The 57,671-nt window shown below is 50.8% G+C and carries 48 protein-coding genes (1 of these 48 only partly in view); 40 read left to right on the top strand and 8 right to left on the bottom strand.

What is annotated here, in order from left to right; all coding sequences use genetic code 11:
- The first annotated feature begins 415 nt into the window (after nucleotides 1–415).
- Nucleotides 416–1,102, top strand: a complete 687-nt coding sequence (locus tag MHI45_RS10930; protein WP_340896903.1) for a hypothetical protein — start codon at nucleotides 416–418, stop codon at nucleotides 1,100–1,102.
- A 15-nt stretch (nucleotides 1,103–1,117) separates the two neighbouring features.
- Here MHI45_RS10930 and MHI45_RS10925 read toward each other — a convergent pair whose 3' ends face one another.
- The 3 genes from MHI45_RS10925 to MHI45_RS10915 form a co-directional block, all read right to left on the bottom strand.
- Entirely contained in the window at nucleotides 1,118–1,414 is a 297-nt protein-coding gene (locus tag MHI45_RS10925) for a hypothetical protein (protein ID WP_340896904.1), read from the bottom strand.
- Between the two features lie 357 nt (nucleotides 1,415–1,771).
- Nucleotides 1,772–2,152, bottom strand: coding sequence for a hypothetical protein (locus MHI45_RS10920; RefSeq protein ID WP_340896905.1), 381 nt, complete (start codon nucleotides 2,150–2,152; stop codon nucleotides 1,772–1,774).
- A gap of 293 nt (nucleotides 2,153–2,445) precedes the next feature.
- Nucleotides 2,446–3,261, bottom strand: a complete 816-nt coding sequence (locus MHI45_RS10915; RefSeq protein ID WP_076109137.1) for a DUF2935 domain-containing protein — start codon at nucleotides 3,259–3,261, stop codon at nucleotides 2,446–2,448.
- A gap of 204 nt (nucleotides 3,262–3,465) precedes the next feature.
- Between MHI45_RS10915 and MHI45_RS10910 the strand changes: the two genes are divergently transcribed.
- Nucleotides 3,466–3,570 carry a YjcZ family sporulation protein gene (locus MHI45_RS10910; RefSeq protein WP_218642507.1) on the top strand — a complete coding sequence of 35 codons (105 nt, stop codon included), beginning with the start codon at nucleotides 3,466–3,468 and terminating at the stop codon, nucleotides 3,568–3,570.
- A 121-nt stretch (nucleotides 3,571–3,691) separates the two neighbouring features.
- Here the strand turns inward: MHI45_RS10910 and MHI45_RS10905 are convergent, their stop codons facing one another.
- The gene (locus MHI45_RS10905; protein ID WP_340896906.1) at nucleotides 3,692–4,360 is read right to left on the bottom strand and encodes an SOS response-associated peptidase; all 669 of its coding nucleotides are present in this window, start codon (nucleotides 4,358–4,360) and stop codon (nucleotides 3,692–3,694) included.
- Between the two features lie 139 nt (nucleotides 4,361–4,499).
- On the opposite strand from MHI45_RS10905, the gene MHI45_RS10900 reads away from it, so the two are divergent.
- The 6 genes from MHI45_RS10900 (at nucleotide 4,500) to leuS (ending at nucleotide 11,528) form a co-directional block, all read left to right on the top strand.
- On the top strand, nucleotides 4,500–4,979 hold the full coding sequence (locus MHI45_RS10900) for a DUF523 domain-containing protein (protein ID WP_340896907.1): 480 nt from the start codon (nucleotides 4,500–4,502) through the stop codon (nucleotides 4,977–4,979).
- 147 nt (nucleotides 4,980–5,126) lie between these two features.
- Nucleotides 5,127–6,278, top strand: coding sequence for a cysteine desulfurase family protein (locus tag MHI45_RS10895; RefSeq protein WP_340896908.1), 1,152 nt, complete (start codon nucleotides 5,127–5,129; stop codon nucleotides 6,276–6,278).
- A gap of 62 nt (nucleotides 6,279–6,340) precedes the next feature.
- Nucleotides 6,341–6,862, top strand: coding sequence for a PRC-barrel domain-containing protein (locus MHI45_RS10890; RefSeq protein ID WP_038595530.1), 522 nt, complete (start codon nucleotides 6,341–6,343; stop codon nucleotides 6,860–6,862).
- A gap of 14 nt (nucleotides 6,863–6,876) precedes the next feature.
- Nucleotides 6,877–7,086 carry a hypothetical protein gene (locus MHI45_RS10885; protein ID WP_042179559.1) on the top strand — a complete coding sequence of 70 codons (210 nt, stop codon included), beginning with the start codon at nucleotides 6,877–6,879 and terminating at the stop codon, nucleotides 7,084–7,086.
- Between the two features lie 193 nt (nucleotides 7,087–7,279).
- Nucleotides 7,280–8,347 (top strand): AI-2E family transporter, encoded by a 1,068-nt coding sequence (locus MHI45_RS10880; protein ID WP_076109133.1) that lies wholly within the window; start codon nucleotides 7,280–7,282, stop codon nucleotides 8,345–8,347.
- Nucleotides 8,348–9,077: 730 nt separating this feature from the next.
- Complete coding sequence (gene leuS, locus MHI45_RS10875; protein WP_340896909.1) at nucleotides 9,078–11,528, top strand: leucine--tRNA ligase; 2,451 nt, start codon at nucleotides 9,078–9,080, stop codon at nucleotides 11,526–11,528.
- A 128-nt stretch (nucleotides 11,529–11,656) separates the two neighbouring features.
- Here the strand turns inward: leuS and comER are convergent, their stop codons facing one another.
- The gene (gene comER, locus MHI45_RS10870) at nucleotides 11,657–12,508 is read right to left on the bottom strand and encodes a late competence protein ComER (protein ID WP_038595512.1); all 852 of its coding nucleotides are present in this window, start codon (nucleotides 12,506–12,508) and stop codon (nucleotides 11,657–11,659) included.
- Between the two features lie 192 nt (nucleotides 12,509–12,700).
- Between comER and MHI45_RS10865 the strand changes: the two genes are divergently transcribed.
- From MHI45_RS10865 to MHI45_RS10840, 6 genes are all read left to right on the top strand, one after another.
- Nucleotides 12,701–13,378 carry a ComEA family DNA-binding protein gene (locus MHI45_RS10865; protein WP_340896910.1) on the top strand — a complete coding sequence of 226 codons (678 nt, stop codon included), beginning with the start codon at nucleotides 12,701–12,703 and terminating at the stop codon, nucleotides 13,376–13,378.
- A 106-nt stretch (nucleotides 13,379–13,484) separates the two neighbouring features.
- A complete protein-coding gene (locus tag MHI45_RS10860; protein WP_038595511.1) occupies nucleotides 13,485–14,003 on the top strand; it encodes a deoxycytidylate deaminase in 519 nt (172 codons plus the stop codon).
- A gap of 112 nt (nucleotides 14,004–14,115) precedes the next feature.
- Entirely contained in the window at nucleotides 14,116–16,785 is a 2,670-nt protein-coding gene (locus MHI45_RS10855; RefSeq protein WP_340896911.1) for a ComEC/Rec2 family competence protein, read from the top strand.
- A gap of 129 nt (nucleotides 16,786–16,914) precedes the next feature.
- Nucleotides 16,915–17,451 carry an RNA polymerase sigma factor gene (locus MHI45_RS10850; RefSeq protein ID WP_340896912.1) on the top strand — a complete coding sequence of 179 codons (537 nt, stop codon included), beginning with the start codon at nucleotides 16,915–16,917 and terminating at the stop codon, nucleotides 17,449–17,451.
- Nucleotides 17,448–18,626, top strand: coding sequence for a hypothetical protein (locus tag MHI45_RS10845; RefSeq protein WP_340896913.1), 1,179 nt, complete (start codon nucleotides 17,448–17,450; stop codon nucleotides 18,624–18,626). Before MHI45_RS10850 ends, MHI45_RS10845 begins: the two co-directional genes overlap by 4 nt.
- A 166-nt stretch (nucleotides 18,627–18,792) precedes the next feature.
- On the top strand, nucleotides 18,793–19,812 hold the full coding sequence (locus tag MHI45_RS10840; protein WP_340896914.1) for a LacI family DNA-binding transcriptional regulator: 1,020 nt from the start codon (nucleotides 18,793–18,795) through the stop codon (nucleotides 19,810–19,812).
- Nucleotides 19,813–19,944: 132 nt separating this feature from the next.
- On the opposite strand, the gene MHI45_RS10835 is transcribed toward MHI45_RS10840, so the two are convergent.
- The gene (locus MHI45_RS10835) at nucleotides 19,945–20,898 is read right to left on the bottom strand and encodes a sugar kinase (protein WP_038595506.1); all 954 of its coding nucleotides are present in this window, start codon (nucleotides 20,896–20,898) and stop codon (nucleotides 19,945–19,947) included.
- A gap of 343 nt (nucleotides 20,899–21,241) precedes the next feature.
- Here MHI45_RS10835 and MHI45_RS10830 point away from each other — a divergent pair, with 343 nt between their 5' ends.
- The 5 genes from MHI45_RS10830 (at nucleotide 21,242) to holA (ending at nucleotide 25,689) form a co-directional block, all read left to right on the top strand.
- Nucleotides 21,242–21,883, top strand: coding sequence for a bifunctional 2-keto-4-hydroxyglutarate aldolase/2-keto-3-deoxy-6-phosphogluconate aldolase (locus MHI45_RS10830; protein ID WP_038595505.1), 642 nt, complete (start codon nucleotides 21,242–21,244; stop codon nucleotides 21,881–21,883).
- 168 nt (nucleotides 21,884–22,051) lie between these two features.
- Nucleotides 22,052–22,285: a hypothetical protein gene (locus MHI45_RS10825; RefSeq protein WP_038595504.1), complete on the top strand. Its 234-nt coding sequence runs from the start codon at nucleotides 22,052–22,054 to the stop codon at nucleotides 22,283–22,285.
- Nucleotides 22,286–22,574: 289 nt separating this feature from the next.
- The gene (locus MHI45_RS10820; RefSeq protein ID WP_038595503.1) at nucleotides 22,575–23,126 is read left to right on the top strand and encodes an RNA polymerase sigma factor; all 552 of its coding nucleotides are present in this window, start codon (nucleotides 22,575–22,577) and stop codon (nucleotides 23,124–23,126) included.
- Entirely contained in the window at nucleotides 23,123–24,343 is a 1,221-nt protein-coding gene (locus MHI45_RS10815; RefSeq protein WP_340896915.1) for an anti-sigma factor family protein, read from the top strand. Before MHI45_RS10820 ends, MHI45_RS10815 begins: the two co-directional genes overlap by 4 nt.
- Before the next feature lie 326 nt (nucleotides 24,344–24,669).
- Complete coding sequence (gene holA, locus MHI45_RS10810; protein WP_340896916.1) at nucleotides 24,670–25,689, top strand: DNA polymerase III subunit delta; 1,020 nt, start codon at nucleotides 24,670–24,672, stop codon at nucleotides 25,687–25,689.
- Nucleotides 25,690–25,871: 182 nt separating this feature from the next.
- Here holA and rpsT read toward each other — a convergent pair whose 3' ends face one another.
- Nucleotides 25,872–26,144: a 30S ribosomal protein S20 gene (gene rpsT, locus MHI45_RS10805; RefSeq protein ID WP_038595494.1), complete on the bottom strand. Its 273-nt coding sequence runs from the start codon at nucleotides 26,142–26,144 to the stop codon at nucleotides 25,872–25,874.
- A 272-nt stretch (nucleotides 26,145–26,416) separates the two neighbouring features.
- Between rpsT and gpr the strand changes: the two genes are divergently transcribed.
- The 10 genes from gpr to dnaJ all read left to right on the top strand — a co-directional run bounded on the left by gpr (nucleotide 26,417) and on the right by dnaJ (nucleotide 38,654).
- The gene (gpr, locus tag MHI45_RS10800) at nucleotides 26,417–27,427 is read left to right on the top strand and encodes a GPR endopeptidase (RefSeq protein WP_340896917.1); all 1,011 of its coding nucleotides are present in this window, start codon (nucleotides 26,417–26,419) and stop codon (nucleotides 27,425–27,427) included.
- Between the two features lie 190 nt (nucleotides 27,428–27,617).
- Nucleotides 27,618–29,009, top strand: a complete 1,392-nt coding sequence (locus MHI45_RS10795) for a stage II sporulation protein P (protein ID WP_340896918.1) — start codon at nucleotides 27,618–27,620, stop codon at nucleotides 29,007–29,009.
- 81 nt (nucleotides 29,010–29,090) lie between these two features.
- On the top strand, nucleotides 29,091–29,585 hold the full coding sequence (locus MHI45_RS10790; RefSeq protein ID WP_340896919.1) for a hypothetical protein: 495 nt from the start codon (nucleotides 29,091–29,093) through the stop codon (nucleotides 29,583–29,585).
- A 203-nt stretch (nucleotides 29,586–29,788) separates the two neighbouring features.
- On the top strand, nucleotides 29,789–31,603 hold the full coding sequence (lepA, locus tag MHI45_RS10785; protein ID WP_038595489.1) for a translation elongation factor 4: 1,815 nt from the start codon (nucleotides 29,789–29,791) through the stop codon (nucleotides 31,601–31,603).
- A gap of 183 nt (nucleotides 31,604–31,786) precedes the next feature.
- Complete coding sequence (gene hemW, locus MHI45_RS10780) at nucleotides 31,787–32,959, top strand: radical SAM family heme chaperone HemW (protein ID WP_076109120.1); 1,173 nt, start codon at nucleotides 31,787–31,789, stop codon at nucleotides 32,957–32,959.
- 92 nt (nucleotides 32,960–33,051) lie between these two features.
- Nucleotides 33,052–33,543 carry an N-acetyltransferase gene (locus tag MHI45_RS10775; protein ID WP_340899750.1) on the top strand — a complete coding sequence of 164 codons (492 nt, stop codon included), beginning with the start codon at nucleotides 33,052–33,054 and terminating at the stop codon, nucleotides 33,541–33,543.
- A gap of 255 nt (nucleotides 33,544–33,798) precedes the next feature.
- Entirely contained in the window at nucleotides 33,799–34,830 is a 1,032-nt protein-coding gene (gene hrcA / locus MHI45_RS10770; protein ID WP_038595487.1) for a heat-inducible transcriptional repressor HrcA, read from the top strand.
- Between the two features lie 49 nt (nucleotides 34,831–34,879).
- A complete protein-coding gene (grpE, locus tag MHI45_RS10765) occupies nucleotides 34,880–35,470 on the top strand; it encodes a nucleotide exchange factor GrpE (protein ID WP_256718017.1) in 591 nt (196 codons plus the stop codon).
- Between the two features lie 103 nt (nucleotides 35,471–35,573).
- Nucleotides 35,574–37,409 (top strand): molecular chaperone DnaK, encoded by a 1,836-nt coding sequence (dnaK, locus tag MHI45_RS10760; RefSeq protein ID WP_038595484.1) that lies wholly within the window; start codon nucleotides 35,574–35,576, stop codon nucleotides 37,407–37,409.
- A 120-nt stretch (nucleotides 37,410–37,529) separates the two neighbouring features.
- Complete coding sequence (dnaJ, locus tag MHI45_RS10755; protein WP_038595483.1) at nucleotides 37,530–38,654, top strand: molecular chaperone DnaJ; 1,125 nt, start codon at nucleotides 37,530–37,532, stop codon at nucleotides 38,652–38,654.
- 177 nt (nucleotides 38,655–38,831) lie between these two features.
- Here the strand turns inward: dnaJ and MHI45_RS10750 are convergent, their stop codons facing one another.
- Nucleotides 38,832–43,385 carry a S8 family serine peptidase gene (locus tag MHI45_RS10750; RefSeq protein WP_340896920.1) on the bottom strand — a complete coding sequence of 1,518 codons (4,554 nt, stop codon included), beginning with the start codon at nucleotides 43,383–43,385 and terminating at the stop codon, nucleotides 38,832–38,834.
- A 273-nt stretch (nucleotides 43,386–43,658) separates the two neighbouring features.
- Here MHI45_RS10750 and MHI45_RS10745 point away from each other — a divergent pair, with 273 nt between their 5' ends.
- The 11 genes from MHI45_RS10745 to MHI45_RS10695 form a co-directional block, all read left to right on the top strand.
- Nucleotides 43,659–44,018, top strand: coding sequence for a hypothetical protein (locus MHI45_RS10745; protein WP_038595481.1), 360 nt, complete (start codon nucleotides 43,659–43,661; stop codon nucleotides 44,016–44,018).
- A 40-nt stretch (nucleotides 44,019–44,058) separates the two neighbouring features.
- Complete coding sequence (locus tag MHI45_RS10740; protein WP_038595479.1) at nucleotides 44,059–44,238, top strand: YfhD family protein; 180 nt, start codon at nucleotides 44,059–44,061, stop codon at nucleotides 44,236–44,238.
- A gap of 246 nt (nucleotides 44,239–44,484) precedes the next feature.
- Nucleotides 44,485–45,591: a GntR family transcriptional regulator gene (locus MHI45_RS10735; protein WP_076109118.1), complete on the top strand. Its 1,107-nt coding sequence runs from the start codon at nucleotides 44,485–44,487 to the stop codon at nucleotides 45,589–45,591.
- A 150-nt stretch (nucleotides 45,592–45,741) separates the two neighbouring features.
- Entirely contained in the window at nucleotides 45,742–47,697 is a 1,956-nt protein-coding gene (locus MHI45_RS10730; RefSeq protein ID WP_076109117.1) for an AraC family transcriptional regulator, read from the top strand.
- A 96-nt stretch (nucleotides 47,698–47,793) separates the two neighbouring features.
- The gene (locus MHI45_RS10725) at nucleotides 47,794–48,816 is read left to right on the top strand and encodes a FecCD family ABC transporter permease (protein WP_439823151.1); all 1,023 of its coding nucleotides are present in this window, start codon (nucleotides 47,794–47,796) and stop codon (nucleotides 48,814–48,816) included.
- On the top strand, nucleotides 48,813–49,826 hold the full coding sequence (locus MHI45_RS10720; RefSeq protein WP_076109116.1) for a FecCD family ABC transporter permease: 1,014 nt from the start codon (nucleotides 48,813–48,815) through the stop codon (nucleotides 49,824–49,826). Before MHI45_RS10725 ends, MHI45_RS10720 begins: the two co-directional genes overlap by 4 nt.
- Nucleotides 49,827–50,011: 185 nt before the next feature.
- Nucleotides 50,012–50,701: an L-ribulose-5-phosphate 4-epimerase gene (gene araD, locus MHI45_RS10715; protein ID WP_076109115.1), complete on the top strand. Its 690-nt coding sequence runs from the start codon at nucleotides 50,012–50,014 to the stop codon at nucleotides 50,699–50,701.
- A 27-nt stretch (nucleotides 50,702–50,728) separates the two neighbouring features.
- Complete coding sequence (locus MHI45_RS10710; protein ID WP_038595471.1) at nucleotides 50,729–52,402, top strand: ribulokinase; 1,674 nt, start codon at nucleotides 50,729–50,731, stop codon at nucleotides 52,400–52,402.
- A gap of 79 nt (nucleotides 52,403–52,481) precedes the next feature.
- Complete coding sequence (gene araA / locus MHI45_RS10705; protein ID WP_076109114.1) at nucleotides 52,482–53,972, top strand: L-arabinose isomerase; 1,491 nt, start codon at nucleotides 52,482–52,484, stop codon at nucleotides 53,970–53,972.
- A 142-nt stretch (nucleotides 53,973–54,114) separates the two neighbouring features.
- On the top strand, nucleotides 54,115–55,293 hold the full coding sequence (locus tag MHI45_RS10700; protein ID WP_076109113.1) for a sn-glycerol-1-phosphate dehydrogenase: 1,179 nt from the start codon (nucleotides 54,115–54,117) through the stop codon (nucleotides 55,291–55,293).
- Nucleotides 55,294–55,744: 451 nt separating this feature from the next.
- Nucleotides 55,745–57,671, top strand: partial view of an EAL domain-containing protein gene (locus MHI45_RS10695; protein ID WP_341119057.1) — the 5' portion only. 506 nt of this gene lie beyond the right edge of the window; only the first 1,927 of its 2,433 coding nucleotides appear in the window; its start codon is at nucleotides 55,745–55,747; its stop codon lies beyond the right edge, outside the window.

The raw sequence follows: 57,671 nt of genomic DNA, 5'->3' as shown, positions 1-57,671 counted from the left end.
TGCGTGCGTGATGGATAATGGATATTTTGCGGGTTGGGGGACGCTGGCTCTAATTAATGCAGGACTGGCGCAAGGGAAAAATAGGAGTGGACTAAACTGGTTTTTGCTTTCCTTGCTTTGTGGCCCACTGGCTACATTTTTCCTTGTGATTTCGGATAAGGCCCAATTAGATTAGAACCAAGCAATCCAAGGTGTCAGTCTGGTACCGGGAAGATCAGGACCCAATTGGCCACCTAAGGGATTATGGCGGGCTGGTGGAGGGGGATTCTCCCAGAGACAATCAAAATTGCCGTCAGTTGGTTTATGCGTGAATTATCTGAGTTTAGAGCCTGCATTAAATAATCCGTCAACCTTAAGTGGTGCGAGAATGTTGGACATTTGGGTAATAACTATTATTCAGATGAGGAGGTATATAATGAATAAAACATTGATTGCTACAGTTACCAGCATTCTTCTGTCCGCCTCAATTCTCGGTGCATGCAGTAACAATGAAACATTAAACGAGGCAGAGCCTACAGCGTCAAGTGCAGCGACTATGCCTGTTATTGAAGCTACAGCCACTCCTGAACCTTCTGCTACTCCCGCAGCCACGGAGGCGCAGGAGTCCGCCAGTCCGGACGCTACTGATCCTCAGACATCCAAACGTCCGAAGACCCAGGCATTTGGTGAACAGGAGGGAGGGGTCTCAGGGCAAGAAGGTACACTTGAGCAAGGTGATGGATATTCCCTGTATGTCTTTGAGGATTTCACATTCGATGAACAGTCTGGCCGTTTATCACTCACTGAGGACCCCACCTATTATGCCGAGATTGAACACTTGCCATCCGGTTACGATCTTACCGCTCTGAAGCAACAGGGACAAACTGAGCTTTCTGCAATGGGTAAGGCTAACGATCATAGCGGGGAACTGTTTGAGCATCCTCTGGGTTTTGCAGATTTATATCTGCAGGCTACTGGTGATAAGGGAATAGAGGATTATATGGTGTGGAAGAATCAAGCGGGGGAAGCTTTTCTTTTCCGGATACACAATCCTAAGGGTGAACTATCGAATAAATTTGCTCCATGGGTAATGGTTTCACTGTCAACGCTTGAAAGGAATTAAGATTTGCCATAGCTTTTAAACAGAATTTAGAAGCATGCAAAAATAATCCCGCCGGGCTTCTGACGGGTTTATTTTTGTTTGTTTTGCTGCTGTGTACTCACTTACTTCAAAGGTTAGGATCTTTTCAAAGATTACAAAATCAGTACGCTTGATGAATTGCCCTTTGTTGTTGTCGTGTTTATCAATCGCAAACTTCACTGGACCCGAACCGGCTTTTGTCTCCGATGAACCTATCTCTGGATCATGTTGCGTATTTTCTCCATCTATATATCTATAGGGATTAAATACGGGGCAACGGCCATTATGGGCCAAACTCCTGGAATGAATTGAATAAAGCGAAACCAATAATCATACAAAAAACACCAACAACCCTGATGAAAAGAAGTGTCATAGGGCTGGGGGTTCCGCGGCTGAATCTTCTCAATTCCCAGCCTACTTTCGGGAATACCGTGTAGAATGCACCGGCTATTATAAAAAAAAATAGGGACAATCTTAAACAAAATCATGAAATAGCCTCCTTGTAACCTGGACGATAAAGATACGTTTTTACACGGAATCCGTTCCAAAAATATCCAATGTAAAGCATCGCTAAGGAGGCAGAGAAGGTAATCTGCATGACATTCAGGCAAAGTTGAGACGTCTGAGGGTTAACCAGCCTTTTCCATATGTTCAACCATAAACGGTAGCTTGTGCTGTAGTCAGACCATTAAGACTGTAACCACCAGAATCTGCGAGTATTTGGATAACATGATGTCCAATACTTACATCTGTAAGGACAATGTTGTAGGTAATAACAGAATTGCTTGGGTTAATAAAAATAGTTCCAGTGGTTCCAATAGGATTACTGTCCATATTCACATTAATGGTAACGAGTGCACCAGATTCACTGTCTGTAAGAACGCCGACAGAAGTTGAAACTTCCAAGAAGTTCGATGCCTGATTGACAAAGATCCCAAATTCAATCAGCAGTATAATGCTATTAGCAGGAAGCGAAGCAGAACCGGCAAAATTAGATATAAGGCCTCTATTATAATTTAGCACTGTAGGCAACGTAATGCCCCCTTTCTTGATTTTATATATATTTATTCTTTTAGTTCCTGCGATGTTTGGGAGATTAGAGTATTTATTTCTATTGATTTTAGAATGATATAATTATGATGCCTCTTTATAGCATAGTCATAGTAAAGCCCTGCTACCGTGACGGTCAGCAGGACGTTTTGTTTAATGAATGGGAGGATGGTGATTGTCGGAAATCGGGAACATTAACTGTCAGCAAGCCCCTGATGTATGTAAAGAAATTTAAAGCTCTATTGAAGCCCGAAGAACTTGGTACCAAGAAAGAGCTAATGATGGATCATTGGTGCATTCCCTTTCCCGGTTAAAGAGTTTTCGAACATATCAATAATCTCCAAGAATCTCTCTGCTTCACGGAAAACGTGATCCGCAAGCAGCGGGTGTATGATGCTTTTAATTCTGCATTGTTCGATTAAATCCCGGGCTGTTTTCTTAAAATCCCTTAGTGATTTCACTGATACTCTATTCTGATCAAGAAATTGGGTTAAGATTGGACCGGTTTGCGATTGAGGTCTCATGGATTCAATATCTCTAGCCTGAAATAATAATTGATCAAAATCTTGACTGAATTCTCGGGCCTGCTCGACAAGTTTCCGTTCTGAAGGATCTAATAGATGACCTATAAATTTGGCGTGGTCGGCCATAATTCTTAAGAAAAATACATTTTCATCAATAATAGCATCATATAATGGCTCTAATTTGCCTTGGTTTAGCTCTTCCAGCCGATTTCTAAAATAATTGGCTTCTCTACTTACATGATCCACTAAAAGTGGGAAATTCGTTTGTCCAGGGAGCTTACAAGATAGAATCAAGCCAAGGACTTTTCTTTTGAACGCCCAAATGTGACATACTGCCGTATGGACCTCCTGATTAAATTGTTGAATCGTTGCAGGATCTGCATCAAGGGAGAAAGCATGCACCCGTCTCTCAATGTCTTCGAAAATCCGGTAAAAGTGGTTGGCTTCTTTAATCAGAATAGTATCTTCCGCCCGGAACCCCAATCCTAGAAACAAGGAATGTTCTTTCATAATTCTTGACCAAAAGCTGACCTCTTCCAGTGACCGGGCGACAAACATGTTAGACATAATATCCCTCCTTAACATCTTTATAGACCTTATGCTGGTTAAGCTTGGGTGGATGCCTAATTATTTATAGAGGATGGACACAGCTTGGTATTGAGGATGAGAACATGAATTTTAATGTTGTTATCGGAAGTTTACTGATTGCCCAAGCAAAGAGATTATGCCTGCATACCCTAAACTGTATTCTATTTTTAAGGAGGAATCGTTATGAGTGAAAATGTCGGTGGATACGGTGGAGCGTGGACTTCTACGGGTGCTATACTCGTGTTGTTTATATTGTTGGTAATTATCTCTAAGACAATCCTGCTGTAAGCTTTAAACCGCTTTACTCTAATATAGTCTCCGCCAGCACTCATGCTGGCGGATTTTTTGCTTGCGATTGAAATTTTTAAACCCCAAAAGCCCTTGATCCGGTCATTGCTGCGATTCTTCGCTATGCTTCTTTAATTAACTCCTTATAGTCGTTGCGGACGTTGCCCACTGCGGGTGAGACGGGATAAGCCCGCATATGCTCTGCATCATAAGGCCGCAATAGCTTCATCAGAGTGGGGACGTCATGATTGTGCCGGTCAAGCCACGCTGTCTCGGCTTCAGAGGTGAGGATAACCGGCATGCGGTCATGAATCTCAGCCATCAGGCTGTTGGATTCTGTAGTAATAATTGTGCAGCTGCTGAGCTTATTGCCGCTCTGATCCATCCAAATATCGTACAAGCCGGCCATGGAAAAAAGCTTCCCGTCACGCAGCGTAATCCTCAGCGGCTGTTTGCCGCCTTCCTGCGGATTCCAGTCGTAGAAGCCGTCCGCAGGAATCACGCAGCGGCGCGAGCTCACCAGGTTTTTGAAGGATGCTTTTTCCAGAAGGGATTCTGCACGGGCATTGATCATTTTGCTGCCGCTTTTGTCATCCTTGGCCCAGGACGGGACCAGCCCCCAGCGTAATTCCCCAAGCTTATTATGCTTGCCATTATGAATAACTGCCGGGATATACTGCATCGGGGCCACGTTATATTTTGGGGCATAGTGGACAATGGTGGTGTCATTCGTAAAATAACGCAGCATCAACTCATCCATGGTTACGGTAATGGTGTATCTTCCGCACATGCTGATTTATCCTCCCGGTTCATTTATGATGTGGTCTGAGATTGTTTACAGTGCTGTAGCCCTCATGCTATGCTCGGAGTATTTCATATTATTATAAATGAAGAAACGGATGATAGCGAAACGAAGGAGAGGATTCCGGATGATTATCGTAAGCTCCTGTCTCGCAGGAATGAAAGTAAGATACAACGGCACGGATTGTCTCGATACAAGCCTTCAAAAACTGTTGGATAACAACAAGGCAGTTGCTGTATGTCCAGAATTGCTTGGCGGATTCTCGACACCGAGGGAACCGGCGGAAATTATCGGCGGCGGCGGGGAGGATGTGCTGGAGGGGACGGCCAGGGTAATGGACCGGTCAGGAAATGATGTAACCGAAATGTACCTCAAAGGGGCCTATGAAACGCTGGAGAAAGCCCGGGAGATCGGAGCCACCACCGTAGTACTCAAAGAAAACAGCCCTTCTTGCGGCAGTACGATGATCTATAACGGACAATTTGCCGGTGTGAAAATTCCCGGGCAAGGTGTAACGTCCGCTCTGCTGAGAAGAAACGGTATTGAGGTGATTTCTGAGCAGCAGCTCTCCGCTCGGCTGGAAGCTTTGGAATGTGCTGGAAAGTGAGTGGCTTAGCGGGAATTCCCACTAACAGACCCCTAAAGGTTTTTACAATATTGTGTTTATTCTCAGGTGGTAAAAGGCGACATTCAGCAGTATAATCGAGTAGTCCTGTAAGAAAATCCTGAATTTCAAGAAGCGGAGAATTTAGTCATGAAACCCATCTATTTGGACCACGCCGCCTCAACCCCGGTTCATCCGGAGGTGGCCAAGGTTATGTACAATATGCTGCTTGAACAATACGGCAATGCGTCCAGTGTGCACACGTTCGGACGTTCCGCCAAAAAGATTGTGAACGGGGCACGCGATACCATCGCGGGCTTTTTAGGCTGTGCTCCCGACGAATGGGTATTCACCAGCGGAGGCACGGAGAGCGATAATCTGGCGCTGTTTGGAGCTGCAGCTGCTACCACGGAGAAGGGCAAACATATCATCACCACAGCAATTGAGCATCATGCCGTTCAACATACGTGCGAGGAACTGGAGAAGCAGGGCTATGATGTTACCTATCTTCCGGTTGATTCGACAGGCCTCGTCTCGCTTTCAGATGTGGCAGCCGCTTTGCGAGATGATACGGTATTGATCAGTGTGATGTTCGCGAATAATGAGGTAGGAACAGTAGAACCTATAGAAGAGATTGGCCGTCTCGCTGCCGAACGGGGCATTTTGTTACACGTCGATGCTGTACAGGCTCTCGGGATGCTTCCTATCACACTTCGCGAGCTTCCCGTTGATTATATGAGCTTTTCCGCTCATAAAATAAACGGCCCGCAGGGCATCGGTGGACTGTACGTACGGCGCGGTGCACCGCTGCATTCCAGACAGCACGGAGGACTCCAGGAGCGCGGCAGACGGGCGGGAACGGAGAGTCTTGCGAGCACAGCAGGTTTTGCCAAAGCGGTGGAATTGGCGGTTCAGGGGCTTCCCGGGCGCCAGGATAAAGCGCTTGAGCTCCGGAATGTGCTGCTGCAGGAGCTGGACAGCCGTATCGGGCGGCAGAACTATGTGGTTAACGGAAACGAGCAGCATTTTTTGCCGGGAATTCTGAATGTAAGTTTTCCGGGAGCCCGGACCGATGTGATGCTGATGAACCTGGATATGGAGCGGATTGCTGCTGCCAGCGGCTCAGCCTGCACCTCTGGTTCACTGGAGGTTTCGCATGTTCTGCAAGCGATGAATCTTCCGGAAGAAGTTTTGGACTCGGCGATTCGTTTTAGCACAGGTTTGGGTAATACTAATGAAGAAATAAAGCTTGTTGCAGAAAAAGTTGAAACCATCCTGAGACGGTTGCGTAGTGTAGACTAGGATTTTTTTCGGTCTCGTATCCGTTTCGGTAGTACACTCAAAGCGAGGGGACTAAAGCAGCCATGAAACTTCAAGATATGATCGGCCTGGCTGTATATGAAGTTGAAGAAGGTAATGAAATCGGCAAAATTGTCGATGTTGTACTAGATTCAAACTGGAATATTACGGGTATTGAACTGGAAAGCAAATCTTTTTTTTCCAGTCATGTGAAAGTTGTGGCATGGGAAGATATTGTCGCTTATGGCGAAGATGCTGTCATGATTCGCAGTAAAGAGTCGATATTAAAGGCCGACACTGACCATATACCATATACTTTTCTTTTAGGAAAGAAGAAATTGAAGGATTTGCAGGTACTGACTGCATCCGGAACGATACTTGGACGAATATCCGATGTTTATTTTGACCAGAAGTTGGGAAACACAATAGTAGCGCTGGAAATCAGTGACGGGCTTGTAACTGATTTGATCGAAGGCCGCAAATGGCTGCCTTGTTCTGAAGAAATGTCCATTGGGGAGGATTCCGTACTGGTTCCCGCGATGAGCGAAGAACGGCTCCAAAAAGCCATTAATATTGTTAACGGATAGGTGGAATGTATTATATGAAGTGTCCAAACTGCAACTCCAAGGATATCGGCAAGATCGGTTCCCACCAGTTCTATTGCTGGGGCTGTTTCATCGAACTTACGGTTAACGGCGAGAAAATGTCGGTTTATCAGGTTGAAGAAGACGGCACGCTCAGTTCGCTTGACGATCTGTTCTCCGGGGAAGAAATCGCCCAGGATTTCCCCCAAATCCATGCATCCTCCTGATTATAAGTCCTCGCACTGGCTAGCAGCGGGTACATATGCTTAAAAACAAGCGTCAGTTTCCTTTCAGCGTCAATTTTGCTGAGGGTTATTGGCGCTTTTTTTGTTGCGCTTTACGTTCAGCGGTTATTTTGCGGCAGGCATACATATACTTATTTACGAAGCCAGTCCAGTAATACCGCTAGGGGGTGCACTCATGGAGCAATGGTCCCAAAGTAAATGGTTCCGCTGGATGATCGGAGTGCTGCTTACCCTGATCATTTTGTATTTTGTGTGGCAACTTCGTCCGATGCTGCAGGGGATATTCCAGTTTCTAAAAGCGATTCTTGCGCCGTTTCTGGCGGCCATGATCATTTCTTATGTACTGAATCCGGTGGTCAGTATGCTGGCGGGACGGAAGATGCCGCGCAGCGTTGCCGTTCTTCTCATCTACGCCGTATTCCTGACTTCAATTGCAGTCATTGCCATCAATCTTATACCGATGTTTATCGAGCAGCTTGAGGAGCTGAACGAACATCTCCCGGAGATGACACTGCATGCGCAAGGTCTCATGAAGAATATGAATTCCCGGCTGATCCCGCCCGGTGTTGAGATGGGGATGAACAATTGGTTTTTTCAGCTGGAGGAACGTCTGGCTAAAGGAATATCACATTTTCTCGACAATATCGGGACAACGATAGGTGTGCTGTTCAATGCATTTATCGTTCCGTTTCTCGTGTTCTACATTCTCAAGGACTTTGATGTGTTTGAGCGGACCGTGGTTTCCTGCCTGCCCCGCTCGCGCCGCAAATCGATTGTGAAGCTGCTCAAGGATATTGATGAAGCGCTGGGCAACTATATCCGCGGACAGTTCCTCGTCTGTATTATTATCGGCGTGCTGGCATATATCGGTTATGCCATCATCGGGATGCCTTACGCGCTGCTGTTTGCCTGTGTAGTCGCTGTGTTCAACATCGTTCCGTACATGGGCCCGTTCCTGGGGGCGGCTCCGGCCATTGTGATGGCCTCAACCCTGTCCCTGCGCCTTGTCCTGCTGGTGGCAGTAGTTAATACGCTATGCCAGATGCTGGAGAGCAATGTAATCTCGCCCCAGGTGGTCGGACGGAGACTGCATCTGCATCCGCTGCTGATTATTTTTGCTCTGCTGGTCGGCGGAGAGGTGGCCGGAATGATTGGGCTTATTCTGGCGGTGCCGTGTTTTGCGGCCGGAAAAGTCGTAATTCAGCACTTAATGGCTTATTATATTAAGCGAAAGCCGGTGTAATCAGTAAAACCATTGACTATATTCAGAGCTTTTGGTTATAATGTTGTGTAATATTACGATTATGTTGTGATGAATAGCAGTTCGATGAAGAGGAGTATTAACTCACGCGACGTTATAGCAGAGAGCCGGTGCATTGGTGCAAGCCGGTTAACGGAACGGAATGAACTCACCTCCGAGTAACGGCGCAAGCCGCAGGTTTCGCAGGGCAGATGCTGCGAAAGGCCAGTGTGTGAACCGTCGTCGCCTCACCTCCGTTAAAGGGTGTCAAAGTGAGTGGCAGAATAAAGCATGTTCAGCCGCTAACTAGGGTGGTACCACGGGAATTCAAACCTCTCGTCCCTAGCGATCATACGCTAGGGATGGGAGGTTTTTTTGCGGAGTTGGGCTTATGCCCCGGTAAACAACAAGTCTGCCTGAGACGATCGAAGGCAGATATCTCCCAGCGGCGCAGCGAGTCTTGAGCTGGTTCTTGGACTTTGCTGCCCGTCAGGCAAAACAGATGGGATTTTTAAGAGTTACAGGGAAACGGAACGGAGAAAAATTTTGGAGCTGGAGCAACGTCAGTGGCCGCCTTTATACTCGGATTTCAACCGCTTAGTGTGAGATCAGAAATCCGAGTATAACAGCGGGCGGAAGCCCAAAACCTTTTTGCAGCGGAGTTTTATTCCCTGAATTCTTTTAAGAACAGCAGGTTTAACTAAGTAAGCAACACTCCAAGGAGGAGCATAAGATGAGCGAAAACAAAGTGAGCACCCCAACTGGGGCCGGCTACCGCGCCCAGAGCATTGAACCCAAATGGCAGAAGTTCTGGGATGAGAACAAAACGTTTAAGACAGGTGAGGATTCAAGTAAACCGAAATTTTACGCCCTGGATATGTTTCCGTATCCGTCAGGCGCAGGACTGCACGTAGGCCACCCGGAAGGTTACACGGCGACGGATATTGTCTCCCGCTACAAGCGGATGCGCGGTTATAACGTGCTGCATCCAATGGGCTGGGATGCCTTTGGACTTCCGGCAGAGCAGTATGCGATGGATACCGGACAACATCCGCGTGACATCACTTTCAAGAACATTGACAATTTCCGCCGCCAGATCAAATCGCTGGGCTTCTCCTATGACTGGGACCGCGAGATCAGCACAACCGATCCGGGCTATTACAAATGGACACAATGGATCTTCATCCAGTTGTACAACCGCGGCCTGGCATATGTAGCTGAGGTATCGGTGAACTGGTGCGAAGCTTTGGGTACGGTGCTGGCCAACGAAGAGGTTATCGACGGCAAAAGCGAGCGCGGCGGTCATCCCGTCGTCCGCAGACCGATGCGCCAGTGGATTCTGAAAATTACAGAATACGCCGAACGCCTGCTGGAGGATTTGGAAGAGCTGGATTGGGAAGAAAGCATCAAGGATATGCAGCGCAACTGGATCGGCAAATCAACCGGAGCGGAAGTCAATTTCGCGATTGATGGACATGACGCAGCATTGACTGTGTTCACAACCCGTCCGGATACCTTGTTCGGCGCAAGCTACTGTGTACTGGCACCAGAGCATAAACTGGTAGATGCCATCACGACAGAAGCTCAGCGTGCTGCGGTCGCGGAATACCGCGACAAAGCTGCCCGCAAGAGCGATCTGGAGCGTACGGATTTGGCCAAGGAGAAGAGCGGTGTATTCACCGGCGCTTACGCTATTAACCCGGTCAACGGAGCACAGGTGCCGATCTGGATCGCCGATTATGTGCTGGCCGGTTACGGAACCGGAGCTATTATGGCGGTTCCGGGACATGATACCCGCGACTGGGAATTCGCCAAGCAATTTGGCTTGAACATCGTCGAAGTAGTACAGGGCGGTAATGTGGAAGAAGAAGCCTATGGCGGTGATGGCCCGCATGTGAATTCCGATTTCCTGAACGGTCTGGATAACAGCGAAGCCATCGTGAAGATGATTGCCTGGCTGGAGGAAAAGGGCAGCGGCCAAGGCAAGGTAACCTACCGCCTGCGTGACTGGCTGTTCAGCCGCCAGCGCTACTGGGGCGAGCCGATTCCGATTCTTCATTTGGAAGATGGCACGATGAAGACTGTTCCTGTGGATCAGCTGCCGCTGGTGCTGCCTGATGTGGACGCGATCAAACCTTCGGGTACGGGCGAATCCCCGCTGGCCAATGTCACTGAGTGGGTGGAAACCGTTGATCCGGAAACCGGGATGAAAGCCCGCCGCGAGACGAACACAATGCCACAATGGGCCGGCAGCTGCTGGTATTACCTGCGCTATATTGATCCGCATAATGACAAGGAGCTGTGTTCGCCGGAGAAGCAAAAGGAATGGCTGCCGGTTGATCTGTACATTGGCGGAGCTGAACATGCAGTGCTTCACCTGCTGTACGCCCGTTTCTGGCATAAAGTATTGTATGATATCGGTGTAGTGGATACCAAGGAACCGTTCCACAAGCTGGTGAACCAGGGCATGATCCTGGGCAACAACAATGAAAAAATGAGCAAATCACGCGGCAATGTCATCAACCCGGATGAAATTGTGGAAGCTTTTGGCGCAGATACACTCCGTGTCTATGAAATGTTCATGGGGCCGCTGGAAGCAACCAAGCCTTGGAATGAAAAAGGTGTGGAAGGCATTCACCGCTTCCTCTCCCGCGTATGGCGCCTGTTCGTGAACGAGGACGGCAGCCTCAGTGCCAAGATTTCCGAGGATGGCGGTACAGACGAGTTCAAACGCACCTGGCACAAGACACTGAAGAAGGTTACCGAGGACTTCGAGAATCTGCGCTTCAATACGGCGATCAGCCAGCTGATGATCTTCATCAACGATGCCTATAAGCAGGACAGCTTGTCCCGTGAATCGGCAGAGCATTTCGTACAAATGCTGTCGCCGCTGGCACCGCATATTTCCGAGGAGCTCTGGCAGCTGCTGGGCCACGAAGGCAGCATCAGCTATGTATCATGGCCAGCTTATGATGAAGCTTTGACGGTGGATGCAGAAGTGGAGATCGTTGTACAGGTTAACGGCAAGATTGTGGGGCGTGCACAGATCCCGCAGGATATGGGGCAGGAAGACATGCAGAACCATGCACTGGCTCTTCCTGGTGTGAAGGCGGCTGTAGAGGGCAAAACCGTACGCAAGATCATTGCGGTTCCCGGAAAGCTTGTAAATATTGTAGTGGGTTAAGCGAAGAACGCATTTTTACCCGCAGCTACGGAGTATTCCGTGCTGCGGGTTTTTTGTTAAGGATTCAAAATTCATGGGTGTTCCAATGCAGCTCGGTGGCCCGCTTTTTTCTCAAACCGTTCAGGCTTCTAGCGATCCAAAGGGCCTTGCACAATACCATCCCGGCCGAAGAGTGAATTAAGCCTGTCGACATCCTCATCGTATTTGTCATGCGTTGTGGTAATCAGCCGCTCGAATACGCCCTCCAGACTGCTGCGCAGATGATTCAAGGCTTCTGCTGTAATGCCTCCGCGGACAGCGACACGTTCCTGCAGCTCCTGCGGGGTGAAGTCTGCTTCTGTCAGCAGCTTGCCTGTCCCTAGCAGCATTTCCCCGGCCAGACGGCTGACCAAGGCTTCTTCAATGCCTGTGGCTTCCACCGCTGCGGCGATCCAGCGTTCGATGAAATAGCTGATAAATGCAGGACCGCAGCTGGAGAAATCCGAAGCAATTCGGGTATGGCTCTCCAGGATTTCCGCCGGAACACTTATGAAAGACAGCAGCCTCAGGAGCAACAGCCTGTCTTTTTTATTAATTCTGCTGCCGAAAATGCATAGTGAAGTTCCGCTTTTGACACTGTGGGTGATGCTGGGGATGACCTTGGCTATTTTGGACGGCAGAACCGATTCCAGATGATACAGCTGGACGGGACTGGTAATGGATACGACAATCTGCTCGCTATTCAGACAGGGTGCGATTTCATCCGTCAGCGTTTTGAATTCCAAAGGTTTGACACATAAAAATACAATGTCGCTGCCAGTCGCGGTGTCCCTGTTGCTGCCGCATATGGTGATGCCAGGGTGGTCCTTCTGAAGCTGAATCAGCCGGGTTGAACTGCGGTTGCTGGCCAGCACGTCACATGCATCAAGTGCTCCTGAAGAAAGAAAGGCGTCGATGAGCAGACTGCCCATGCTGCCTGTTCCGATAAATCCCACTTTCATTCTGTGGTTACCTCCTTTCCCTGAGTTGCTGGGCTTGCAGGAATACTCTTCGTTAAATGTATGCAGCGTACACTTGGACACATGACAGGTTTCGCCCGCATTTTTGAATAAAATTCCAGAAGTTGCGTCATATTTGGTTTTGCATAAGGATTGCATAAATAATCAGGGCAAATTGTAGAGGAGGACAGGTACTTGAATAAGAGAATGATAGTCAGTGGTATCGTAGCAGTATTGCTGGGAGGAGGGCTGGTCTGGGCTGCGGATCGGGAAGAAAACAGCGGCATCTCCGGGTGGGAGACGATGGATACCTCTATGGCGCTGGCGGTTGGCGGAGCGAATGTTGAGGAACCACTCCCTGCCGGAAAGAGCAGCAAGTCAGCTGCGCTGCAGGGGGAGGTCAGTAAAGAGGGGATTGAAGCAAACGGAGGAGCCAAAAAAGCCGGAGCAGCAACACAGGCTGGTAATACTGCGGTTACTGGAGCCGGGGCGGACAGCGGTCCAAATGCTGCTGACCCCGCTGGAGGAGCCGCATCTCAGGATAATAGCGGGACAGGAGGGGGCAAGGCGGCGGCAACGGCGGGCACACAAACAGCTGGGACCACTGCAGTGGCAGGCGGAGAGGGTATACCATCGGCACAAGGCGCAGCTTCCACGGCACAAGCTAATGAGAAGACGGAAGGGAAAATCAATGTGAACACCGCCGGAGCTGCTGAGCTTATGAATTTGCCGGGAATCGGTGAGAAGAAGGCGCAGGCGATTATTGATTACCGCAGCAGCAAGGGGGCTTTCCGCAGCTTGTCCGAACTAGGTGAGGTGAAGGGAATTGGACCAAAGATGCTGGAAAAGCTTGAGCCTCTGGTAGTCTTTTGAAACGGGAGATGCGTTTCCGGAGATGAGGAGACTGTTCTCCTAGTGAAAGCAAGCTGCAATATGCTACAATAGTGAACAACTATTGAAGAGAAAGCGGAGATTACTGATGAGTGTGGCCTATCGCAAAAACTGGGATACATATTTTATGGATATTGCCTGCATGGTTTCTACGCGTTCGCGTTGCAACCGCCGCCATGTCGGTGCTGTGCTGGTGCAGGGAAAGAAGCTGCTGGGTACCGCGTATAACGGAGCGCCCATGGGAGTTCCTGACTGCTCGGAGGCGGGCTGCATGGTCTCCGAGCAATATGAGCGGGAGATCGTAGACGGTGTGGAAACGATGGTGAAGAAGCAGCGCTGCATCCGCACGATTCATGCCGAGCAGAATCTGCTGCTGTTCACCGACCGGAGCGACCGGGAAGGAAGTACGGTCTACGTCACCGATGAGCCTTGCTGGACCTGCGCCAACATGCTGGCCAACAGCGGTATTGTGGAGATTGTCTATTTGCGCCCATACCGCAAGGATATGGAGAAGGTAGAGAATATGCTGACCACCAAAGGGATCATATTCCGCCAATTGGAGAATTATGAGCCACCGGCAGAAACGATGATCACCGTCTCGGAGTAACAGAATCCATGCGAAATTAAATGAGTAAAGGGGAAGAACCTCTGTATGCGCGGATGTACGCGTATATTGGGGTTCTTTTTGTTGTCCGGTCAGTTCAGAAGGAGGGAAAGAAATGAAGGGAAGGCCGTTGTTAGGGTTTACAGTCTGCTGGATCACAGGAAGTGCGGCAGCCTGCCTGTTCTCGGGCTACAAGCTGCTGATTCTGTGGGCAGGCTGTCTGCTGCTGCTCGCGATCTATGCGGCCTGCGGGAGATTGGGCTGGAAGCAGCTTGCTGTATTTGCAATATCGCTTGCTGTCGCCGCCCTGTATTGGGAGTGGAATGAAGGCCGCAATGTCAGTCAGCTGCCAACAGCACTTGCATCGCAACCGGCAGAGCTGCAGGAGAGTAATGTGGAAGCCGGGGGGATGATTGTGTCTCCTGTCGAACGGGACGGGGACCGGGTGGATTTTACGCTGAAGCTATCACAGATACGGAGCAATGCAGCAGGGCAGACTGCAGCACAGGTAGATGGGGAGCTTGTCGCTGTTCAGATCAAGCTCCAAGCTGAAGCGGAAATTGCCGTGGCCGCCAATTGGGCAAGAGGAGACCGGGTGATGCTGGCGGGTGAACTGGTACTGCCGGCGGAGGCACGTAATTTTGGAGGCTTTGATTACCGTGCTTATCTGCATACCCAAAGAATCCACTGGCTCCTGAAAGGAAGCGGGGCCGGAAGCGTGGAGGCTACGCCTCCAGAGTCTTGGGGAGCTTCAACCCTGCTGCGCTGGAATGATGCGGCGCGTGTTGTGCTTGGAGCTGAAATGGACCGCTTGTTCCAGGACCGGCATTCGGGATATATGAAAGGGCTGGTGATCGGAATCCAGGACGACCTGGACCCGGAGACCTTCCGGCAGTTCTCACAGCTGGGACTGACCCATATTCTGGCGATTTCAGGCATGCATGTGGCGGTGTATGTCGCAGTGCTTTTATTTATCCTCAGGCATTGCCGGGTAACAAGAGAAACGGCGCTGACTGTCACGCTACTTCTGGTTCCTGTATATGTACTGTTATCCGGGGCAGGGCCGTCAATTGTGCGGGCGGGACTGATGGGTATGATCGCGCTTCTTGCCGCGCGGCTTGGGATGCTCAAGGACGGACTGAATATTCTAGCCGCTGCGGCACTCATTATGCTGGTCTGGAACCCGTATTTGCTGCTGAGTGTCAGCTTTCAGCTGTCATTTCTGGTGACGGCAGGTTTGATGGTCTATGTGCCGCTTGCCAATCCTTTGATGAGGCGTCTGCCGAGCTGGCTGGGAAGTTCCATATCGGTAACCCTGATCGCCCAGCTGGTTTCCTTTCCCCTGACGATTTATTACTTTAACCAGTTTTCGCTGCTGTCCTTTGCTGCAAATCTGGTGCTGGTGCCCTTCATCACTTTTTTGGTACTGCCGCTGGGAACATTGGCTCTCCTGCTGGGCTGGTTCTGGGAAGCTGGTGCAGGTGTGGTCGCAGATGCTGCCGAACTGCTGAATAATGCCACCTTTGGAGCGGTGGAATGGGTTAACGGATTCTCCGGTGGGGTGCTGATCTGGCGCTCCCCTACACTGCTGTGGATTTGCGGCTATTACCTCCTGCTGTACGGGCTGCTGTACGCCTTGAAACAGCGGGCAGGGGCACATGCACGGGAGATTCCGCAATATATGGAGGATGAAACCAGGCCGCTGGCCGAACTGGCCCCGGAAGGCAACGGCAAAGGCAAAGGAAGAAGCCGGGAACGCGATGCCCTGGCGCTATCCTTCCAGCCCCGGGGCCGAATGGAACTGGCCGGATCTGCGGTTCTGATATGTGCTGCCGGGCTGTTGCTGCTGCTCTACAGGGGCTACCATGCAGTGAGCCTTGAAGGTGCGGGGGCCATCAGTTATCTGGATGTCGGGCAAGGTGACAGCATCCTGATAACAACCCCCGGCGGGGCGCATATTCTTGTCGACGGAGGAGGTACGTTGAGCTTTGGGAACAAGGAGGAATGGCGCATCCGCCGTGATCCCTTTGAGGTTGGAGCGAAGACATTGCTCCCGTTGCTAAAGCAGCGCGGCATCCACAGACTGGACGCCGTTATTTTGACGCATGGTGATCAGGATCATGCCGGGGGACTGCAGGCAGTGCTGGAGGGAATGCCCGTGTCGGCTGTTCTGTTCAATGGCACGCTGGCTGAGCGTGAGCCTTACAGGAAGCTGATGAGGACCGCTATTGCGAAGAAAGCCCGGTTGTACGCTGTGCAGCAGGGGCTGACACTGGCTCCGGATGATCAGACGAAGCTGTTTTTTCTGTGGCCGGAGCCGCAGCAAACTGACGGGCAGTCCGTACTTCCGGCAGTGGAAGACCAGAACCATGAATCGGTGGTGTTTCGTCTGGAGATGAACGGACGTAATTTTTTGTTTACCGGAGATATGGATAAAGCGTCGGAGCAGGCGGTAATTCTGGCAGCAGAACAGACTGGACTAGACAGCGGCGCGAAGATCGATGTACTAAAGGTTGCCCACCACGGAAGCAAGACTGCGACCGGAGCCGAATGGCTGGAATTCTGGAGGCCGGATTTTGCTGTGGTTTCAGCAGGTGTCAATAATCTGTACGGGCATCCGAACGGCGACGTATTGCAACGTTTGGCGGAATCGAATACTGCGGTGTACCGGACTGATTTGCATGGGGAAATTCAATTGAAGGTGCAACAGGAGGGGATTGCAGTTCGCCATAAGCTTAGGGCAGAGCAGGAGGAACAGCCAACACCGGAGAAGGAGACACGATGATTTTCCTGCTTTTTAGGAGGGGCTTATAAAGGGATAAAGGCAAACGGCGGCAAATTATTAATTTTAGAGGAAAATGATGGAACCATTTGCGCGCTGGAGAGTCTTATTGGGCGAGAGGTGATAACAAAGATGCACAGCGAGAAATTGTCCTATACAATGGCGTGTACACCGTCAATGACGCTGCGGGAAATGATGGAGAGTTATGGCTCCGATGTCTGGCACTATGCTTTTTTTCTGACACGCAGCCGCGAGCAGGCGGATGATATCAGTCAGGAGGTCTTCTTGAAAGCCTATCGAAATATAGGCAAATATCGCGGCCACTCGACGCTGAAGACCTGGCTGTTGACCATCACCCGAAATACGGCATTCAGCTGGAGAAGGAACAGCTTCTGGCGAAGGTTCATTCCGCTGGGCGAGCAGCATACTCCAGGCCAGGCGCGTTCTGCGGAAAAGGAAGCGATGGGCAACCAGTATGTCAGCCGGATTTGGGAGATTGTTATGGAATTGCCCGATAAGCACAGAGAGGTGCTGGTGCTTGATATCCAGCAGGGGCTGTCGATTGCTGAAATGTCCAGAATGCTTGGTATAGCGGAGGGGACGGTCAAATCCCGCTTGGCCCGGGCCAGAGAGAAAGTAAGAACGGCGATAAAGGAGGAAGAACTGTGAAAAGTCAGCACTCAGATAAAAAGGGAAATGTCATGTTCGGGGCGCAGGACTGGTACGCCAAGGCCGGGCGCATTCCCTTTCATGATGACGGATTCACACCGGAGCTGATGGCCCGGATACAGCAGGCCGCCGACAATCAGCCTGCGGGCAAGCGGATTTTCCGTTCCGGTAAAAGCTGTACCATGGTAGGGTTGGCTGCAATCCTGCTGCTCGGGGTTTTGGTTTGGCCGTTCAGCGAATCGGGCGCGGGGAGATACATGGATCAAGTGTCCTCTCTGTTCAGCAGCAGCACAACTGCCGCATTGCCGCCATCAGCTGTAGTTTCAGCTTCTCCTTCAGCAGATACACAGGCATTGAATCCGCCTATAGGCTCTGCAGAGTTTGAAATTGGCGGCCAGAAGTATTACATGCCCCTGCCGCTGGACCGGAACAAAACACTGGCTTACGCAGCCGAAACATCGCAGGGAATCATTTGGTCACCGCCACCGCCAATGGTGAACTATACTAAACCGAAGTATACACACAACACGGAGCCGTACACGCTCTATTTGACGCCTAAAGGCCACGCGGAGCTGTCGGCTGCAACAGCCCAAAGAATATATACTTTCCCGCTCTACGCCGGTGGTGCGCAGTCGTATTATGAACTGGCCGGAATCTATGGAGCCGGAGACTATATCCTGATGGTGAACCGCTCATACACAGTAGGTGAGCCAAGGCTGCAAACCGAGGCCAAGCTGTCTGTAATTAACGTCAAAGAGGCGGCTGATGGGGGGGCTGCAGTGCCTAAGGATTTATTGACAATGAGTTATGAATTTGCAAAGTACAATTCCTTTATCGCCGTCAATCCGCAGGAGGAAGAGGTACTGCAAGTTTATTATGTTGAAGACGGAAATGGAGGTTATACTGCCCACAATAAGCTTTATGATATCGAAACAGGCAAGGTGCAGGTGCTGGAAGGCACGATTAGCACGGATAAGCAAGTTACAGATGCAGCTATATCTACATCTTTTATGTACAGCAACATCAATACGTTAAAGAAGAGAATGATATTGACTGCTCATTATGAAGTACAGGGCGAGAAACGGTCAACGGAAATCACCTTGCCGATTGGAGAACAGTGGTTATTCGATTGGTGGGAACAAGAATATGGGTTAAATATGGACCCCTGGAAATGAAAATTTATCTTCTTCATCTTTCTGCTCTGATCGATTACTAGATAATTTACTAAAAAAAAGCTATACTTTTTGATAATATCAGAAAGTACGGCTTTTTTTGCTGCTGCTCTCTGACTGTTCGTGAATAACAAGTATTTTTTCTATAAGGAAGAGTGGAGCGGAAAAGATGAAGAAGCTGACAATTGAGGATGTTGCCCAAAAGGCGGGAGTGTCGAAAAGCACGGTCTCGCAATTTTTGAATAAACGGTTTAAATATATGAGTGAGGCGACCAAAAACCGGATTGCCGCCGTCATTGAAGAGCTGAATTACCAGCCGAACGGGCTGGCCCGCAGCCTGAAGCAGAACCGCACGTTTATGGTCGGTGTCATTGTGGCCAATATAGATTATTCGCTGTCGATACAATGCATCAGGGCAATTGAGAATGAGCTGCAGCGCCACGGGATACAAGTCATTATCTGTAATGCCGACGAGAATGCCGATAAGGAAAATACTTACGTGGAGACGCTGGTGGCCCGCCAGGTGGACGGCCTCATCATCTTCCCGACAGGAGACAATCCTTCCGCCTATACCCGGCTTATTGAAGCCCATTACCCGCTCGTATTTATGGACCGGCTGGTGGAAGGGGTCACTACGCAAAGCCTGCTGCTGGATAACGAAATGGCGGTGAAGACCGCAGTCAAGGAGCTGGTTCGGCATGGCCATGAGGCGATAGCCCTGCTCTCGCTGCCGCTCGGAGAGCATGCCATTACGCCGCGCAGGGAACGGATGAGCGGCTTCAGGAAGGCGATGGAGGATGCCGGGTTGGCGCTGAACGAACAGTATATGCGCAGCGTCTCAAGGGAAGAAATCGCTTCGGCCCTGGATGCGCTGCTTGCTCTGCCGCAGCCGCCGACAGCGCTGCTTGCAGCCAATGACCTTGTGCTTGGGGAAATTCTCAAGTACGCCAACCGCCACTCCATTGCCATTCCCGGCCGGTTGTCCGTCATCGGCATTGACGATGCCGAGTTTGCACGGATTTATAACCCGGATATCACGACCATCCGGCAGCCGGCCTATGAGATGGGGATGCAGGCAGCCAAAATCATGCTGTCTTTAATTGAGAACGAGGATACTTCCGTTCCGATCACCTACCGGTTTCCTCCCGCACTCCAGCAGGGGCAGTCCGTACAGGCACCGGCTAAATAAAACGGTTTATAAAGCATTGTTAATCACAATCTGATCTGTGCAGCCTCACAATGAAAAGCCCTACACAGTCCCTTTAAAACTGTGTAGGGCTTTTCATTCAGTTATTTTTACAGTCAGTGGGTATTTGCCTAATTACACGCTGGCGTTCATAAACTTTTCCAGCCCGTGCCGTGTAGGCAGTCCGTCCATATCACCTGGCGACATTACAGCCAAAGCGCCGATGGCATTGCCTCGCTTCACTGCTTCCCCTACCGGCAGCTGCTCCAGCAGCGCGCTGATTACGCCGACGGCGAAGCCGTCACCTGCACCTACGGTATCAATAACCTTTTCTACCTTAAAGCCATCGACATAACCTTCTTCTCCGCCGGAGGTTTTGTAATATGCACCTTCAGGTCCCAGCTTGATCACGACCAGGGATACGCCCCGATCCAGGTAGTAGCCGGCAATATCCTCCGGTGTGTCCAGTCCGGTCAGAATCTTGCCTTCCCCAAGCCCTGGCAGGAACCAGTCACAACGTGTCGCCAAGTCGTTGATCGTTCTAACCATAGTCTCCTTGTCCGGCCATAGTGTGGGGCGCAGATTGGGGTCAAGAGAGACGGTTTTTCCGCTCTTTTTCATAAATTCCATGGCATGCAGGGAGAACTCATGACAGGTCTTTGAAAGTGCAGATGAGATGCTGGTGACATGCAGGTGACCGGCGGAGGCGAAGTATTCTTCATTGAAGTCGGCCAGACTCAGCTTGGAGGCTGCGGAATTTTTGCGGAAATACTCCACTTTCGGATCACCGGTCAGTACCTTGGATTTGATTAGCATACCGGTCGGGAATTCCTTGGTGTACGTAATACTCTTTGTATCAATCCCCTCTTTCTCCAGCGCCAAGGCAATGAACTGGCCGAAGTTGTCTTCACCAAGCTTGGTGACATAGCCGGTCTTGTGTTCCAGGCGCGACAACCCGGTCGCCACATTGCTCTCTGCCCCGGCGAGCGCCTTGGAGAATGAAGTGGCCTCATGCAGCGGTCCGGCCTCATTAGCATAAAACATCGCCATCGGTTCCCCGAATGTGACTGCGTTTAATGGTTTGCTCATGGATAATTCCTCCTCAGGGTAATGATCTAAGCCCTGTATAAATGATTTGTAATTTGAAATTATCATATAAATCGGTTTTGTACAATAAGTTATTACGCTTTCATCGTAGCCTGTGTATAGAATTTAATATTGTATATTACATAAATCCTTTATTTATAAGCATTTTGTGACTGAGGAAAAGAATTAATTCGTTATTCACATAAATATATATTGACTGTAGACAGCATTGTTATTACTATTTTCATATAAGGTTTTGAGCTGATGTTAGTAAATTAGATAAATTAATTTATCTAAAGAAGTATTTCTTACATCCTATATTCGAATGAAGAAAGGGAGTTAACCGATGAAGAAAATAAAAGTATTGCAAAACATCACATCCGTTGGCGTAGTTGCCGTTATCCGTGCGGACAATGCCGATGATGCTTACCGGATGTCTGCCGCCTGTATTGAAGGCGGACTGAACAACATTGAGGTAACCTTTACTACACCGGATGCCGATGTGGCAATTAAACGGCTGGTAGCCGATTTTGGAGGCCGTGCTGTGATTGGTGCAGGCACGGTGCTCGACCCGCTTACCGCAAGAATTGCTATTCTGGCAGGCTCGGAATTTGTGGTCAGCCCTTCCTTTGAAGAAGAGACGGCGAAGATGTGTAATCTATATGGGATTCCCTACATGCCGGGTTGCTTGACGCTGAATGAAATGAAGGAAGCGCTCAAGCTGGGTGTGGATGTTCTGAAGCTGTTCCCGGGCAGTGCATTTGGACCGGATTATATCAAAGCGGTCAAAGGTCCGATGCCGCATGTCAACATCATGCCGACAGGCGGCGTGGATCTGAACAATATGGAGAAATGGATTGCAAACGGCTGCATCGCTGTAGGCATTGGCGGCAACCTTACCGCCCCCGCCAAGCATGGCCGTTATGATCAAATCACCGAGCTGGCTGCCCAGTATGTAGCCAAGTTCAAGGAGATCAAGGGCGTATAAACCTTGAAATCCCAAATGGTACAAAACAGAAGCCGTTCGACCGGGTACTTGCCGGCCGGACGGCTTTTGTCGTTCTTTTCAAAGCTTCATTGTATAGAACAGGGACAAAAACAATAAACTGTAGAGTAGAGAGCGGCGTTATAATTTAGTTTGCCGGGAGTGAGTTGGATGTCTGCCTATAACAATAAGCTGCTAAGCCCAGCTACTGAGGATGACGCGCAGTATGTCTGTATTAAATGTAGCAAGCATGGCTGCAAGGTGACGGTGGGCCGGATTTACAGGCTGGAGCGAAACTACAACAACCCGCAGCTTTTTGTGGGCGGTGAAATCTATATTGTGGATGATGAGCAGAAAGACAACTATTCCATTTTAATGCTGTGCCAAACTGTCTTGTATAAATAGGATGTAATGATTGCCAAATACATAGATTTAGCCGTCAGCCCCACTCCGTGGGGCTATTTTGTTTCAATTTTGTAACGAACTTCTATAAAAGAGTATTTGAAGATTCAGTGCTTCCCCTGTATGCTTAGTAAGGATTATAGACCGTTCCGGTGGAAGCTAAGGGCTGAAACCCTTGCGGCCGGAAAGACGTAATAAACAAAGTTTGGTATCCTAAAAATAATGATTACAGGCTTGCAACAAATCCGCAGTCTTGCGCGTCAGTAAGATTGCATAGAGAGGGGGAACCTTCGTGGTGGAGCAGGGACTCATCAGAGCCGCTCAAGCGGGCGATCGCGACGCTCTAATCACCCTATTGCGAGAAATTGAGGGACATGTATATAAAACAGCCTTCTATATTCTGCATAATGAACAGGACGCTCTGGATGCATCACAGGAGGCACTCATCAGAGTGTATACCAAAATTGGTTCATATGAAGAGAAGGCACAGTTCAAAACATGGGTTCAGCGGATCGTTACCAACATTTGCATTGACAAATTCAGGAGAACAAAACCTACAGTTTCAATTGATGAACACGAAATGGTGTTTCAGGACAATAAACATAATGTGGAGCGCGAAGTGATGTCCGCCTATTTGCAGGAGGATATCCGTGAAGCGATTGACCAACTCCCTGAGCATCACCGCACCGTAATTGTACTGCGATATTTGCAGGATTTTTCTTACAACGAGATAGCAGACTGTTTGGATTTGCCTTTGAATACAGTGAAATCTTACCTGTTCCGGGCAAGGCAGCAGCTGCAGAATAGACTTCAGGAGTACCAGAAAGGTGGTGTATCAGGATGAAATGCGCGGAGGTGATGGAATGGATGCACCGCTATTTGGATCATGATCTCAGTCAGGACGAGATGATTGAAATGTTCCGTCATATTGATGATTGTTCTTCCTGCGCGGAAGTCTTTGACCGGCTGAAGATGCTCTCCCAGCAACTGGAGCAGCTGCCGGACGTGAAACCCCCATTCAGTCTGGTTGACTCAATCCTGCCTCAGCTTGATCAACTGGACCTAAACATCCAGGGGAAAAGCGCAGATGCGGTAAGCCCTGAAGAAGATCCAAAGGTCGTGCCTTTTTCCCGCAAGAGCACCCATGGCAAAGCTTCCAAGGGAGCTTCCCTGGCAGCGCGGACAGGCATAGGAGCTGCTGCGGCAGCGGTTATCCTGCTTATTGCTATGTTTAATATGCCGGGCAGCATGCCGACGGCGGATGTGGAGCAATCGCTACAACAGACAGCTGAGAACAACGCCGGCAATGATGCCCTGAGCATAATGTCCTCGGCAGCTACGGATTCCGCTGAGGAGGATGCTGCACCGGGCGAGAGCAAGCAAGAGTTGGAGAACTCCGAGAAAGTGGATCCTACTTCCGCTGGCGGGGGCCAGAATACCGGCGGTAGTGCCGCACCGGCAGAGACTGCTGCTGCTCCAACCGCAGAAGCAACGGATAAAGCTCCTGCCATGACCAAAAAGTCTGGATCAGATAAGCGGACTTCAAGCAGGAAGGTCACTAACGGAACAGCAACTCCGGCACCCGGGGCTGCGGATATGGACTCCAAAAGCAGCAATAACATGGAATTGGACGAAGGCGGGGATCCGGCAGCAGCCGACAGCCGGGAGTTTCTGGATGCCTCCCATGAGCCCGGGGCGGGGGAAGATAGAAATATGGGCTTTTCTGCTCTCAAAGCCCAAGCTTCGTGGACCTCACCCGATGGTCTCTACACAGCTGAACTGGCCGAACAGCAGCTGGTAATTTATAAGCTTCCTTCAAACGGACCAGAGCAGGAAAGGACGGTCCTGACCTCACTTCCACTGGAAGGAGCGTGGGTTTCCGGTAACTGGTCGGCGGACGGACTGCAGTTCTCCTATGTGACCGAGCAGAACGGCGCTGAAGTAGCCAATGTATATACAGTTCCTGAAGCCGGTGTCTCTGCCTCACCGGCAGCATCACCGGAGCCTACGCCGGTAGCTTCACCTGCTGTTACCCCGGACGCGGCAACGTCCAATAAATAATTGCAGAGTGGAACTTTTTGAGAGCTAGTGGAATATGCTATGGTAAGAGGACAGGAATTTCAGGATTGCGAGTTTCATCGGTATGACCGTCGGAAGGGAAGTTTCTAGAGCTTTTCCTTCCGTCGTTTATATAGATGCGCCGCTGAAACGGAGCAACTTTGGTCAACGCTGCCGAAGTTGCTCCGTTTTTGCATGTCATGCTGCAGGAAGCTTGGACGGATAGAGGGAAAGACGCCTATGTTTATAGCTGCTTTTTTGTTAAAATATAAAAATGGATTGGATTCATACAAAGCTTTGAGGAATGCAATGGAAAAGGAAGTGGCGGGATGGATGCCAAAACGGCGGCCAAGGACATCAAGCAGGGGAATATTTCACCGCTGTATGTTTTGTATGGCAGTGAGAAGTTCCGGATGAATGAATTTGCGGCCTTTCTGGAGGAGCATCTGATTGCCAAAGAGGACCGTGACTTTGCAGTGATTCCCTTCGATCTCTCGGAGACGCCCGTGCAGGCGGTTATAGAAGAAGCGGAGACTGTGCCGTTTATGGTGGAGCGGAAGCTGCTGCTGGTGAGAGATGCTTCCCTGTTCACGGCGGGGAAAGAGAACGCAAAGATTGAGCATCGTGTAGAAATACTTAGCGATTATATGCAGCAGCCGGCTGAATTCAGTGTAATCGTATTTATGGTCAATAATGACAAGCTGGATGAACGCAAAAAAATCGTCAAAGCGGCCAAGGCCGCAGGCACGGTGCTGGCCTTCAATCCGCTGGGTGCGGAAGAGCTGCTGCGCTGGGTGGAGAAGGGCTTCCGTGAGCGCGGCTGCAGCGTGGCGTCTGGAACAGCCGAGGCGCTGGTGGCCAGTGCCGGGACAGGGCTTCAGGGTTTGTCTGCAGAGATGGACAAGCTGTGCTTGTTCGCAGGTCAGGGCGGAACCGTGGATGCTGCAGCAGTGGAGAGTCTGGTACACCGCGGCACTGAGCAGAATGTGTTCACCCTGGTGGAGGATATAGCGAACTTACGCCTCGACAAGGCGCTTAATACACTTTACGAGCTGCTGAAGCAACGCGAGGAACCGATCAAGATTGCCGCGCTGATCGCCCGGCAGTTCCGGATCATTCTGCAGGTTAAGGATTTGTCCGCGCTGAGCTACTCACAGGGGCAGATTGCTTCGCAAATTGGACTGCATCCCTATGCCGTCAAGCTGGCTGGTGAGCAGGCCCGTAAATTTGAAAGCCAGCGCCTGCGGAGTATTCTGAGCACCCTGGCCGATTTGGATTACAAGATGAAGACAGGAGCTATAGACAAGGTGCTTGGGCTGGAGATGTTTATGCTGCAGCTGGGCGCTTGAACCGGAACAAGACCATTCATAGAACATACTGCAAAAAAGCCTGCCCCGTGTTGCGTAATATCACCGGGCAGGCTTTTGCAGTTCCTACTATTATAAAGAGGTAAATGGGCACAAAAAAACCTAACCGTATGCAGCATAGCGGTCAGGTTCTTAGAATGCTCATTATGAATGTCGCCCTTGGCTTAGGCTTCTGCCTTAAGAGCGTTCAATTTCTTCGCCAAGCGGGATTTTTTGCGGGCAGCCGCATTTTTATGAACCAGACCTTTACTTACGGCCTTGTCCAGCTTTTTGGAAGCAGCTTGGAAAGCAGCTTGAGCAGTTTCAACTTCCGTTCCTGTCAGTGCTACATCAGCAGTTTTCACAGCTGTACGAAGCGCGGACTTCTGGGAAGCGTTCAGTGCACGGCGTTTTTCGGTCGTCTTGACGCGTTTAACCGCGGATTTGATATTTGGCATTGCATTCACCTCCTGGAAGACATTCGAAATCATCATATGATTCACAACTTAAAATAGTTTAGCATGACCGTTAGCAAAAAGCAACACTAAAAGCTTTTGAAAATCGCATTCCAATGTAGCTGATCCTCTCAGTACCGTAATGTGAAATGTTATACCTATTTTGAATTTGAATTAAACCTTGCTGCCCTGAATAAACCACAGCTATCTCTCGCACACTATCGACAAAAAGCAAAAGCTAATGCTCATTAAATTATAAGGAGGCTGAACTATCAATGGAACTGGATCTTCAGCTGTATTCGGTACGTACGGATTTGGCGGTAGAGGCGAAGGAAATGGCCCAGGGACCGCAAAAAACGCCGATTCCCGGTGTGAATGAAGAGGTGGAAGAAGAGGGCGGAATCAAGGTAACCCGGCTTGGAGTAGCCAATAATGCAGGATCACAGGCTATCGGGCGTGCGATCGGAAATTATGTGACGCTGGAAGTTCCGGCACTTCGCGGCGGAGATACCGGTCTGCAGCAGAAGGTATCCACCGTGTTTGCCCGCGAATTTGAACAGTTCCTGAACCGGATCGGAATCAACAAAGAATCCTCCGTGCTGATAGTGGGACTGGGCAACTGGAATGTAACTCCGGACTCGCTCGGCCCGCTGGTGGTGGAGAACGCACTGGTTACGAGACAGTTCTATGAATTGGTTCCGGATCAGGTCTCTCCCGGCTACCGTAATGTGAGTGCGATTGCCCCGGGTGTGCTCGGACTGACCGGCATTGAATCGAGCGAGGTTGTGCAAGGGATCGTGGACCGCACGAAGCCGGATGTCATTATTGCGATTGATGCCCTGGCCTCCCGTTCACTTGAGCGGATCAATACGACGATTCAAATTGCCGATATCGGGATTCATCCGGGTTCGGGAATCGGTAATAAACGGCGTGGACTGACCAAGGAGATTCTGGGGATTCCCTGCATTGCTATCGGCGTTCCTACCGTTTGTTATGCGTCCACCATCGTCAATAATGTGCTGGAGATGATGAAGAATCACTTTGCACAGGTTGGAGACGGGGCAGCCCATACGAAAGAAATCATGGGTATGCTGGATGATATCTCCGAGCAGGAGCGGCTTGCGCTGGTCAAGGAAGTGCTTGAGCCGCTGGGACATGATCTGATTGTTACCCCTAAGGAAATCGATGAGTTTATTGAGGAAATTGCCAATATCGTTGCCAGCGGACTGAATGCTGCATTGCATGAAGCCGTGGATCCAGGCAATGTCGGAGCCTACACGCATTAATTTTCACCTGAATATAGAGCCCGTACCGGCTGCCGAACGGCAAAGCCTGTGCGGGTTTTTTTCTGTTACCGGCTGGCAGATTCCACCGCTGCTGTTTCTACTTATCTCTTTTTCGGTTCTAGTATTCCTCCCTGGCTCATAGATTTGAAATATAAGAGATTACAGAGGGCTGGAGGAGGACATAACAATAATGAATAGAAAATGGTTTCAGCTGTGGAATATCGGCCGGCTGCGGGGAAAGCTGCTGGATGTTCTGTCGCTGGGGAGAACAATGCTGCTGCTGGCCGGAGGTTCACTTGTGTTTTTCATGCTGCTTGGAGCCGGTGGATTAGCCGGACAGAAGCTGAACTCTTCACCCATTCCTTCTATGAAAGGATTGGCTGCTTCGCTTTCCAGCGGATTCTTTATGGAGCTTCTGGGCATGGAGGTTCCGCATTTGCCTAAAGGGGACGAGCCTTCGGCATTTTCGGGCCCCAAGGTCACCTCCTTCGTGTTCCGGCTGCTGACAAGCGTCGATCCCGGTGATCCGAAGAGTCTGCTCTCGCGTGAGGTGCCGGGGCTGGCAGCGGATGATCCTTTCCTGCTCCGTAAAGGCTCAGGCGGCGCTACGGGAGCACCGGCTGATTATCATCCGGGCAGTGATGAGCTGGCCTCGGACGGCGGAACAGGGACTGGCGCAGAGGGTGTGGTGGATGAACATGGACCATCTCCGGCGGAAGACACAGACAACCCGGGTACAGAGGCTTCTCCGCAACCTGAGGCTACGGTGACGCCTGACTCTCCCGAGACCGGAGGAGACGGGGGCAACAGCAGCCCGGGTGATAACGGGGGGAATGTGCAGGATACATCAATTAAACGCATTCTGGTCTACCACTCCCATCCCCGCGAGGCTTACAATCCTCTGCTGGGGGTGCAAAGCGACAATCCAAGCTCCGGCGTGCCTTCCAAAAATGTAATGCTGGTAGGATCATATATAACAAAGCGGCTGGAAAAGCGGGGAATTGGAACGGTGCATGCACAGGAGGATTACGCGACGAAGGTACCGGATTACAGCTGGAATTTTTCCTATAAATATTCACGGATGACTATTAAGTCAGCGCTTGCCGGGAATCAGGAAATGACTGAGCTGATCGATATACACCGTGATTCACAGCGCCATGGCAAAACGACTGCAGAGATCGGAGGCAAAAGCTACGCCCAGGTCTATTTCATTCTTGGCCATGCGAATAAGAACTGGAAGAAAAATGAGGCTTTCGCCAACGAGATTCATCAGCTGCTGGAGAAAAGCTATCCGGGCCTCTCACGGGGCATATGGGGCAAGTCGTCCGGAAACGGAAACAACGGGGAGTATAACCAGAGTCTCTCACCAAACAGCGTGTTGATTGAGGTGGGCGGAATTGACAATACTGCCGAGGAGCTGAAGCGTACAGCAGACGTTCTAGCCGATGCCATCGCCGATGTGTACTGGAGCAGCCATGACGCCGAAAAAGCTGCCGCCCCGGACAAAAGCGCCGATACGCAGACGCAGGAAAGCGGAGCTGAGGGCGTCCAGGGATCAAAAAGCACAGGCGGCGTTTCTTAATTCATACAGCGCTATTAAATCGGGCGGGCTTTACAGCAAGCATTAACAAGTATCAGCAAGTATTAAAAGGGAGTGACAGCTATGTCGCGGTTCGGGAAAAAACTGACGATGGTCGGAATTTGGGCGGGAATCGGCATATTGATTGGCATGCAGTTTGGCGGAGTTGGCAGCAGCGTCGCTAAGAACTCCGCGGTGCTGCCGGGCTGGAACGGAATATCCGGGACCCCCCAGACCGGACAAGCAGCAGGAGCTTCCGCCGTGACGGGAACAGGGGCGGGAGCCGTTAAGGGAGGGCAGGCTTACGTTTATGTGCCTGTGGCTATAGATCCGGCAACAGGTGCTTACACGGTGCTTCCGGGGGTCCAGACGCAAACTGCGGTGCCTAATGGCACCGAGCAGCTCCCGCAGCAGGAAGTGAAGGATTACAGCACGCTGACCCCGGAGCAGATTCTGATTCCGGAGGAGCAAAACAGGGGAGTGGATGTGCTGGCGGATAAGACGGCAGGCCTGCTGCAGCAGGCTTCGCAAAAAAGCATCCGCTGGGTAGTCTCCTTGTTCGACTCTGTCGAAGAGTGACAGGCACCCCGCACGAAGAATGCATCATGTTTATTCGTTGCAGCTGTAAAAGGCTAGGAAGAGCCTTTATAACATAGTCCTTATATGAAAAGACATCAACCGGATGTCTTTTCTTTATTTTCCTGCGGGGGACGGGATTGATGGGGGAAGCGCGTACTGTTATAATAAGTGGATTAACATTAGGCTGTCTGTGGGGGTAAGGAATGACTGACGTTCAGAAAAGACAACAACAAATCCGCAATTTCTCGATTATTGCACATATAGACCATGGTAAATCGACACTGGCTGACCGTATTCTTGAGTATACAGGTGCACTTAGCTCGCGCGAAATGCAAGAGCAGGTGCTTGACCAGATGGATCTGGAGCGCGAACGCGGGATTACAATTAAACTGCAGGCTGTGCGTCTCACCTACCGTGCTGACGACGGCCAGGATTACTTGCTCAACCTGATTGACACACCGGGACACGTCGATTTCACCTATGAGGTTTCCCGTAGCCTTGCCGCCTGTGAAGGCGCATTGCTGGTCGTGGATGCGGCGCAAGGAATTGAAGCGCAAACGCTGGCTAACGTGTATCTGGCATTGGACAACAACCTGGAGATTCTGCCGGTTATCAACAAAATCGATCTGCCAAGCGCCGACCCGGAACGGGTTAAGCAGGAGATTGAGGATGTGATCGGACTGGATGCCAGTGAAGCGGTGCTTGCTTCTGCCAAAGCCGGTATCGGTATCAAGGAAATTCTGGAGCAGGTCGTCAAACAGGTTCCTGCACCGACCGGCAACTCTGAAGAACCGCTGAAGGCATTGATCTTTGACTCTCACTATGATCCGTACAAAGGCGTTATCGTCTATGTACGTGTTATGGACGGAAAGATCCGTACCGGTTCCAAGATCAAGATGATGGCAACGGAGAAGGTATTCGAGGTTATCGAAGTCGGGGCGTTTATGCCGCGCATGACCATTGTCGATGAGCTTAACATCGGCGATGTCGGCTTTATCGTAGCCGGAATCAAACATGTAGGCGACACCCGTGTCGGGGATACGGTGACGGATGCCAAGAATCCAACCCCGGAACCGCTGCCTGGTTACCGTAAGATCAATCCGATGGTATATTGCGGTCTATATCCGATCGAAACATCGGACTACAACGACCTGCGCGAAGCGCTGGAGAAGCTCCAGCTTAATGATGCGTCGCTCAGCTTTGAGCCGGAAAGCTCAAGCGCGCTCGGTTTCGGCTTCCGCTGCGGCTTCCTCGGACTGCTGCATATGGAGATTATTCAGGAGCGGATTGAGCGTGAATTCAATCTGCCGCTGATTACGACAGCCCCGAGCGTTATTTACCGGATTATGCTGACCAACGGTGAAATGCTTCAGATCGATAATCCGTCGCATTATCCGGAAATCGGGACTATTGATTACGTGGAAGAGCCGTACGTTAAGGCCGCGATTATCGTCCCGAATGATTACGTGGGTACCGTAATGGAATTGTGCCAGAACAAACGTGGTGAATTCGTCAACATGGAGTATCTCGATTCCAATCGGGTGACGATCACTTATCAGATTCCGCTGTCCGAAATCGTATATGATTTCTTCGACCAGCTTAAGTCAGGCACGAAGGGCTATGCTTCCTTCGATTATGAAATTTCCGGCTACCGCCAGTCCAACCTGGTGAAGATGGACATTGTCCTGAACGGAGAGCAGGTCGATGCCCTGTCGTTCATCGTCCACCGCGACCGCGCGTACAACCGCGGGCGGATCATTTGCGAGAAGCTGCGCGGCATCATCCCGCGGCAAATGTTCGAGGTGCCGATTCAGGCCTCTGTCGGCACGAAGGTTGTTGCCCGTGAGACCGTTAAGGCGATGCGCAAGAACGTTCTTGCCAAATGCTACGGCGGGGACATCTCGCGTAAGCGGAAGCTGCTGGAGAAGCAGAAGGAAGGCAAGAAACGCATGAAGCAGGTCGGCAGCGTTGAGGTGCCGCAGGAAGCGTTCATGGCCGTGCTGAAGATTGACGAGTAAAACTGTCTTAACGGATATCAATGGCAAGTGATCGCTCTGCAAGGGAAGCCGTCAGGCTTCCCTTTTGTGATAAGAGAAGTAAAGATATGGGGTAAATCAAGGCCTTTCCAATATAAAGGCGTCAAGATTTCTTCACAATCAAGTCAGCTTTGCTGACGACTTTAGTATAGTAAGGAGACAGCTATGAACACAGAAAACAATGGCCGTCCCCCTGAGGCCGTATATATTCATATCCCGTTTTGCACGAACAAGTGCTTTTATTGTGATTTTAATTCCTATGTTCTGAAGGACCAGCCGGTGATGGACTATCTGCATGCCCTGGACCGGGAGATGGAACTGACGGTGAAGAACACCCCTCCGGGTGTCATCAAGACGATCTTTGTCGGCGGCGGAACACCGACGGTGCTGAAGCCGGACGAAATGGCCTATTTTCTGAAGTCAGTACGCAAGCATTTCCCGCAGTGGGATGAGAATATCGAGTTCACGATGGAGGCAAATCCCGGTACTACGGACAAGGATAAGCTAATGGTAATGAAAGAAGGCGGAGTCAACCGGGTTAGCTTTGGTGTCCAGGCTTTTCAGAATGAGCTGCTTAGCGGCATTGGACGGATTCATAATGTGGATGACGTGTACCGCAGCCTGGAAAATGCACGCGCGGTCGGACTGGATAATCTCTCTGTTGACCTGATGTTCGGATTGCCGAACCAGACGGTGGATATGCTTAGAGAAAGCATCCGCAAGGCGCTGGAGCTGGACCTGCCCCATTATTCCATCTACAGCTTGAAGGTGGAGGAGAACACGCTGTTCCACACGCTGTTTAACAAGAACAAGCTTCCGCTGCCAAGTGAAGAGGATGAGCTGGAGATGTACCTGCTGCTGATGTCAACGATGGAGGCTGCGGGCTACACGCAATATGAGATCAGCAACTTCGCCAAGCCGGGAATGGAAAGCCGCCACAATATTACGTACTGGCGCAATGAAGATTATTACGGCCTGGGCGCGGGGGCGCATGGATATGTCAAACGGCAGCGGCATATGAATATTAAGGGTGTCAATCCGTATATCGAGGCTTCGCGCAGCGGGCTGCCGCGGCTGGATTCCTTCCCGATCTCCGAACAGGAGGCGATGGAGGACTTCATGATGGTCGGTCTGCGCATGCGTGAAGGCGTGTCGGACCGGGCGTTCAAGGCTCAGTTCGGCAAATCGCTGGAGACTGTTTTTGCGGACTCGCTGCATAAAATGCTGCATGCCGGGCTGCTTGAGCAGGAGGGGGATGTCTACCGTCTGAGCAAGCAGGGAATTCTGTTCGGGAATGATGTATTTGGTGAATTTGTCGGTGCTTTGACAGAGGTTTAATTTTAAAATACCCCTTGAATTGTAATTCACTCTGTTGTATATTTATTCATATTAACAACGAGGGGTGAGTCAAAGTGCTTGTCAAAACGGAAATGATCCGCCATTCGGTTCCTGCAGGAGACCAGAAGGTGATATGCAGAAATGCTACAGTGGAGGATGTTGAGCCGCTGTTTCTAATGATTGAAGAATACGCTCAGAGCGGTATCATGCTGCCCCGTTCCAGGCAAGCGCTGGCCCACCAGATTGATCAGTTTGTGATCGCTGAAATCGGCGGCACATTTGTCGGCTGCGGATCGCTTTTCAGACTGGGTAATGATCTTGTCGAGGTTCGTTCCCTCGGTCTGCGTGATGAGGGCAAGGGCAAGGGAGTAGGCTCAATGATTCTGGAGAAGCTGACGGAAGAAGCAAGGCGTCAGGGGATTCCGAAGATTATGGCCTTGACCTACGCGGTTGATTTTTTCCTCAGAAACGGCTTCACTGTCGTAGAGAAAGAAGTCTTCCCCGAGAAGGTATGGACCGATTGCGTCAACTGCAAGAAGCAGAATGCCTGTGACGAAATCGCTGTGCTTAAGATGCTGAATTAACCGGGCCGCATGTAGCCTGCAACATAAATATAGAAGCTGATATTAAGTGCTCATTCCTGGATTGCACTGCAAGGTGTGGCAAGTGACCGGCAGACTTTCCGGGGGATTCAGGAATGAGTCGAATAATGACTGCACCCAAGATGCTGAACTGACTTGACAATGTCAAGGTCAGTTTGGTATTTTTGTATTAGTGGTTAGCACTCATCTGACCAGAGTGCTAACGAATCGGAGCCACAGCCGATAGGAGGGAATTACATGTTAACCGAACGCCAGAGAATGATACTTAACGCTATCGTTGATGATTATATATCTTCCGCTGAGCCAGTGGGCTCGCGCAGCATTTCCAAACGGGGGGATGTAGGCTACAGTCCTGCTACTATCCGCAACGAAATGGCCGACCTGGAGGATTTAGGATATCTCGAGCAGCCCCATACATCGGCAGGGAGAATTCCTTCCCATAAAGGCTACCGCTATTATGTGGATCATTTGGTGCCGTGGAATTCCGCCGAGTCGGCAGAAATGGGCACGATCCGCGCTTTTTTCGCAGAGAAGCTGAATGCGACGGAGCAGGTAATCCAACATGCGGCAATGATCCTTTCCAATATGACGAATTATACTTCCATCCTGCTGGGACCGGAGGTTTTTCATACATCATTGCGCCATTTTCAGCTGCTTCCGCTCGATGGCAACAACGCCGTGGCGATCATCGTTACAAGCACCGGACAGGTCGAGAACCGTACGGTTCAAATCCCTCCGGAGATTTCCCTCTCCGAAATGGAGAAAGTGGTTAATCTGCTGAACAGCAAGCTGGTGAACGTACCGCTCTACAAGCTGAAGAGCCAGCTCTATTCCGAGCTTGGTGAGGAAATGCAGCGCCACATCTCCCATTATGAAGAATTAATGAAAGTACTGGACACGGCGCTGGAAAGCGATCATGAACAGCGCATTTATCTCAGCGGGGCGACGAATATGCTGACCCAGCCGGAGTTCAAAGACGTCGATAAGGTCAAGAATATTCTGGATTTGCTGGAGGAAACGCCGACCCTGCTCAAAATGCTGGCCCCTGCATCCGGCGGAACCGGTATGCAGGTGAGGATTGGTACCGAGAATAAGCATGAGGCCTTCGCCAATTGCAGTCTGATTACCGCTACTTATTCGCTCGACGGCAAGGCGCTGGGAAGCATCGGCATCCTTGGCCCGACCCGGATGGAATACGCAAGAGTAATGGGCATACTGGGGATTCTGTCCCGGGATTTGACAGCGATGCTGGCACACTGGTATAAGTGAACAGAGTGTTAAAGATTAACGTGACTGATTTTAAGGAGGTGAAGACAACTTGAAAGAGGATCAAGTGCAAGATTCAAATGAAATTAAAGATCAGGCTATAAATGAGAACCAGGCAGCCGATGAAGCAGAAGCAGCACAGGAAACCGGTTCGTTTACGGGGGAAGAGACCAGCGGGGAGGCTTCGGGCAGCGGTGAAGCTGCTAAGCGCCTGCAGGATCTGGCTGAGGAGTATCAAGGGCGCGCGCTGCGTGTGCAAGCCGATTTTGACAACTTCCGCCGCCGTACGCAGAAGGAGAAGGAAGAGCTGGCGCAATACGCCACTTCCAAGCTGGTCGGTGAACTGCTTCCTGTACTGGATAATTTCGAGCGTGCACTCGCCACGGCTTCGGCAAGTACAGAATCCGAGGCCTTCGGCAAAGGTGTGAACATGATTTTCCGCCAGCTTGAAGGGGTATTGAAGTCCGAAGGACTTACAGCCATGGAAACAGTAGGACAGCCTTTTAACCCTGAATATCATCAGGCCATTATGCAGGTGGAGAGCGACGAGTACGAGGAAGGTATCGTGACGGAGGAGGTCCAGAAGGGCTATCTCCTGAAAGATAGAGTTCTTCGTCCCGCCATGGTCAAAGTCAGCATGTAGTCCTGTCTATATAGCCGGGTATCACCCTGCTGCATGATCATCATAAATAACTAACTATTATAGGAGCTAGGGCTCCATATCATTTTTGAGGAGGCACATTACAGTGAGTAAAGTTATCGGTATTGACCTTGGAACCACCAACTCTTGCGTTGCCGTTATGGAAGGCGGCGAAGCCGTCGTTATCCCGAATCCGGAAGGCGCGCGTACAACCCCTTCGGTTGTAGGCTTCAAGAAAGACGGCGAGCGCATCGTCGGCGAAACAGCGAAACGCCAGGCTATTACGAACCCTGACCGTACAATTGCTTCGATTAAACGCCACATGGGTACGAGCCACAAAGAAAGCATTGACGGCAAAGATTACTCCGCACAAGAGATTTCGGCCATGATTCTTCAGAAGCTGAAATCCGATGCAGAAGCATATCTGGGCCAGACAGTAACCCAAGCGGTTATTACAGTTCCTGCATACTTTAATGACAGTCAGCGTCAAGCTACGAAGGATGCGGGCAAGATCGCCGGTCTGGAAGTGCTGCGTATCGTCAACGAGCCGACAGCAGCGGCGCTTGCTTACGGTCTGGAGAAATCCGAAGACCAAACGATCCTCGTCTATGACCTTGGCGGCGGCACGTTCGACGTATCGATCCTTGAGCTGGGCGATGGCTTCTTCGAAGTAAAAGCAACCAGCGGTGACAACCGTCTCGGCGGTGACGATTTCGACCAGTTGGTTATGGATTACCTCGTAGCAGAATTCAAGAAAGAGCAAGGGATTGACCTGAGCAAGGACAAAGCTGCTGTACAACGTCTGAAGGATGCTGCGGAAAAAGCGAAAAAAGAGCTTTCCGGCGTACTGACAACTACAGTATCACTTCCGTTCATCACTGTCGTTGACGGAGTTCCTCAGCACTTGGAGATCAACCTGACCCGTGCTAAATTCGATGAGCTGACTGCCAGCCTGGTAGAACGTACACTGGGACCTACCCGCCAAGCGCTGAACGATGCTGGCATGACTCCGGCTGATCTTAACCGTATCGTATTGGTCGGCGGTTCCACACGTATTCCTGCTGTACAGGATGCCATCAAGAAGCTTACCGGCAAAGACCCGCACAAAGGCGTTAACCCGGATGAAGTAGTAGCCCTCGGTGCTGCTGTTCAAGCTGGCGTATTGACCGGTGATGTGAAAGACGTTGTACTGCTCGACGTAACTCCACTGTCCCTCGGTATTGAAACTGCGGGCGGCGTGTTCACGAAGATGATCGAGCGCAACACTACGATTCCTACAAGTAAATCGCAAGTGTTCTCGACCTTTGCTGATAACCAGCCGAGCGTAGAAATTCACGTCCTGCAAGGCGAACGCCAAATGGCGAACGGCAACAAGACGCTGGGCCGCTTTATGCTGAACGAGATTCCACCGGCACCGCGCGGCGTACCGCAAATCGAAGTAACCTTCGATATTGACGCCAACGGTATCGTAAATGTATCCGCAACAGATAAAGGCACGAACAAGAGCCAGAAGATCACGATCACTTCCTCCAGCGGCCTGAGCGACGCGGAAGTTGAACAAATGATGAAGGATGCCGAACTGCACGCTGAGGAAGACCGTAAGCGTAAAGAACTGGTGGAAGCCAAGAACTCCGCTGACCAGCTCGTGTATTCCACAGATAAAGTGATCAAAGACCTCGGCGACAAAGTGGATGCTTCCGAAGTTGAGAAAGCAAACGAAGCCAAGGATAAGCTCAAAGCGGCACTGGAAACTGACAACCTGGAAGAAATCAATGCAGCTACAGAAGCGCTGACAGAGATCGTACAGCAGCTGTCCGTGAAGTTGTATGAGCAGGCTGCACAAGCTGAACAGGGTGCTGAAGGTGCTCCAGAGGGTGCGAAGAAAGACAATGTTGTTGATGCCGATTACGAGGTTGTTGACGACGAGAAGAATCAAGGGTAACCTTAAACGATAAATGTATTTCTGTAAGAAGGGAAGGTCAAAACCGGGGCATCCCGTGTTTTGGCTTTCCTTTTAACATGTTACAGGGATTATGGAAATTGATGTACGGAGGTGAAAGCAGTGGCAGACAAACGCGATTATTATGAGGTTCTGGGCCTCGGTAGAGATGCTTCAGACGAAGAAGTGAAAAAAGCGTACCGCAAGATGGCGCGTCAGTATCATCCGGACGTTAACAAAGCCAGTGACGCCGAGGCGAAATTCAAGGAAGTGAAGGAAGCCTATGACGTGCTGAGCGACGGCCAGCAACGGGCGCGTTATGACCAGTATGGTCATATTGATCCTAACCAGGGAATGGGCGGCGGCTTCGGCGGAGGTGGAGATTTCGGCGGACTCGGCGACATCTTTGATATGTTCTTCGGCGGCGGAGGCGGACGGCGTGATCCGAATGCTCCGCAGCGCGGCGGCGATTTGCAATACACGATGACCATTGAATTCAAGGAAGCGGTATTCGGTAAAGAAACCGACATTACCATTCCACGCACGGAGTCCTGTGATACCTGCTTCGGCTCCGGGGCTAAACCCGGCACCAAACCGGAGACCTGTTCCGTATGCCACGGCAGCGGCCAGCAGGAATTCGTGCAGAATACACCGCTGGGACAAATGCGCAACCGCCGTCCCTGCTCCCATTGCAGCGGTACAGGCAAGATCATCAAGGAAAAATGTACGACTTGCGGAGGTCAAGGCAAGGTCAAGAAGCAGCGTAAGATTCATGTGCGCATTCCGGCCGGTGTCGATGACGGCGCACAATTGCGCATGACCGGAGAAGGCGAAGGCGGCACACGCGGCGGCCCTGCCGGCGATTTGTACATTGTCATCCGCGTGAAGACCCATGATTTCTTCGTGCGTGAGAATGATGACATCATGTGCGAGGTTCCGCTTACGTTCGCTCAGGCAGCGCTTGGCGACGAGATCGAGATTCCTACTTTGACGGAAAAAGTAAAGCTTAAGATTCCTGCCGGAACACAGACCGGCACCTTCTTCCGTCTGAAGGGCAAAGGCGTGCCACGCCTGCGCGGCAACGGAACAGGAGACCAGCATGTCCGTGTCATCGTAGTCACTCCAAGTAAGCTAAGTGAAGAGCAGAAGGATCTGCTCCGCCAGTTCGCTTCTTACAATGGAGAGAACACACATGAGCAGGAGCAATCCTTCTTTGACCGTGTGAAACGTGCATTCCGCGGGGACTGATTTATTCACCTATGATAACCTTAATAGCCCCCTGTTTCCGCTGTGCGGAGGCTAGGGGGCTATTTTATTGTAATGGATGAAGTGCTTGAGACTTCACTTGACACACAAAAACGGCTGCACCCCCTTAAGTTTCAGGATGGTGCAGCCGTTTTTGTGATTTTTTAGTGAATGGTGATCTTAAGAGCGCAGATCCTCAAGCACGCGTTGCAGAATGGATGCTGCTTGCGCACGGGTCAGGGTGCCTCCAGGATTGAAGGTGTTGGCCCCCACTCCTTTCAGGTAGCCCTTGTCTACCGCGAAGGAGATTGCACCCTTGGCGGCGCCTGAGATCTTGCCTGTGTCCTTGAAGGTTAAGGCAGTGCTGGAAGTACTGTCTGCACCTACAGCTTCCGCAACGATGATTGCAGCTTCTTCACGAGTCAATACCTCACGAGATCCGCTCTCCTTGCTGCGGGACGACCAGGTATCTCCCTTGCCGAGCAAGCGGTCGAAGAGTGTCAACAGTTCGGCCCGGCTCAAGGTATCGGATGGCTTGAAACTGCCATCAGTGCCTTTGCCGGCTACGATACCGTGAGCGGCCAGAATTTCAATATCTTCCTTGGCCCAGTGTGCGCCGATATCTTTGAAGCTTGTATTGCGTACGGCAGCGCTGTAGGTACCATCACCGGTAATGGTAAATTGCAGCACCCCTTCTTTAGGAAGTGTGCCTGCCTGCAGATAAGCCCATTTTCCGTCAGCGTTTTGCTGATAGACCGCTGTCTTGCGGACATCCTTCAGGCCGTCTTTATTGAGGGCAAGCTGTAGAATGACCGGTTTTCCGGTAGTCCAGCCATTTTTGAGAATCAGAGTAGCAGAGCTCAGGTCAATGGCTGTGGTGCTTCCTGCCAGGGTACCCGTATCGGCACCTTCGGCAAGACCAAGGCTCAGAGTAAGCCCGCTGCCGGAAATGAAGTCGGGAAGTGTAGCTGCCGGAACGAGCAGCGTAAATCCAGTACCTGTGAGACTTAGCGCTTTGGCTGAAGACTTAAGCTTCTCAGCCTGAACTGCGGTAAGGGTAAAGCTCACTTGACCATATTTCGCAAAATCCACATCGCCGAGATCAAGCGAAACCGCTGTTTTTGATGCGTTTTGCAGGGCGGCAGTCAAAGCCGCCTCGGAAATGCTAAGCACAGCCGTCGGCTTGCCGCCAGCAGGATCAGCCTTTTCTACCAACTGCCCGGACTTAAGCGATGTGCCGGCAACCGGAGCCGGTGTGGAGGCAGGTGAGCCAGGATTAGCTGGTGAGCCCGGATTGGTTGGTGTTTCGGGATTCGTTGGATTTGTTGGATTTGTTGGTGTCTCCGGGTTAGTCGGTGTTTCCGGATCGGTTGGTTTAACCGGATCGTTAACGGTCACCGTCACTGTAGAATAGCTTGACGGAACGTTATCCTGTTTCTTCTCATTCCAGGTGAGCAAATCATTCAGCTCAAAGGAATAGATCCCTGCAGTCTTAGGAGTGAAGGTGAACTGTACCAATGAGCCGGTACCACTATATGCTCCTCCCTCTAATTGAACTGCATAAGATGTCAACTTCAGTCCGTCGGCAGACGGGGTAGTCGTATCCGTTTGTAATAATGGAACCCCCGGGAACTTTTGCTCCTGGTACGTAGCGAGCTGTACGCTCGGTGTAATTAGCGGTGCAGCAAGCTTTTCATCGTAGACGATGTTGACTCCGGCGCCGTTCACACCATAGACCGCATCCGTTGCCGAGAAATACACATCTACCGTAACCGTTTGACCAGTTTCGATGGTCTGTGCAGAGAGTTTAGGAGCAACAAGAACACCGCCATTGGTGTTGTATACCAGATGCTGGCTGTAATCCTCTTCGGCAGCACCATTGCCCAGGGCATCGGTCACATAAACAATGTAATCATTAACGCCTTCACTGACTGGCACATCAATTTCGAAATAACCGTCAGGGGCGATAGCTCCTGGGTATGCTGCTACTTCTCCGTTTTCATCTTCGGCAAGTGCATACACGCTGAAGAGAGAAGACACAGGTCTGGAGGTGGAAATCAGATCGGCCAAAAGGTCGGAGTCAATGGTTGCACTAATATTGGCCACTCGTGCATCATCAGGCGACTCCTGCTCGTATTCCTCAACTGCATATCCGGAAGAGAGCGGCTTCTCAGTATCTATTGTGAATGGAATGGCTTGATCGGTAAGCCAAATGTTGCCTTGCAGAACAGGCGTGATATTGTAGTGCCCATCCGGCAGCACACTTACTTTAGAGGTTGCAGGATCTGTTACCGTTCCGCCCCAATCCAGGAATTCGTGCGCTCCCCGGTAGATGGTCCCTTGGGCGGAATACACATCACCGATTACCGTAGCCGGTGCATCTTGGGCCGTTACGGCAAACCGGATATTCGGCAGATCTTTGTTCACCGAGAAGTAGAAGCCTGTCTTATCGAACAGTCCGTCTCCATTTGGTGAAATTTCGGCATCATCCAGGCTGAGCTGGTTTACTGGATCCAGATTAAATTTGTCGCCTACCAGAACGTTGAGCGGGAGACGCAGAACCTCGGTTCCGGAGGTAAGCTTCAGAATGCCTTCATAGGCTCCGTCCTGTGCTGTTGCGGAAACGCCCAGCACAACGGGAATATAACTGCTGTCTCCGCTTCCGGAGGTAATGACATTAGGTGCTGTGGACACCGAGATGTCACTAGGCTTGCTGGTCAGCCATTCAAGAGAAAGACTATAGCTCTTTCCGCTGTCCTTGAAGTTTTCTACATAGACGGCTTTCGTCACGCTTGCACCCTTCGGCTGCAGGCCGAAGGACAGGGAACCCGCATAGTATGGAATTTCGGCAGAGCCTGGAAGGCCGCTGTAAAAAATCTCTCCTACCTTGGCGATAGAGCCTGCATTAACTGATTTCACCAGATTGATTAAACCTGCTCCTTGCTGATAGAGGGAATAAGAGCTGCCGCCCCGGGCGAATATAGGATCAGCATTATTCATCAGCAGTGATTTGATCTGGTCCGGTGCAAGATCCGGGTATTTGCCCAATAACAGGGCAACAGCTCCGACCACATGCGGAGTTGCCATACTTGTTCCTTGCTTCAGACCGAAGGCGTTATCATACGTCTCGTCCGTGCTCTCCCAAATAGGTACGGTGGAATTAATGCTTACACCGGGAGCAACTACATCCGGCTTCAGCAAATAGTCTGGCAGTCCGGGGCCGGTAGAGCTGAAATCGGCCAGCTGATTCTTTTCCGCTACGGGAACATAGCTGATTGAATTTCTGCTCGCGTTCAGCTCATCCTTGATCTTTTTGCCATTCTCCTGATTGATGCCGAAAGTAGGAATATAGTCTCCGGGTGCTCCTAAAGTGGCGTTCAATTCACCGGTGGTATTGTTGGCAATCAATAGAACCTTGGCACCGGCAGCTTTGGCATTCAGCGATTTCGCGCCGAAGTTGATCTGTCCGCGGTCCACTAGTACTGCCTTGCCGGTAACATCGACATTTGCGAAGTCAGCCTCAGTGCCCAGGCCGGCATAAACGATCGTCAAGTCCGAGATGTCTTCAGTCAATTCCGGGGAGTATGTGGAAATCAGTCCAGGGATATCTTTGAGATTACCAATATCAAAAAAAGGAATGGTGACCGGAATAGTGGAGGCGCCGACCGTAAGCGCCAGTTGTGCGCCGCCAGGGGAGCCGAGCGTCGATTCGTCCGGACCGGCGTTACCGGCAGCAATAATGACATCTACACCGGATTTCACGGCATTGTCAATCGCAATCGAATCGGCAGAATAACTTTGGTTCATGCTTGAGCCCAGTGAAAGGTTGATGACATCCGCACCGTCCTGAACGGCGCGTTCGATGCCGGCGATGACATCTGCTGTTGTGCCGCTGCCATATGGACCAAGCACACGATACACATATAAATCCGCTTCAGGCGCTATATCGAGAATGGTGCCCGATACATGTGTGCCATGGGAGGTATCATAAGAGCTGGTGCCCTTGGGCGGTTTGGTGGGGTCAGGCTCTGTTTCGTATGGATCGTTATCCTTATCCACCGCATCATAGCCGCCCTTATAATTATCCTTCAGGAGCGGGTGCTTATAATCAATACCGGTATCAACAACGGCAACCTGAACGCCTTTGCCGGTGTAACCCTGCTCATGAAGCTTGTCTGCTCCAATCAGTTCTCCGGTATCAGAGTAGCTGCGAGTTGCCGGAAGAGTGGCAGTGTCAGTGCTGTCTGCAAGCGCGTGGACTTCATCATTCGGATAGATAGCCGCCACTCCAGGCAGCTTGAGCAGTTTGTCGACCTGATTACCCGGCAAAGTCACTGAATAACCGTTAAATATGTCGCTGTATTCATTTTCAATAGCAGCTCCGAGCTGTCTTGCTGCCGTTTTGAAAGAGTTGTGTTCGGTAAGGATTTTGCTTCGTTGAGAGGTGGAGGAACGCGCAGCCGAGGTTTTGGCTTCACTCTCGTATACATTGACCGGCTTATGGGTCAGTTCAACAATCACTGTAACAGGAGCTGATCCGGTATTTACTCCCGCATAATTTTGCGGGATCACCTTCTGGGCCTGTTCTAGGGTTGTTTGGGCAGATAGCCCTGAGGATGACTCAAGGGATGAGTTCGCAAAGGCGGAAACAGGAAACAATAGAGAAGCGGCCAAGCTGAAACTTGCTGCGCCAATACCAAATCTTTGAATAGAATGCTTTAATGGTTGTTTCAAAATAGCTTCATCCTCCCAAACATGAATTTAACTGCCGAGTGATTGCTGTCCTCCTTCTAAAAAATGGAATATAAATGAAAATTACATTTATTCTACAGGTTTAATCCGAAATAGAATATAGCACTTTTGTACCATATTACGGTGAAGTTGGACCCGCATTTAAATTCCAGCCGGATAGTAGAATAAATAGCAGCAGAAGCATAAAATAGGCTTGCCTGAGACAACCTAACCAAGCATCCAGTGATATAAATTAAAGGCGAGAGCAGGGATATAATGTCGGAGAGATCTATATTAGCCTACTTCAAGGCTCCCGAGGAAGCCGAGGGCGTCTCCCGCAAGCTTCAGGCGCTGCGCGTCAGCGAGCTGTCCATTGACCGTTTCAGCAGATTTGGCGGAAACGGGCTGCAGGCAAGCGTGAATCCGGTGACCGGCAATCTGGCAAGTATGGATTCCATGACCTCTGTCAGCCCGCACACAGGTATTTTGTCTGCAGCGCATACAAGCGGCAGCGGCATGAGCCACGGCGGTGACGGCGGACCGACAGGCCGGAATATTTTGCTGACAGTTATCGTGGACCAGAATTCCTATAACCAGGCATTGACCATAATTGAAGAGGCCGGCGGAATGGTCTAAGTTTTGACACATCAATACAAATCAGGAGGATGGACAACCGATGGATAGAGAAAACTCAAAGATCTTCTCTAAAACAGACAAGCAGAAGATGCTCTACGAAGCGAAATTGGAAGATGTGGAGTTCTCGGCGGCGGAAGCGGATCAGGATGATCTGGAGGCGCTTGAGCGGTCACAGGAAGCCGATAAACGTCAGCTGCACGAAATTATGAAGAAGGAATAGCTGACAGGGGTACAGTACGAAGCGTATTAAATGAAGCGGAAGGAATGGCCAAAGCTGCTACATCGGGATGCCCCACCAGTGTGGGGCATTTTTGCGCGAACCGGCAGGATGCCGGAATCCGCTTGTTAAATCAAATGGATAAAAGGGAGGATGAAGATTCAAAAAAGTAAAGACTTAACATGTACATACAAGTGGCTTATGTTATAATGACTTGTATTACTCTATATAAGTAGCCTGAGGTGTACCATGACGGATAAACCGATACCGAAATATATGCAGCTAAAGGGTGAACTGCTGTCCTGGATGGAGTCCGGGCGGCTGAAGCCGGATGACCAGATCCCATCCGAGAATGAAATTGCCGTACAATTCGGGATGAGCCGACAGACGGTTCGCCAAGCGCTTGGCCAACTGGAGAAGGAAGGCTGGCTGTACCGCCTGCAAGGGAAGGGAACCTTTGTTGCCCGGCAGGAAACGCGGCCGCTGCAGACCAGCAGCATGATTGGCATGATGACGACACATATTTCCGATTATATCTTTCCTCATCTTGTACGCGGCGCAGAAGCGCAGCTTCGCGGCAGCGGATACAGCATGATGTTGTCGAGCACCGACAATGACAAGAATAAGGAGCGGGAGAACCTGGAGATGCTGTTGGGCCAGCCGTTCAAGGGACTGATTATTGAGCCGACCAAAAGCGCACAGGGCAATCCTAATCTGCCGCTGTTTCTGGCGCTTGAAATCCACCGTATTCCGTTCATTATGATCAATGAGCGGTATCCCGAGCTGCATTGTCCCTGTCTGAAGCTGGATGACGAAGCAGGGGGATTTATGGCTGCGGAGCATCTGATTGAGCTGGGCCACCGGGAGATTGCCGGGTTTTTCAAGACAGACGATCTCCAGGGAGCCAACCGGTTAAAGGGGTTTACACGGGCGCTGCACAAACACCGCCTTCCCCTGGGAGCGGATACCGTGACCCATTATACGAGTGAACAGAAGCATAGTGTGCCTTATGAAGCGGCATTAAAAATGCTGCAGGGACGCCAGCGGCCTACAGCCTTCGTCTGCTACAATGACGAGCTGGCAGTGCTGCTGCTGGAGGCCGCGCGCCAGACGGGATTAAGCGTGCCCGACGATCTGTCGATTATCGGCTTCGACGATTCAACGCTGGCGACGGCGACAGAAGTGAAGCTGACCACCCTTAAACATCCGAAAGAGCTAATGGGTATAGAGGCAGCTAACATGCTGATTGACATGATTGAGCATAAAAGTGCGGAGCCGCCGAAGGACAGGATTTATAAGCCGGAGCTGGTTCTGCGAAGTTCAACGAAACGGCTGGAACAGTTAGACCGCAGTTGAATAACAGTAACGGAAGTCCGCACAGGGTGCGGGCTTTTTTCGTATTTAAGTTTATCTGGAATTTAATGAATGTATGTGTGCGGGTTGTTGTTGAGAATGGTTATCACTATAATGGTTTAAAATGCTATATCAAAGGAAGTGCCGGAATCAATGGAATGGAATGAACATCTGCTGGTGTGGAACCATGCGTCCGTCAAAGTGATGGATGTTCGCCGGGTGAGAATAGAGGCAGGGGAAGAACTGCATTCTTACCGCCTGCCAGCCAGCGCTTTTATCTATGTCATTGAAGGAGAAGCGAGGGTTTGTCTTGGAGGAACGTTCCTTGCGCTCAGCGGTTCTTATGCTCTTCATGGAGGCAAGGGCATGCGGTTAGACATCGTGGTGGAAAGCGGAGCGAGTTTCGAATACTATCTGATACTATACAAAGCCGTGATTCCTGTGCCCGGGAGGAACGATATCCGGCAAATTATGGAGCGCAGCAACCCCTTTCAGCGGCAGTATGGGGTGCAGGCCACCCACAAACTGATGCTGTTCAACACGGCCCGGGAGATGGAAACCGTATGGAAGTCCAATGAAGGACTGGGGCGCTTGTACGTAAAGTCGCTGCTCTACAGGTTCGTTTATGAACTGCTGAAGCATCTGCAGCTTACGGAGCATACCGCGGCCAAGACGGATCTGGCTGAGCAGGCCAAACGTTATATCCTTGAACAATACAGACACTCAGTCACACTGAAAAGCACTGCTCAAGCTCTCGGGTGCAGCCAGGGGCATTTATCCAAGCTGTTTAAGAATAAGGTGGGTGAGAGTCCCATGCGGTTCTTAACACGTGTGAGGGTAGAGAAAGCGTCGCAGCTGCTGCTCAAAACAGAAGCGAATCTGCAGGGGATTGCCGAAAGTGTGGGTTATCCGGATGGTTATACGCTCAGCCGCAGCTTCAAAAAGCATATGGGTATCTCGCCCTCCAAATATAGATCAGAAGGACTTCAGACAGCCGTAAATGAAGATATGCCATCCCCAGAGCAAGGATATGCCATTCAAATGGATGAGTTTTGGTCTTATATTGATAATGATTATCATAATCAACGAGTGGAAGGGGATCATTTTCAGATGAGACAAAAGAAAAAAACAATGGCCGCCACAGCGATGCTGTGTATGGCCTTGCTGCTTAGCGCCTGCTCAGGTGGTACAAATGCTACAGGAAATACAGGAACTGGAGGGAACGCACAGGAGGGGGCCGGAAGCGGCGGAGCTGCTACTTCTGCACCTGAGGATGTGGCAGACACCGGAACACGGACAATAACCACTGTACTTGGTGATGTAGAAGTGCCTGCGAATCCGCGGCGTGTGCTGGTCCAATACTTGATGGGTGATGTGATTGCTCTGGGTGTGCAGCCCGTTGGGATTTCAGAGGCGTATGATGGTGCGGCTTTTAAGGAAGAGGTCAAGGAAAGCACCGATCTGGGGCACTGGGCTGAGTGGGACATGGAAGCCGTCATGAAGCTGGACCCTGATCTGATTATCACGGCTGGTGAGGAGCAGGCCAAAGAGATGTCCAAAATCGCTCCGGCTATCTATGTGCCTTACGGGGAGATTACCCAGGAAGAAAGAGTAAGGCTGATCGGACAAGCACTCAATAAAGAGAAGGAAGCCGAGCAGGTGCTTGCGGATTATGATAAGAATGTAAAAGAATCTGCCCAGAAGCTGCTTGATGCCGGCTTTGGTGATAAAACGATTTCTGTATTTGAAGGCGGTAATGATTCCATGACAGTCATGGGCAAGTTGTTCGGAGCGGGCAGAATTGTCTACGATGTGCTCTCACTGAAAGCGCCAAAAGGTGTGCAAACGGGAATTATCGATAAGAACACTTATTCTGAATCAGTATCCCTCGAGGTGCTTCCCGAATATGCAGGGGATTATATCATTCGCAATACCTATGATGGCATGGATGATTTGAGCCAAAATCAGGTATGGAGCTCTCTGCCGGCTATCCAGAACCATCATCTGATCGAGATGGAATTCGGCTTAAGCTATTATACCGACATTTATTCCGCTAAGGCGCAGGTTAACTTTATTGTAAATGCACTGCTGGATTCTCCGCAGTCATAACAGCTTGGCCCACAGGCTTCGGCCGGTGGGCTCTTAACTTTGAAGCTGTGAGAGATAGCAAATTACTGATGAAGGACGAAGGGTATGATGAAAGATGTGGGTACAGATACATATGGGGAAAAAAGGGGAATACCCTTTTCACTGCTGATGGCCGCAGGATTCTTGGCGCTCGTGCTGGTTGTGGCTGCTTCCATTTCCTTCGGATCTGCTGATATGCAGCTGCATACAGCTTGGGCGGCGATTTTTAATTTCGATCCCGCTAAAACGGAGCACCAGATCATTCACAACCTGCGGTTTCCACGCACAATTGCGGATGTTATCGTCGGCTGCAGCCTGGCGATGACAGGAGCGATTATGCAGGGTACTACCAGAAATCCTCTGGCCGATTCGGGACTGATGGGCATCAGCTCTGGTGCGGGACTGGCAATGGCGCTTTGCATGGCTTTTTTGCCGGACCGTACTTATGCACAGACTATGCTATATGCCTGTCTTGGGGCAGGTGCAGCAACCGGGCTGACCTATGGAGTCGCTTCTTTAAGCAAAAGGGGGATGACCCCGCAGCGGCTTGTACTGGCGGGAATGTCGGTATCCATGCTGTTTGCCGCGTTAAGCAGCTTTGTCGCCATTAAATACAACATCGGACAGGCCCTTGCGTTTTGGACGGCCGGAGGGACAGCCAGTACCACCTGGAAAGAGCTAAGCATTATCTCGCCGCTGTTTGCCGTCGGCGTGCTGGCTGCTATTGCTTTGGCCCCTTCGGTTACGCTGCTAAGTCTGGGAGATGATGTTGCGTCCGGGTTGGGGCTGCCAACCGGGAGGATCAAGGGTATTTCCACACTTATTGTGCTGGTGCTGACCGGATTGTCGGTTTTGATCGTCGGCCCCATCAGCTTCGTGGGCCTGATTATCCCGCATGTAGTCCGCTATATGGCGGGTGTGGATTACCGTTACATTATTCCGCTGTCCGGGCTTTACGGAGCGACCTTCATGGTGGGGGCTGATTTGTTCGGCCGGCTCATTAACCGCCCAAATGAAACGCCTGTAGGGATTATTTTTGCAATCATCGGCGTTCCCGTTTTCCTCTATCTGTCACGCCGGCAAAAGGGGGAATTAGGATGAAGCAGCGTGCTTATACCGTTTCCCGGGGAATTGGTTTATGCCTTCTACTAGTAGTACTGGTCATTCTGATTGTGGTGATAGGAATGAATTCGGGTCAAATGAACCTGTCTCCCATGGAGGTGCTGCGTGTACTACTGCTGAAAGGAACAGACAAGCAGAATCTGATTGTCTTCGAATTCAGGCTCCCGCGGATCGTGCTTTGTATACTGGTTGGCATAGGAATGGGCGTTGCGGGGTCTATCATGCAAAGTTTGCTGAGGAACGACATGGCTAGTCCGGGAACGCTGGGTATCAGTTCCGGGTCCGGGCTGTTTGTGCTCATCTATATCGCGATTTTCTCTGTTAAAGGTGTTTCCTCGGCGATTGCGCTGCCGGTGCTGGCTTTTATCGGAGGCATGACTGCAGCGGTGCTGATCTTCTTGCTGTCTTACCGCCGGGGCAGGGAGATATCCCCCACTGGATTAATCCTTACGGGGGTAGCCATGTCAAGCGGCTATGGAGCGCTGTCTCTGATGATTACACTCCGGCTGGATCATACTCAGTTCGAATTTGCCCAGCGCTGGATGGCGGGCAGCCTCTGGGGTGATGACTGGAAATATATTTCGGTGTTGGCCCCATGGACAGTGCTGCTGGTGGGTTATGCGGTTTACAAGTCGCGGGTTCTAAATACACTCAATCTTGGCAATGAGACAGCGACGGGCTTAGGGCTTGCGGTAAAACCGGAATTTCTTGGACTTACTCTGGCTTCAGTGGCGCTCTCCTCCGGAAGTGTGGCCCTGGGCGGCAATTTTTTCTTTGTCGGTCTGATTAGCCCCCATCTGGCGCGCAGGCTGGTTGGCCCGAACCACAAGCTTCTCCTCCCGGCCTCGGCGCTGACCGGGACGCTGGTGGTACTTATTGCGGACACAATTACCCGCACGGTTAGTTTCGGAACAGATATACCGACCGGAATCATCATCACTATGCTGAGTACACCTTATTTTTTGTATTTGCTGGCCAGGTCAGAATAAACAATGGGAGATGCGGGTAGACAGGCTTCTATCATCCGACACTAGGATGATGAAGTCTGTTTATTATTTGTATGTACCTATTCTCCATTTTATTAAAAAACTATAGATTAATTGTACGTACAAGTGTATAATGAGGTGGCAAAGCAAAAGAACGATCATACCTAAGACCATAGGGAGGATTACGAATGTTGGAGCAATTGAAACAAGAGGTACTGGAAGCCAATCTTGACCTACCCCGTTACAATTTGGTAACGTTTACATGGGGGAATGTCAGCGGCATTGACCGGGAAAAGGGACTGGTGGTTATTAAGCCGAGCGGTGTGGAGTATGACAAGCTGCGCCGGGACGACATGGTTGTGCTTGATCTGGAAGGCAATATTGTTGAAGGCAGCTACCGTCCTTCTTCTGATACAGCTACTCATTTGGTGCTATACAAGGCATTTCCGAACATCGGCGGCATTGTCCATACCCATTCACCATGGGCAACCGGCTGGGCACAGGCAGGCAGAGGCATTCCGGCGCTCGGAACCACCCATGCCGATTATTACTACGGTGAAGTTCCCTGCACCCGCCCGATGACAGACGAGGAAATCAAAGGTGCGTATGAGCTGGAGACCGGTAATGTGATCGTGGAGACATTCAAGGATCTGAATCCGGACATGATTCCGGGTGTGCTTGTACATTGCCATGCTCCCTTCAACTGGGGGAAGGATCCGCATAATGCGGTTCATAACGCTGTAGTCCTTGAGGAAGTTGCGAAGATGGCAACACAGACCTTCCAGCTGAACCCGAATGTGCAGCCGATGAGCCAGACGCTGCTCGACCGTCACTTCCTGCGCAAGCATGGAGCAAATGCGTATTACGGCCAAAGCTAATTACTATATATAAAGGAGAATTCGTACATGAGTAAAAAATATGCAATCGGCGTCGACTACGGAACCCAATCCGGACGCGCTGTGCTGGTAGATCTGGCCGACGGAACGGAAGTCGCGGATCATGTAACGCCTTATCCGCATCACGTGATTGACGAGATTCTGCCGGGAACCGGCAAAAAACTGGAATATGACTGGGCGCTCCAGCATCCGGCAGACTACATTGAAGTATTGAAGCGTTCGGTGCCAGAGGTAATCCGTGAGTCCGGCATAGATCCTGCGGATGTCGTGGGTCTTGGCATAGATTTTACCGCTTGTACGATGCTTCCAGTTAATGAACAAGGACAGCCGCTTTGCCTGCTTCCTGAATATCAGGAGAACCCGCATAGCTGGACGAAGCTGTGGAAGCATCATGCCGCACAGCATGAAGCGAATGAAATCAACCGCATCGCTGCTGAACGCGGTGAGAAATGGCTTCCGCGCTACGGCGGCAAAATCTCCTCCGAATGGATGATGGCCAAGGTCTGGCAAATCCTGGACGAAGCGCCTGAAATCTATGATGCGGCTGATCAGTTCCTGGAAGCTACCGACTGGGTGATCTCGCAAATGACCGGCAACATTGTACGCAACAGCTGCACGGCCGGTTATAAGGCCATCTGGCATAAAGCGGACGGATATCCGGACAAGGAGTTCTTCAAAGCGCTTGATCCGCGCCTCGAGAACCTGACCGAAACGAAGCTGCGCGGGGATATCGTTCCCCTGGGAACGAAAGCCGGGGAACTGACTGCCGAAATGGCTCAGCAAATCGGCCTTGTGGCAGGTACGGCCGTGGCCGTCGGCAACGTCGATGCGCATGCCGCTGTACCCGCTGTAGGTGTAGTTACCCCGGGCAAACTGGTAATGTCCATGGGTACCTCAATCTGCCATATGGTGCTGGGTGATACCGAACGAGAAGTTGAAGGCATGTGTGGTGTGGTGGAAGACGGAATCATTCCGGGATATTACGGGTATGAGGCTGGACAATCCGCTGTTGGCGATATTTTTGAATGGTACGTGGAAGAAGCGGTCCCTGCCTATGCGAAAGAAGCTGCGGCGGAAGAAGGCGTAAACATCCATACTTGGCTGGAAGCACGGGCTGCGGCTTACAAGCCGGGCCAAACCGGACTTCTCGCACTGGACTGGTGGAACGGCAACCGCTCCGTACTTGTGGATACCAACCTGACCGGACTGCTGCTTGGCTGCACGCTGCTGACCAAACCGGAAGAAATTTACCGCACGCTGCTTGAAGCTACAGCTTTCGGCACACGCAAGATCGTGGATGCATTCCACGGAAACGGTGTAGCCGTTGATGTACTGTATGCCTGCGGCGGACTTCCGCAAAAGAACCGCCTGCTGATGCAGATATACGCTGACGTTACCAACCGGGAAATTAAAGTGGCAGCAAGCAAGCAGACGCCTGCGCTCGGCGCGGCAATGTTCGGAGCAGTTGCAGCCGGTGCTCAAAAAGGCGGTTACGATTCTATCGTAGAAGCGGCAGAAAAAATGGCCCGTATCCGCGAAGAATCCTATGTTCCAATTCCGGAAAACGTAGCAGTCTACGAAAAGCTGTATCAGGAATATTCCAGACTGCATGACTATTTCGGCCGCGGCGAGAACAATGTCATGAAGCATCTTAAGGCGATTAAAGAGGATGTTACGGAATAGTATGTTGATACATTCGAAGTCAGTTTGGTAATAAATCATTCAGTGAAGTTATGTACACAACACATTAGGAGGTAATTACATGTTATCCATTAAACCTTATCAATTCTGGTTCGTAACCGGAAGTCAGCATTTGTATGGCCCTGAAACGATCGAGGAAGTAGCGGAGCACTCCCGCCAAATTACCGCAGGCCTTAACTCGGACGACGCGGTTCCTTTTGAAATAGTATTCAAACCGGTTCTGACTACAGCGGACGAAATCCGCAAGCTGGCAATTGCTGCGAACAGCGATGAGAACTGCGGAGGGATCATCACCTGGATGCACACCTTCTCCCCGGCCAAAATGTGGATCGCCGGTTTGTCGCAGCTCCGCAAGCCGTTGCTGCACCTGGCAACCCAATTTAACCGTGATATTCCATGGGATTCCATCGACATGGATTTCATGAACACAAACCAGTCGGCACACGGCGACCGCGAGTACGGATTTATTGGCGCACGCATGGGCATTGCCCGCAAAGTGGTTGTCGGTTACTGGGAAGACAGTGAAGTTAGAGGCCGCATCGGCGGCTGGATGAACACCGCTGCTGCCTTCAATGAGAGCCAAACGCTGAAGGTTGCCAGATTCGGCGACAACATGCGCTCGGTGGCTGTAACCGAAGGTGATAAGGTAGAAGCACAAATCAAGCTGGGCTGGACCGTTGACGGCTATGGTGTAGGCGACCTCGTGGAACGTGTGGATGCCGTTACCGAAGCACAGATCGACGATTTGATGGCAGAATACGCGAAGGCGTATGACTTTGCCCAAGGCGGAGAACAGGATGGACCTGTGCGTGAATCCATCCGTTACCAGGCCCGTATTGAGCTGGGGATGAAAGCTTTCCTGGAAGAAGGCGGATATACAGCTTTCATTACTACTTTTGAAGATCTGCATGGACTGAAGCAGCTTCCGGGTCTTGCTGTACAGCGCCTGATGGAGCAGGGCTACGGCTTTGCCGGAGAAGGCGACTGGAAGACAGCGGCGCTTGTCCGCCTGATGAAGATTATCGCCGGCAACAAAGGCACCTCCTTCATGGAAGATTACACGTATCACCTTGATCCGGCCAATGAGCTGGTGCTTGGATCGCACATGCTGGAGGTCTGCCCGACCATTGCTGTCGACAAGCCGAAGCTTGAAGTGCACCCGCTCGGTATCGGCGGCAAAGAGGATCCGGCCCGCATGGTCTTCAACGGACGTTCCGGTGCAGCGCTGAATGCCTCGATCATCGACATGGGTAACCGTTTCCGCCTGCTTGTGAACGAAGTGGAAGGCGTTGAGCCTACCGAAGCTATGCCGAACCTGCCGGTTGCCCGTGTATTGTGGAAAGTGCAGCCAAGCCTGAAGGCAGGCGTGGAAGCCTGGATTCTGGCCGGCGGCGCGCATCATACCGGATTCTCGTATGTGGTGACTACAGAGCAACTGATTGATTTCGCCGAAATGGTTGGCATCGAATGTGTAGTCATCGACAAAGATACCAATACACGATCCTTCCGCAATGAACTGCGCCTGAACGATATCGCCTGGAAGCTGCTTTAGTTCTCTCTATACTCGTGTGATGACAAGAAACGGGTACCGCGCTCGATCAGAGTGCGGTACGTCCGTTTCTTCCTGTATATTGGACATCTGATAAAATGTATAAGGAAGGCTTTGCTAACAAAACTTTTAGGAGGAAATCGATATGAGCAGCATACTGGATAATATAAAGGCAGCCGCAGCTGAAATAGAAGGAGGGGCAGCTTTTGCTCTTCCGCAGGTTATTCATGTAGAACCGGGTGCCCTGCAGCAGGTCATTCCTTATGTGGCCGCACAGGGCTGGGAACGGCCGGTGCTTGTGGCAGATGAACATACACTGAAAGTAGCGGGAGCAAGTCTGGAGCTGGCGTGCAGGGAAGACGGGATTTCGGTCCACACCACCTTGGTGGTGCCCAATGCGCAGGGCGATGTTATTGCAGATGAAGCCTCTGTGGTGCAGGTGCTGTTGGATATTCAAAAAGTTAAAGCAGATTCCGTCATCGTGGCAGGCTCGGGCACACTGCATGATGTGGCGCGTTATGCGGCTTATACAGCAGCCATTCCCTTTGTGTCGGTCCCAACGGCTCCTTCGGTAGACGGCTTCACCTCGAACGGCTCACCGCTGATTATCCGAGGCAACAAGATAACGATTCCTGCGGCCGGTCCAGTCGCTATCTTCGCCGATACAGAGCTGCTGCGCAAGGCGCCGGCTCCCATGGTGGCGGCAGGCTTTGGCGATATGCTGGGCAAATACACCTCGTTGTTCGACTGGAAATTCGGCCGCCTGACGGCTGACGAGCCGTATGCTCCGGCAGTTGCCGCCATTACCGAAAAGGCGCTGTTGGCTTGCGTAAATCATGCAGAGGAGATCGGAAATCATACCGAACTGGGAATCCGTGTACTGACCGAAGCGCTGATTGAATCCGGTCTGGCGATCCTGCTGTTTGGGCAATCCCATTCGGCATCCGGTGCAGAACATCATCTGTCCCATTATTGGGAGATGGAGTACATCCGCACCGGACGCAGACAGCTGCTGCATGGCGCCAAGGTAGGTGTGGCCTGTGCGGAAATTTCCGCGCTGTACCATGAGCTGGCGGATACGCAGGGTTTGGCGGACAAGGAAAAGTGGGCTCAGGTGCTTAAGGAAATCAGCGGACTTCCTTCACCGGAAATGTTGCGCGGCCTGTTGCACACTGTACATGGACCCTCTACCTTGGAAGAGCTTGGTGTGGATGCTGATCTGCTGCGCCGCAGTCTGCAGGAAGCGCATTTCATCCGGATGAACCGTCATACCCTGTTGCGGGCGCGCAATGAAGGCAAGATTGCGGGAGCTGCTGCAGAATAGACAGGCGGTGCTGAAGAATCTGGAGCAGATACTAACCTTCTGAAGATTTAAGTAAAACTTTAGGAGGACTTAATACTGTTTTAAGCTTGGGACTGTATATTAGACACATACCCCCTTATTACATACCTTGACCCCGCCAGCTGCTGGCGGGGCCCTTTTTTTTTGTATACGCACAATAAATGGAGGCGCAGAACGGATTCCGGGAGCGGGAAACTTTCATTTTATAGGGTTCCATTCATAGGATTACACCTCCCTAAACGGCGTTTAACAAGGAGCTTGAGAAGGCTCTGTCATAGTGTTAATTTTTTTTATAAAAACCACTCTCTGATCTGTCGATTCAGGTCTATTTATGTCGATAATAATAGTGAAATAGTGCAAATTTAAAATATTCACTATCGGGAGAAGTTCAAGGGGAGTTCTTAGAAATCGAAGACAGAGAGGGGGGGCTTAAGTGGAGCATATCTATGGTACTCATGATAGGGTGCTTGTATTATTTTCATATGTAATTGCGGTAGCAGCTTCATATACGGTTCTAAGTCTGGCAGGGGCAGTAGGCAGATCCAAAGGGAAGAAACGTTGGCTATGGCTGATGTGCGGTGCAGTAATTATGGGCATGGGGATCTGGTCAACGCATTTTGTCGGAATGCTGGCCATATCGCTGCCGTTTCCGGTTGCTTACAACCTGAACACTGTATTGTTGTCAGTAGGAGTTTCTGTCGTTGCCTCTTTCATCGCCCTTGTCGTGATTAGCCGCTGCAAGCAGGGCATTCTTCAATTTCTTGGAGCGGGCGTATTTTCCGCGTTTGGAATTTCAGCGATACATTATATCGGCATGTCAGCGATGCAAATTAAGGTTACCTATACTCCCGGATATGTAGTCCTGTCCATCGTGATAGCTTTTGTTGCATCCTATGCAGCGCTCGGGTTATTTTCCTATATTATTGATCATGGCGAAGAAGACAATCATTGGAAGAAGCTGGGCAGCGGTCTGATCATGGGAACTGCGATTGTTGGCATGCATTACACCGGTATGCTGGCAGTCCACTTTGAGCCGCGGCATCATGCTGCACGGATCACTGGTGTTGTCCTGGATCAGAAATGGCTTGCCTATGTCATTGCAGGCGGGACTTTGTTCACGCTGTGGTTATCAGTTGTCGGAATGTTCATCTCCCGCCGGTTCTCGAACAAGGACACAGAGATACTGGTTACTGAGAAATGGTACAGGTCGTTATATGAAAATAACCAGGACGGCATTATCTCCATTGACCTGGATATGCGCATTATCGGATTTAATCCTGCAGCCTCAAGAATCACGGGAATCAGCTCAAGTGCCTTTAAGGATCAGAACATGATGTTCATTCTCTCGATTGTGGCTGTGGAGGAGCAGGACCGGATGCAGAAGCTGTTCTCAAGATCTTTTGCCGGAGAGGAACTGAGCTATGAAACAGCGATCATCCATCAGGACGGGCACCGTGTCGAGATCAGTGTGGTTAACGCTCCGGTCATGGTCGACGGGCAGGTGGTCGGAACCTATGTAATTGCCAGAGATGTGACAGAAGAAAAGCGGGCCAAGGAGAAAAATCATTACCTTGCTTTCCACGACGAGTTAACCGGTCTGCCGAACAGAAGAATGTTCAATGAGCTGCTGTCACAAACCATTGAAGCGCATAGTGAAACGATGGAGCCGTTTGCTGTTATGGTTATGGATCTTGACCGGTTTAAAATCATCAACGACTCATTGGGGCATATGTACGGCGATCTGTTCCTCCAGGAAATGAGCAGCCGTATCCGGCATAGTGTTGTGAATGAGAATGTGACGTTGGCCCGGATTGGGGGAGATGAGTTTGCGATGTTGTGCCGGTTCTCCCGGAAGAACATGAATGTAACAGCCATTGCGGAGCAGATGGTTGCAGCGATTGAGCAGCCGTATCGTCTGAAAGAGCAGGATTTTTACGTTACGGTAAGCATCGGAATCGCCTTCTTTCCCTGCCATGGTCAAGATGAGGTACAGCTTCTCAAGAATGCGGACACTGCCATGTACGAGGTTAAGAAAAACGGTAAAAATGATTATCAGTTTTTCTCGGACGATCTGGATGAGCAGCTGCTCCAGCGGGTTGAAATGGAAAACGATTTACGGAAAGCGCTGGAGCGCGGCGAGTTTATTCTGTACTACCAGCCGCAAATCCGGGCGGATAACAATCAAATTATCGGAGTAGAGGCGCTGATCAGGTGGCAGCATCCGGACAAAGGGCTCCTGCCGCCTGGCCTGTTCATTTCGCATGCGGAGGAGACAGGCCAGATTGTTGAGCTCGGAAACTGGGTGCTGCGCGAAGCCTGCCGCCAAATGCGGCTATGGCAGGATGCAGGCGGCCCGCTGA

Source organism: Paenibacillus sp. FSL H3-0321 (genome assembly GCF_038002865.1).
Classification (GTDB): Bacteria; Bacillota; Bacilli; order Paenibacillales; family Paenibacillaceae; genus Paenibacillus_AQ.
The sequence above is the reverse complement of the archived record's forward strand: the minus strand, read 5'-3'. Positions and strand labels throughout refer to the sequence as shown.

Excerpts from the sequence above, each read along its gene's own strand:
- lepA (WP_038595489.1), top strand. The coding sequence starts at position 29,789 with ATGACTGACGTTCAGAAAAGACAACAACAAATCCGCAATTTCTCGATT.
- MHI45_RS10710 (WP_038595471.1), top strand. The coding sequence starts at position 50,729 with ATGAGTAAAAAATATGCAATCGGCGTCGACTACGGAACCCAATCCGGA.
- MHI45_RS10910 (WP_218642507.1), top strand. The coding sequence starts at position 3,466 with ATGAGTGAAAATGTCGGTGGATACGGTGGAGCGTGGACTTCTACGGGT.
- gpr (WP_340896917.1), top strand. The coding sequence starts at position 26,417 with ATGGAACTGGATCTTCAGCTGTATTCGGTACGTACGGATTTGGCGGTA.
- MHI45_RS10700 (WP_076109113.1), top strand. The coding sequence starts at position 54,115 with ATGAGCAGCATACTGGATAATATAAAGGCAGCCGCAGCTGAAATAGAA.
- MHI45_RS10720 (WP_076109116.1), top strand. The coding sequence starts at position 48,813 with ATGAAGCAGCGTGCTTATACCGTTTCCCGGGGAATTGGTTTATGCCTT.
- MHI45_RS10840 (WP_340896914.1), top strand. The coding sequence starts at position 18,793 with ATGAAGAAGCTGACAATTGAGGATGTTGCCCAAAAGGCGGGAGTGTCG.
- MHI45_RS10905 (WP_340896906.1), bottom strand. The coding sequence starts at position 4,360 with ATGTGCGGAAGATACACCATTACCGTAACCATGGATGAGTTGATGCTG.
- MHI45_RS10930 (WP_340896903.1), top strand. The coding sequence starts at position 416 with ATGAATAAAACATTGATTGCTACAGTTACCAGCATTCTTCTGTCCGCC.
- rpsT (WP_038595494.1), bottom strand. The coding sequence starts at position 26,144 with ATGCCAAATATCAAATCCGCGGTTAAACGCGTCAAGACGACCGAAAAA.
- MHI45_RS10815 (WP_340896915.1), top strand. The coding sequence starts at position 23,123 with ATGAAATGCGCGGAGGTGATGGAATGGATGCACCGCTATTTGGATCAT.
- araA (WP_076109114.1), top strand. The coding sequence starts at position 52,482 with ATGTTATCCATTAAACCTTATCAATTCTGGTTCGTAACCGGAAGTCAG.
- MHI45_RS10775 (WP_340899750.1), top strand. The coding sequence starts at position 33,052 with ATGATCCGCCATTCGGTTCCTGCAGGAGACCAGAAGGTGATATGCAGA.
- MHI45_RS10835 (WP_038595506.1), bottom strand. The coding sequence starts at position 20,898 with ATGAGCAAACCATTAAACGCAGTCACATTCGGGGAACCGATGGCGATG.
- MHI45_RS10915 (WP_076109137.1), bottom strand. The coding sequence starts at position 3,261 with ATGTCTAACATGTTTGTCGCCCGGTCACTGGAAGAGGTCAGCTTTTGG.
- MHI45_RS10900 (WP_340896907.1), top strand. The coding sequence starts at position 4,500 with ATGATTATCGTAAGCTCCTGTCTCGCAGGAATGAAAGTAAGATACAAC.
- holA (WP_340896916.1), top strand. The coding sequence starts at position 24,670 with ATGGATGCCAAAACGGCGGCCAAGGACATCAAGCAGGGGAATATTTCA.
- comER (WP_038595512.1), bottom strand. The coding sequence starts at position 12,508 with ATGAAAGTGGGATTTATCGGAACAGGCAGCATGGGCAGTCTGCTCATC.
- MHI45_RS10825 (WP_038595504.1), top strand. The coding sequence starts at position 22,052 with ATGTCTGCCTATAACAATAAGCTGCTAAGCCCAGCTACTGAGGATGAC.
- leuS (WP_340896909.1), top strand. The coding sequence starts at position 9,078 with ATGAGCGAAAACAAAGTGAGCACCCCAACTGGGGCCGGCTACCGCGCC.
- hemW (WP_076109120.1), top strand. The coding sequence starts at position 31,787 with ATGAACACAGAAAACAATGGCCGTCCCCCTGAGGCCGTATATATTCAT.
- MHI45_RS10830 (WP_038595505.1), top strand. The coding sequence starts at position 21,242 with ATGAAGAAAATAAAAGTATTGCAAAACATCACATCCGTTGGCGTAGTT.
- MHI45_RS10890 (WP_038595530.1), top strand. The coding sequence starts at position 6,341 with ATGAAACTTCAAGATATGATCGGCCTGGCTGTATATGAAGTTGAAGAA.
- MHI45_RS10895 (WP_340896908.1), top strand. The coding sequence starts at position 5,127 with ATGAAACCCATCTATTTGGACCACGCCGCCTCAACCCCGGTTCATCCG.
- MHI45_RS10735 (WP_076109118.1), top strand. The coding sequence starts at position 44,485 with ATGACGGATAAACCGATACCGAAATATATGCAGCTAAAGGGTGAACTG.
- MHI45_RS10860 (WP_038595511.1), top strand. The coding sequence starts at position 13,485 with ATGAGTGTGGCCTATCGCAAAAACTGGGATACATATTTTATGGATATT.
- hrcA (WP_038595487.1), top strand. The coding sequence starts at position 33,799 with ATGTTAACCGAACGCCAGAGAATGATACTTAACGCTATCGTTGATGAT.
- MHI45_RS10730 (WP_076109117.1), top strand. The coding sequence starts at position 45,742 with ATGGAATGGAATGAACATCTGCTGGTGTGGAACCATGCGTCCGTCAAA.
- araD (WP_076109115.1), top strand. The coding sequence starts at position 50,012 with ATGTTGGAGCAATTGAAACAAGAGGTACTGGAAGCCAATCTTGACCTA.
- MHI45_RS10850 (WP_340896912.1), top strand. The coding sequence starts at position 16,915 with ATGCACAGCGAGAAATTGTCCTATACAATGGCGTGTACACCGTCAATG.
- MHI45_RS10790 (WP_340896919.1), top strand. The coding sequence starts at position 29,091 with ATGTCGCGGTTCGGGAAAAAACTGACGATGGTCGGAATTTGGGCGGGA.
- MHI45_RS10885 (WP_042179559.1), top strand. The coding sequence starts at position 6,877 with ATGAAGTGTCCAAACTGCAACTCCAAGGATATCGGCAAGATCGGTTCC.
- MHI45_RS10740 (WP_038595479.1), top strand. The coding sequence starts at position 44,059 with ATGGATAGAGAAAACTCAAAGATCTTCTCTAAAACAGACAAGCAGAAG.
- MHI45_RS10745 (WP_038595481.1), top strand. The coding sequence starts at position 43,659 with ATGTCGGAGAGATCTATATTAGCCTACTTCAAGGCTCCCGAGGAAGCC.
- MHI45_RS10855 (WP_340896911.1), top strand. The coding sequence starts at position 14,116 with ATGAAGGGAAGGCCGTTGTTAGGGTTTACAGTCTGCTGGATCACAGGA.
- MHI45_RS10880 (WP_076109133.1), top strand. The coding sequence starts at position 7,280 with ATGGAGCAATGGTCCCAAAGTAAATGGTTCCGCTGGATGATCGGAGTG.
- MHI45_RS10795 (WP_340896918.1), top strand. The coding sequence starts at position 27,618 with ATGAATAGAAAATGGTTTCAGCTGTGGAATATCGGCCGGCTGCGGGGA.